The following is a 57,671-nucleotide window of genomic DNA, read 5'->3' on the forward strand; positions in this document are numbered from 1 at the left end:
TTCGTCGATGCGTCGTCGCTCGTGCGCTGGAGCCGCGTCGTGAACCTGCTGATTCCATCGTCCGCGCAAGGTGCGCTGACGGCGAAGGCCATTTCGCCGTGATATTCGCGGCGGATTTTGTGACCGCGACGGTGCGTCGCGCCATACGGGACTGAGGCTGTATGAATACTTCGACCCTGCCTGACTCGCACAGCGGGCGCATTCCGCGGCCGTCCCATTCGGTACGCCGCTACTGGGGCGTGCTGTATGGCGGCCGGCGCCTGATCCTTTGCACGGCGCTTGCGGGCGCGATTGCTGGAGGCCTGTATGCGCTGTGCGCGGCCCCCGTCTACCGCTCCGACATCCTGTTCCAGGTCGAGCAAAGCCAGACCGACTCGAAGCAGACGTCGCCGCCTGGCGATCCATCGTCGGTGTTCGATCTGAAGACGGATGCATCGACGGAGATCGAGGTGCTGAAATCCCGCGCGGTGCTCGATCGCGCGATCGACAGCACCAACCTCGCGCTCGACGCCCGACCGCATTACCTGCCGCTGATCGGCTGGCGATTCGTGAATGCCGCCGACGGGTTGTCGTCGCCGTTGCCGGGCGGATACGTGTACGGCACCGAGCGCATCGACGTGCCGACCTTCGACGTGCCGAAACGACTGCTTGGCAAGCGCTTCGCGTTGACCGTCGGCGATGACGGCGCCTATACGCTGCAGCGCACCGGCCTCTTCGGCCGGAAAGGGCCGATGTGGCAGGGCCGTATCGGCCAGCCGTTGCACGTCGAGACGCCGGAAGGCGCGATCGACGTGTTCGTGCGCGGTGTGGCCGGCAAGCCCGGCGCACGCTTCGACCTGACGCGTTACAGCGACGAGGAGGCGTCCACGTGGCTGCAGAAGAACGCGCTGATCTCGGAGCGCGGCAAGCAGTCGAACATGGTTGGCGTGACGCTCGACGGCACCGATCCCGTGCAGGACAGCCGCGTGCTGAACGCGATCGGCGACGCGTATCTGGCGCAGAACACGCAACGCAAGTCCGAGGCGGCCGACAAGCTGATCCGCTATATGGACGGCCAGTTGCCGCAGTTGAAGGCCCAGCTGGAGGCGGCGGAAAACCGCTTCAATGCATTCCGTGCATCGCACGGGACGGTCAATACGAGCGACGAAGCGCTGGCATTGCGGCAACAGGCGGTCGACATCGAGACGCGCGTGCAGACGCTGCAGCAGCGGCGCGAGGAACTGATGACGCGCTTCATGCCGAAGCATCCGGCGGTTGCGGCCGTCGATGCGCAGCTCGCCGATGCGCAGCGCTCGCTCGACACGACGCGCAAGCAGATCCAGCAGTTGCCGACCGTGGAGCAGGGCGTGCTGCAACTGCAGCGCGACGTGGCCGTGGATACCGCGCTGTACACGAACCTGCTCAATACGCGCCAGCAGATGGTCCTCGCACGTGCCAGCAAGACCGGCACCGTGCGAATCGTCGATACGGCGAAGATCGCCGAGCAGCCGATTGGTCCGCATCGCGGGGTTGCGGTGGTCGGTCTCCTGATGGTGGGCCTGCTGGCTGGCGCGGCAATCGTGATCGCCCGGCAGCGTGTCGTCGGCACGATCGGCGACGCGGAAGAAATCGAATGGGCGACGGGGCTGCCGGTGTTCGCGACCGTCCCGCACAGCGCGATCGCGGCGGCCGCGGAACTGCGGTCCAAGGCCGGCCGGCCCGGTCCGCGCACGTCGATTGCGCCGGTCGGCGCGCAGGACGCCGCGCTCGAAAGCTTGCGCGGTCTGCGCGCGTCGCTGCAATTGGCGATGCCGGCCGCGTCGAATCGGGTCGTGCTGATCTCCGGGCCGACGACGGGCGTCGGCAAGTCGTTCGTCGCTGCGAATATCGCGTCGCTCGCCGGTGCCGCGAAACGGCGGGTCCTGCTGATCGACGCCGATCTGCGCAAGGGTTCGCTGCACGACCGGTTCCGCTATAGCCGTGCGCCGGGGCTGTCGGACGTGGTGGCGGGCACCCATGCGCTCGACGAGGCAATCAAGCGCGGCGTGACTCCGGGCCTCGATTTCATCGCGATGGGCAGCGTCGTTCCCGATCCGGGCGAACTGCTGCTCCAGCCCGCGTTCGCCGAATTGATCGGGCAGCTCGCGTCGCGCTACGACATGGTGGTGCTCGACGGCCCGCCGCTGCTGCCGGTCGCCGATGCGCTGGTGCTGGGGCGTCTGGCGGGCACGGTGTTCCTCGTCGCGCGTAGCGGCGTGACGACGCTGACGGAGCTCGACGAAAGCGCGCGACGGCTCGAGCACGCGCATATCGATGTGCGCGGCGTGATCCTGAACGATTACCAGGGCGCGCCGGGTCGGTACGACTACGGCTATACGGATACGAATACGCATCAGGCCGCGGCGATCGCCAACGGAATCGCGGTATCGCGACAACAGATGGAACGTGCTTCATGAGACCGCGTGGCGTGGGCGAAGGCCGACCCCGCCTGCGACAAAGCGGGGCGACGGCACGCAAGGCGGCCCGTGTCGGTCGCGACGCAGGTGCTTACACGGGTTACTGGTGGGAAGATCCCGCCCGGCTCGTGCTGATCTTCATCCTGCCGTTGTACGGGATGTTGTCATTGAGTCTGCTGGTCAATCAGAAATCGATTGCGCGGCTCTACTTCGACGGCTATTACGCCTGGGTCGGCGCACTGTTCCTGGTGGTGGTCGTGGCGACGGCGTGGCTGGCGACGACCGAGGCGCAGTCGCGCCGGGGGCCGCCGGCCGCGCCCGCCGAGCTGCTCCCCGGCGTACTCGATTTCGTGTTCGTGCTCGCGATGTTCGGCAATCTGATGCTGCTGGGCGGGATTCTCGCGCGTCCGGCGTTGTTGCTGGCGTTCCTGCACGGCGAAGCGAATGCGTATGTCATGCTCGAGCAGAAAGGGCACTTCACGGGCCTGAGCTCGTTCACCCAGGCAGCCGCGCCGTACGTCGTGCTGTATTTCTACGTGTTCAAGACACCGGTCAAGGGCTTGAACCGCTACAAGGTTTACCTGGGCGTGCTCGCGGTGCTGACGCTGCTGCGCAGCTTCATCTTTGCCGAGCGGCTCGCGTTGATCGAGGTGGCGCTGCCATGCGTGCTCATGATCGTGCGGTTCCGGCTTCGCGGCCGGTTCTCGCGACTGCTGACGCTCGGGCCGTACGCCGCGATTCCGTTGCTGTTCGGGCTCTTCATCGCGAACGAGTACAACCGGTCGTGGGAGGCCTATTACGTCACCGTCTACGACAACATTTTCGATTTCGCGATCGAACGTCTCGGCTTGTATTACTCGACGGCGCTGAATAACGGTGCGGGGATACTGAGCGTGCTCGGGTGGGGCAGCGGCCATCCCATGTTCACCTTCGACTGGTTGCTGCATTTTCCGATCATCGGTGCGCCGTTGGAGCCGTGGCTCGATTCGACCGACAGCATCACCGTGTTCCTGAACAGCTACGCCGACCCGGAATTCAACAATCCGTCGGGGATCTTCGTTCACTTTTACGAATGGGGCTGGTTCGGGCTGCTCGATGCGGTCGTCCTCGGCTGGGTGTTCGGGCGGAGCTACGCAGGCTGGCGGAGTGGAGCGGGGTTCTGGTGTTGCGCGCATGCCGTGCTCTTCGTTTCGATCATGGAAATTCTTCGAATTCCGAATTTGTTCAGTGGACGGAATTTCGTGCCGACAGTCTTGCTGATCGTCGTGTTCCGCTATTTCGTCAAGCGACCGGCGTCGGTCGCGCCGCTCACCCGTCCTGCCGCGCCGTGAGGCGCACGCGGTCGCGCACCCGCTCGACATTCCGCCCGCGAGTCGAAACCTGCATCCGAGCCTTGCAGTCTCCCGGAAAAGTAGCTTTTCGCACGTTAATGATTCGATCGCCGGGCTAGCATTTGTACGATGGTCGAGGTTGTCGTGCTGCCACGAACCGCTGACCGACGCAATGCGATGACGTACGCGAGAACGACTTCGACCGGGTACATCGCATCGTTCATTTTTCCCTACGTCAAAGGATGCCTTCGCCGTGAGCCAATCTGCCGTCTATGCCAAGTTGACCGATGTGTTGCGGGACGTATTCGACGACGACGAGCTGGTGGCAACGCCTCAACTGACCGCCGCCGACGTCGACGGCTGGGACAGCCTGTCGCATATCCGTCTGGTTCTGAGCGTCGAGCGCGCGTTCGGAATCAAGCTTGCCGCCGCCGATATTTCCGGCCTGAAGAACGTCGGTGAATTTGCAGACCTGATCAGCAAGCGCCACGTCGCATGACGCGCGTCGGCCCGCATTTCCCGTCCAGAACCCGCTTCGCCGAGAGCGCCGCCCGATGAAAGATGATTTGTACACTGCGCTGGCCTGGTTGCCGCGCCCGCCTGACGATTTCTCCGCGCGCTGCCGCGAGCTCGGCGAATCGATCCACGATGATCCGGGTGCCGGACTGGGCAGTCGCATACGCCAACTGGCCAGCTGCGCGCTCGGCGAAAATCAGTTGATCAAGCTGGGGCGCGCGATCGTTGCCTTGCAGCGCGCGGGGCGTACGCTTGCACCGCTTACGCCGTTCCGGCTCGGGTTGGTCGGCAACGGCACGCTCGATCATCTCGTGTTGCCGCTCGTCGCCAGCGCCGCGCGTCATGGCGTTGCGCTGGAGATCGTGTCGGGACACTACGGGCAGGTCATGCAGGAAGCCCTGGCGCCCGATTCGACGATCAATCGCGCGCAAGTCGATGCCGTGCTGGTGGCCCTGGACTACCGCGGGTTGCCGCTGAACGCACAACCGGGCGACGAGGAAGCGGCGCAGCACGGCGTGGCCGCGGCGCTGGACCAGATCGATGCACTGCGCGCCGGCTTCAGGCAGCACGGCAACGCGCTGTCGATCGTCCAGACGCTCGCGCCGCCGTCCGACACGCTGTTCGGCAACCGGGATGCACTGATTGCCGGCACGCCGCTCAATCTCGTCGAACGTTTCAATCGAGCACTCGCGCAGCGGGTGGCGGAATCGAACGACATCCTGTTCGACGTTGCGCATGTCGCGGGGACGGTCGGACTCGCGAACTGGCATTCGCCCGCGCAATGGAATCTGGCCAAGTATCCGTTTGCCGGCGACTACGTGCCGCTGTATGCGGATCATGTGGGCCGGCTGCTCGGCGCGGCGCGCGGCAAGAGCCGACGCGTGCTGGTACTCGATCTCGACAATACCCTGTGGGGCGGGGTGATCGGCGACGACTTGCTCGAAGGCATCAAGGTGGCGCAGGGCGATGCGGTCGGCGAAGCCCATCTCGCGGTGCAGCAGCTCGCGCTCTCGCTGAGAGCGCGCGGCATCGTGCTCGCGGTGTCGTCGAAGAACAATGACGACACGGCGCGTCTGCCGTTTCAAAAACACCCTGAAATGCTGTTGCGCGAGCAACACTTTGCGGTGTTCCAGGCCAACTGGAACGACAAGGCGACCAATATTCGCGCGATTGCCGACGAACTGTCGCTCGGTATCGATGCGATGGTGTTCCTCGACGACAATCCGGTCGAGCGGAATCTGGTTCGTACGACGTTGCCCGAAGTCGCCGTTCCCGAGTTGCCCGATGATCCGTCGCTGTACGCGCGAACCCTGGCCGCCGCGGGCTATTTCGAGTCTCTCGCATTCTTGCCGGAAGATCGGAAGCGCGCGGACATGTACCAGGACAATGCGCGCCGCGTGGCGCTACGCAGTCAGGCCGGCGACATGGATGCGTACTTGCGTTCGCTCGACATGAAGATCGATTTCGCACCGTTCGACGATACCGGGCGGGCACGCATCGTTCAGTTGATCAACAAGTCGAACCAGTTCAATTTGACGACGCGCCGCTATACCGACGCGGAGGTCCAGGCGCTCGAAGGCGACGGGCGAGTTTTTACGCTGCAGGTTCGGCTGACGGATACGTTCGGCGACAACGGCATGATCTCGGTCGTGATTTGCCGGCCCGACGAACATGCGTCGAATACCTGGCAGATCGATTCGTGGTTGATGAGCTGCCGCGTGCTCGGGCGCCAGGTCGAGCAGATGGTGTTGCGCGAAGTGCTGCAGCATGCGCGCCAGCGCGATGTCACGCGCGTGATCGGGCGTTATGTCCCGACCGACCGCAATGCGCTGGTCAAGGATCACTATGCGAAGCTCGGTTTCGAAGCCGTGCGTGAAGAGCCGGACGGCACGACGGTCTGGGAAATGGCCAGCGACCGCGAGATCGCGCCCGGTCACTTCGCCGTGACGCGGGCGGGTTTCGATACGATGGCTGCCGCCTGAACCATGAAAAACACCGTACCACTCACGTCGTTTCGCGAGACGAATGACGTCGCGGTTTCTCGCCGGCTGCCGCGCCGGGACTATGTACTACTGCCGTTGATCGTCGTGGCGACGGTGATCTGCCTGTTCGTCGCCGCCGAATGCGTGACGAGGGCGATCTGGAGCGCGGGAACGCACGGGGGCGAATGTCGTGTAGCCGATGCGGCGGAGGGCATGCGCAACGTTCCGAATTGCACGATGACGGTCAAGACCCCGGAAACGCCGTGGATCGCTTACCACTACAACGCGTGCGGGTTCCGCTCGACCGAGGATTGCGGGCCGAAGCCGGCCGGTACGCGCCGCGTGGCGTTGCTCGGCACGTCGTTTGCCGAAGGCACGAGCCTCCCGTATGACCAGTCGTTCGCGGCGCTGGCGGAACAGGATTTGAGCAGGATGTGCGGCGCGCCGGTCGAGGTCCAGAATCTCGGTGTCTACGAACTGCCGTTCCGCAAGGTGCTGAACCGGATCGGGCCGGCGCTCGCCTTGCAGCCGGATGCAGCGGTACTCACGGTTGCTCCGTTCGATCTGGAAAAGATCAACTTGCCCGACGTCGCGGATGCGCCCGCGGCCACCGCAGCGCCGGAACCGCGCAGCGACCTGATGGCGCGTGTCAAGGGCTGGCTGAGCGGGAGCCGTGCCATTGCCGTCGCACAGCACTACATGTTCGAAAATCCGGACATTCAGGTGCCGATGTATCTGAAATACGGCGACAAGGCCGATTTCCTTCGCCCGCCATTTTCGACCGCCTGGCGCGAGCGGCTCGAGACGTTCGACAAAGTGGCCGCCACGGTCGCGGACAGGTTTCGCGCGACGGGCGTGCCGGTGGCGCTGATGCTGATTCCGCAGCGCACGCAGGCGGGGCTCCTGGCCGCGAAAGCGCTGCCGAGCGGGATCGATCCGTGGGCGCTCGATCGCGCGATGGCCGAAATCGCCGCGAAGCACGGCATGCGCTACATCGACCTGGCCTCGAGCCTGAAGCAGTCGGCGAACCCGGCCGATTACTACTATCCGGTCGACAACCATCTGAACGCCGCCGGCGCGCGCGTTGTCGCGCAAAGCATGGTGACGGCGCTTACCACCGGCGGTTCGCCCGCGTTGTCGGCATGCGGATCACATTGAATCTGGCGGCGCAGGCCGCCGCCATCGTTTCGAACGGTATCCAGGCCGCCCGATGAATATTCCATCCTTCCAGTTCTTCGCCTTCGCGGCCGTTGCCGCGCTGATCTTCAACCTGTCTCGCTCGCTGACCTGGCAAAACACGGTATTTCTCGTCGTCAACCTGCTGTTCCTGGCCACGTTTTCCCGCGATCCGGTCGCGTGGATTCCGTTCGCCGCATTCCTGCTCGTCGGCTATCTGAGCGTCCGGGGCATGCAGACGAAGCAGTGGCTGGCGGCGTTCGCCCCGATCCTCGCGATCGTGATCGCGCTGTTCTTCTGGCTCAAACGCTATACGTTCGTGCCGTCCGCGTTGCTGCTGTCGCACCCTTACGTGACGATCGGCGTGTCCTACATCTTTTTCCGGATGCTCCACCTCATCATCGACGCTCGCAGTCCGGGCCTGCCGGTTCGCGTGACACCGGTGGTGTATCTGAATTACGTGCTCAACTTCACGTCGATCGTATCGGGGCCGATTCAACGCTTTCAGGATTACAGCGTGACGCAGACGAACGAGCGGCCGGGGCCGGATGCCATCGACTACGGCGTCGCGCTCGAGCGTGTCATCGTGGGATTCTTCAAGGTGGCGATCGTGTCGGTGGCGCTGTCGCACGTCCATCATCAGGCGCTTGCGCAACTATCGCCGGCGCAACCGCTCGGCGAGCGCATTCTGACCGGGCTGACGATCGCTGCGATCTACCCGGTCTACCTGTATTTCAACTTCTCCGGCTACACGGACACGGTCGTCGGTGTCGCGCGCTTTTTCGGGATCTCGCTGCCGGAGAATTTCGACCGGCCGTTCTCGTCGACCAACTTCATCGGATTCTGGAGCCGCTGGCACATCACGCTCTCCGGCTGGCTCAAGACCTACGTCTACAACCCGCTGCTGATGGCACTCATGCGTCGCTTTCCGTCGCGTTCACTGGAGCCGTATCTGGGTGTCGTCGCGTTCTTCGTGACGTTCTTCCTGGTCGGCGCCTGGCACGGGCAGACGTCGATGTTCCTGTTCTTCGGTGTCTTGCAGGGCGGGGGCGTCAGCGTCAACAAGCTGTATCAGATCCGCATGACCCAATGGCTTGGCAAGAAACGGTACGTCGCGCTGTGCAACACGCCGCTCTACACCCATTGCGCGCGCGGGCTGACGTTCACGTTTTTCGCGTTCAGCCTGTTGTGGTTCTGGTCGACCTGGAGCGAAATCCAGGCCATCGCGACCACGCTCGGCCCGGTACTCGTCGCGCTCGTGTGGCTGGTGGTATTCGTCGGCGCGACGGTGACGCTTGCCGTGCTCAACGCGGGATACGCGCGTATGACGCAAGGCGGCATGGCCGGACTGTTCCTGTCGCGTTACGTCCGTACCTCGTGGTGCACGGTATTGGCGGTCGTGACCGTGCTGGTGCTGGTCATTTCCGATTCGCCCGCGCCGGACATCGTCTACAAGACTTTCTGATCCGCGTCGGTGGTACGGCGATCGCAGGGGGCAGGTTGCCGGACCCGTGCAAGTGCGCGCCGACGCGTGCCGAACCTGCAAGATCGATATTTCCCGGAGCCAGTCACTTTCATGGCCAGTCACAAGCAGAAGTTCGAAATCCTGGACGGCTTGCGAGGCATCGCTGCCATCAGCGTGATGTTCATGCATTTCCTGCAGGAACTATCGAGCACGATCCTGCAGGGTGCCTATCTTTCCGTCGACATGTTTTTCATGTTGAGCGGATTCATTCTTGCGTACTCTTACGGTGAACGGCTGCGCCAGGACGCATGGCGTGGCGAGTATCTGAAGCGCCGGTTGATACGCCTGTACCCGATGATTCTCATCGGGTTCGCGATCGGCTTCGCCAGCCTTATCGTCATGCAGGCCAATTCGTCCGCGCGGTTCTCGACGGGCAACCTGGTGGCCGCCACCGGCCAGAATCTTTTTCTCGTTCCGTACCTCGGTCGCTTTTCGGTGTCAGGTTTCGTCGGTGCGGCGAATCACAGCTTGCCGTCCATCAATGATCCCGGCGTATTCCCGCTGAACCCGCCTGCCTGGTCGCTGTTCTTCGAGATGTTCGCGAGCGTCGTCCTGATCGTGGCAATCAGGATGAGCGCGCGCAATCTGTCGAGATGGGCCTACGCCTGTCTCGTCGCATTCCTCGTATACGGTTTCCTCGCCAGTCTCGATAACGACAAGCTGGCGATCCTGATGAGCCAGGGCTGGGCGGCGGATAACTTCTTCGGCGGCTTCTTCAGGGTGGGCTACGGGTTCTTGTTGGGAATCGCGATCGGCAAGATGTACGACGCGAATCTTCCGGCGAAGTCGCATTGGTTCATCGGCGGGCTGGTGAAGAACGACTACATGCTGTTTGTCGTTTTCATGGCGGTCGTCGCGTTTCCGTCGTCGATCAAGGGGATCTATTCAGTGGCGATCCTGCTGTTCGTCGCGCCCGCACTGGTTTACCGGGGGGCCACGCTCGCGCCCAGCGGCAAGGCGATTGCAAGGCTCAGCGCGTTCCTCGGCTGGATCTCGTATCCGCTTTATTGCGTGCACTATCCGATCGGAAGGCTGGTGTTCGCGTATGCGCCACAGGCCGACATCCACATTGTCCGAACCGCGATGCTCGCCGCGTTTCTTTCGATCGTGTCCGCCGCCATCCTGGCGAAATTCGTTGAGGAACCGATCAGGTCGTATCTGGGCAAGCGCATGTTCGGAAATCACCGGGCCGCGACCGGCAACCCAGTCAACGCCGGGTAACCGGCGCAGCGCGCAGCGCATGCCGGCGTCCGGCGCAGCGCGCAGCGCATGCCGGCGTCGTTGCGGCGCCGACATGCGGGAATGCGGGATTTCGGGAATCGCGCTTACAGCCCGTCGAAGATCTCCGTCATCATCTCGGCGCTTCGGCGCCAGCGATATTTCTCCGCGTGCAGGCTTCCCTTGCGTTTGAGCTCGGCCCTGAGCTCGGCCGAATCGAGCAGGGTCCGCAATTGCCGTGCGATGTCGTCCTGGGAATACGGATCGCAGTACAGGGCCGCATCGGCACAGACTTCCGGCAGCGCGGCCGATTTGCCGACGACCGCCGGACAGCCGCAGCGCATCGCCTCGAGAGGCGGTATGCCGAAGCCTTCGTAGATCGACGGGTAAAGGAAGCATGCCGCGTTCTGATACAGCGCCTTCAATTGCTCGTCGCTGATGTAGCCGACGTACTTGATGTTCGGTTCGGCGGCCGACAGTGGATCCTGCTTGCCGAATACGGTGGTGTTCTGCATGCCGACGATGACGAGATCGACCGACGGATCGTCGATCTGCCGGAAAGCCGCGATCAGCCGCCCGAAGTTCTTGGTCGGATTCATGCTGCTGACCGCTAGCACGAAGCGGCCGGGCGTCAGCGCATGCTTGTCGAGCACGCTCGTGTCCGCTTCCAGCGCATCGAGATGATCCGCACCGAGCGGCACGACGCTGATCTTCTCCGCGGGCACGCCGCAGTGATGCGCGAGGCGATCCCGTGAGAAATAGGAGTTGGTCAGCACGCAGACGGAAGTGCGCGCGAGGATCCAGAACATGATCCGGTACCACACGCGAAACGGGCGTGAGAAATGTGCGGGCGTGTCGAACACCGCCGCATCGTGCATGTAGATGATCTGGTTGCCGATGAAAACGGATGCCGAATTGCTGAGATTGACGATGCGGCCCCGGCGAGCGAACAACGGGAGCACCAACTGCTCCCAGACCACGCCCTTGTAAAAGCCGACCTTGACCGTCCTGGCGCCGCTGACTTCGACGCCGGGCTGCGGAGGCACCAGCACGGTCACCGGATCCTGCGGCTGAAACTTGATCAATGCGGCGATCAGCTCGCGCGCGACACGCTGCACGCCGGTCGTCTTCTGCGTGGTGAAGCGGCCGTTATAGACGAGTTGCTTCGGTTTATTGAAAGTGATCATGTCAACAAGAAGATATCGAATTCGGAATCAGGCTTTGACGTGATCCGGTGCGACCGGCTTGAAGTCGCGCGTGTCGACACGCGGCTCCTCGGTATCGAGTCCGTAGAGCGCATTCCACTGCCGGAAAATCGCGTTCATCGAAAACCGCTGAATCGCCCGTTTTCGCGCTGCGGCGCCCATTTGCTCGCGAAGCTGCCGGTCGTCGCGCAGCGTCGTCAGATACGTGGCCATCTCGGCGGCGTTCGACGCGACGTAGCCGGTCACGCCGTGAATCACCACGTCGCGATTGCCCACGACGTCCGTCACCACGGCCGGTATGCCGGCGACCTGCGCTTCGATCAGCGCGACCGGCATGCCTTCCCAGCGGGAAGTCTGGACGTAGATGTCCAGCTCCGAGGTCAGCGCGAGCGCACGTGCGCGGGGTATCCAGCCGCTGCAGACGACGGCTCCGCGTTGGCCGGGATCCGGAATCTCGGCCGCGTTGCCGCCGATCCAGAGAAACTCGACGTCCGTGTCGTGCAGCATGTCGGCGAGTCGCACGAATGCGTGATGATTCTTCTGGTACGACGCCCGACCGCTCATCCCGATGACGACTTTGCGATCGTCGCGCATTCGACGCGGCGGGATCTCCGCCACATCGACACCGTTTTCCACCAGGACCGTCGATTTTGCCCGGACCTTTCCCCTGATCTCGGCGAGCTCGCTGCCCGAGCACGCGACGATGGTGCCGCCGATGTGCGCCGCGATGCGTTCGAAGCTCAGATAGGCGTACTGCTTCATGCGCGACACGTCGCGACGCAGGAACGAGAGTCCGTGCGGCGAGTAGAGCACCTTCGCGTTCGGAGTGGCGATCCGGGCGGCGATTCGCCCCAGCACGCCGGCCTTCGACGAGTGCAGGTGAATCGCGGTCGGCTTGCAGTCGCGCAGGTTCCGGACCAGCGCACGCACGCTGCGTAGATCCTGTTTGACGCTCACCTCGCGCGCCATGTCGACGTACACGAGCTTCACGCCGGGCAGGAACAGCGTCGAAAAATCGGTCGGGGTTTCCGATCGGATCGAGTGCAGAACCGTCACGTCGACGCCGGTCGCTGCGGCATGGTTGGCGAGATGGGTCAGCATCGAAAGCACGCCGCCACCGAATGCTTCGGCGATATGAACGATCTTTTGTTGGGTCATCTGTGGGTCCAGCGATTCGCTCGCAAATTCATCGCACGTCGTGACGATGAGTCGCCTGCGAATCTTGCGGTCTCGATATCCGGTTCGTGAAACTATGCATTCCTGATTGATAAATGCATCGCAGTCGCGGCCATTGGATCCTGCTGTCACAGTCGCGGGTTGGCGCCGACGAGGCAGCGTGATGGTTTCCGCCGCTGGAAGGTCGAGTCGACGTTGCCGCAGGAGCGCCGGACACGATGAAGCGCGAGGAATCCATGCCGCGTCATACGTGCGGGCGCGACGCCTCCGAACATCGAAACCGGCGTTCGACTACGACGGCTGGAGCCGGGACAACGACGAAGTCCGGTCAGTGCGCGTGAATCCACTGGTCCGGATCATTGTGCAGCGCATGCGCGACCCACTGGGTGCGATGGCTTACCGAATGCGCGATTCGGCGACGCTATCGCGCGTCGGCGTGACGGCCGGATGACTTGCGCACGCGTGCGAGCGGATTGGAGATATAGCGAATCGCGCGGTTGCTGAGCGTTGCCGACGGCAGCAAGCACGCGAGCGACAGCCCGGCTACGGCCGCTTTCTTGGTAACGCCCCAGAACGGGTTGCGCAGCACGGTTTGCCAGTAGCGTCCGGATTCGCACAGGAACCAGCGCCAGCGCCGCACGAGCGGGGCGTGATAGAGCGTGCTGGCGAAGCGGGCCTTCTCGATCGCGAAGTCGAGCGGCGCGATCGGCAATGCTTCGTGCAGCCGCGTGGCGGCGAGCATGCGCAGCGTCGCCCACCGGCGTTCGGCTTTCAGCGCGCCCGTCGCGGCGTCTTCGGAATTGGTGAGCGCAAGCGCCAGCGTGTCGGCGGACGGACGCGTCCCCGGCTGCTGGTGGACGCGATAGCCGCCGAGCGTCGCATCGATCATGTGCACGGCGCCGAGCAACGCGATACCGTAGATCGCGTAGAAATCCGCACCATGAAGATTGTCCGGGGTGACCGGCACCGGAAAGATGCGCTTGAGCGCGTCGACCCGATACGCGTTGCCCGATGCGGGCGGCGACGGGTACAGCCAGCCCGCGCGCAACATGCGGCCGCAATCGGTGTCGACGGCCGACTGCGGTACGCTGGCCCCGGTCATCGCACCGTCCCGCGCGATCACGTCGAGCCGGAAATGCACCTTCACGAAGTCGCCGGATGCGAACGCGGCCAGCACGCGGGCCGCCGCGTCGGCATAGAGCAGGTCGTCGGCGTCGAGCAGGATCACGTAGCGCGTCGTGAGATGCTCGATCGCGCGGTTGTACGCGGCGACCTGACCGCGATTCTCCTGGAACACCGCCGTCACGCGCTCGCCGTACGAGCGAATGATGTCGCGCGAATCGTCGGTGGAACCGTCGTCGACGACCAGCACGCGGATGCTGGGCGCGCTCTGTGCGAGCGCCGAATCGATCGCTTCGCGCAGGTACGCGCCGTGGTTGTAGTTGCAGATTGCGATGGTCAGGGTGGTCATGAACGGATTCTGGACGAGCGACGTGCGGACGATCCGGGTGCCCGGCGCGCAGGGTGCGGTGCCCCGGAGCACGGTTGCGTCGCATGGCGGCCATGATACGCATCGTCGATCGGCATTCGGTTCGCGAGCCTACCGTTCCGCGATCCGCTTCAGCGAAAGCGCGATGAAGCGTCAACGGCAAGCCGGATACCCGATACGCCGCGCAGGCGGGATGTATTGGTCTGTTGACGCACTGAAGCGCGGCGGGTTCGAATGGTCCAATCGACGGTATCGTCGGAGGACAACTCGGTCGGCATGCAGCGATTCAGATGCGCGGGCCGGCACGTTCGAAGTCATTCCAGGGAGTCGACTCGATATGCGTAGATCACGTGGCACGTTTCTCGCGCGCGCAGCGCTCGCCGCCATGTGCGCGGCAGGCGGGCTGGCGTGGCCGGGCGGTGCCGCGGCGGCATCCGGCACGTCCGCGCCTGGTGCGCCTCATGCGACTGTACCGGATGCGGTCGTTCGTCCCGCTGCGGACGCGGCCGATCAGGCCGACATGCTGCAACGTGCGCTGGACGCGTTGCAGCCGGGCCAGCGACTGGTGTTCGCGCCGGGCCGGTATGTGGTCGGCCGGTCGCTGGTCGTGCGGCAGCGGCATGTGGTGTTGTCGGGCTACGGCGCGACGCTGATCGCGACCACCCCCGGCGACCAGACGATCGAGATGAGCGGGGACGGTACGACGCTCGTCGGCTTCAGGCTCACCGGAACCGGCACGACACGCCTCACGACGCCGGAGTCGTCGAAGGTCGAGGTGACGGGGCGCGGTGTGCAGGTGCTCGACAACGTCATCGACGGCGGCGCGGGAGGCGGGATCTTCGTGTTCGGCGGCGCGGACGTCGCGATCGTCGGCAACGAGGTGCTGTCGACGCTGGCGGACGGTATTCACATGACGCACGGCTCGCGCAACGTGCTGGTGCAGGGCAACGTCGTGCGCGGCACCGGCGACGACATGATCGCCGTGGTGAGTTACCAGGCGGAAGGCGTGCTGACGCGCAACGTGCTGATTACCGGCAACTCGCTGGAGGGCAATCCGTGGGGGCGGGGCATCACGGTGGTCGGCGGTGCGGAGGTCACGATCTCGAACAACGTCGTGCGCAACGTACAGGTGAGCTCCGGGATTCTGGTCGCCCAGGAAGACAGCAATCGCACCGCCGGCTCGTCCGACATCCGCATCGAGGGTAATTCGATCGCGGATATCCAGACGGCGACGGATCGGGCCGATGCTCGCCCGGTCACGCAGCAGGCGGCGATCGAGGTCAGCACGTGGTCGGGTTCGGTGTCGCGCGTGACCGTGATCGGCAATCGCGTGTCGCATGCGCGATTCGACGGCATTCGCCTGTGGGGAAACGTGTCGGGCGTGCGGCTCGCGGACAATCAACTGTCGGGGATCGGCGGAATGCCGGTCCGGATCGACCCTGCGCACGATTGCGCGGCCGGCCGGCAGGTGGGGGCATCGGGACAGCAGGCGAAGGGCACGCCATGTGCGGGCGCCGCGCTTCAGCCGCTGTCGGCGGCAGGCGACGCGATCGGCGCGGATACGTCGGTGTTGCCGCGCGTGCGCGAGTCCCTCAGGCGGCCGCGCTGGCCGCAAGCCGGCCTCCACTGATCATGTGTTGCGTGGGCCGGCGGCCGGCGGCGCCAGGCGACGAACAGGCGGCCGCCCGTTGTTCGCGCGGCGGCGGGTGTTGGCTTCACACATGCCGTCGCGAACCGCACGCACTTACCGGATGACGTCGCGTTCCGCGGCTTCCTCGTCCGGCTCGCGCGAGGCGAGCGACGGGGGCGGCGGCGCGGTCCCGACGACTGCCCGCCCGTACTGATCCTCGAACCGCACGATGTCGTCCTCGCCGAGATAGTTGCCCGATTGAACCTCGATGATTTCGAGCGGAATCCGGCCGGGATTCTCGAGCCGATGCACTTCGCCGACGGCGATGTAGGTCGATTCGTTCTCGCACAGCAGGAACGTCTCGGTGCCGCGCGTCACCTTCGCGGTGCCGCGCACGACGATCCAGTGCTCGGCGCGGTGATAGTGCATCTGCAGCGACAGCTGCTTGCCGGGTTCGACCACAATCCGCTTCACCTGGAAGCGCTCGCCGAGATCGATCGAATCGTAATGGCCCCACGGCCGCTGCACCTTGCGGTGCTCGCTCGCCTGCGGGCGCCGGTCGCTCTTCAGGCGCGCGACGATGTTCTTCACGCGCTGCACGTCGTGCTTGTTCGCGACCAGCACCGCATCGGCCGTCTCGATCACGACGACGTCCTTCATCCCGACGCACGCGACGAGGCGGCCTTCCGAACGCACGAGGCTGTCCTGCGTATCCTCGAAGACGATCGTGCCGCGCGCGACGTTGCCGTGATCGTCCTTCGGCATGATTTCCCAGATCGCGTCCCACGTGCCGACGTCCGACCATCCGGCCGCGAGCGGCACCACAATGCCTTCGATGCCGAGTTCGGTGTGTTCCGCGAGGCGCTCCATCACCGCATAGTCGATCGAATCCGATGGGCACGCATCGAAGGCGGCCGCATCGACCCGGAAGAACGGATCGTCGGCGACGCCCGCGCGCCACGCGTTGTCGCAGGCGGAATGGATGTCCGGCGCGAGTGCACCGATCGCTTTCAGCCAGACCGATGCGCGCGTGACGAAGATTCCGCTGTTCCACCAGTAGTCGCCCGATTGCAGGTAGCGCTCGGCGAGTGTCGCATCGGGTTTTTCGACGAAGCGTCCGATCGCGTAGCCGCCGTGGCTGCCGTGGCGGCCCGAGCGCGGCTCGCCGACCTGGATGTAGCCGTAGCCCGTCTCCGCGCGGCGCGGCAGCACGCCAAGCGTGACGATCGCGCCTTCCTGCGCATAACGCGCCGCGCGTGCGACCGCGTCCTGGAACGCGGCGACATCCGCGATCACGTGATCGGCCGGCATCACGGCGAGGACAGGATCGTTCGCGAGCGCGTTCGCATCGAGCGCGGCCAGCGTCAGCGCGGGCGCCGTGTTGCGGGCCGTGGGCTCCAGCAGGATGCGGGCGGGCGCCGAGCGGCCGTGTACCTGCTCGGCGCTCATGAAGCGATGTTGTTCGCCGCATACGAGTAGCAGCGTGTCGCCGAGCGACGCGTTCGCGATGCCGTTCAGGCGGCGCGCCGTCGCCGACAGCGGCGACTCGTTCGAGACCAGCTCGATCAGCTGCTTCGGATACTGCTCGCGCGACAGCGGCCACAGCCGCGTGCCGGAACCGCCGGCGAGAATCACCGGCAGGATATTCGGCAGATCGGGTTCGGGAACCGGGTGAAGGGCGCGGGTCATCGGTTCGCTCCGGTATCGGCGGGCAGCCGGGTGTGAGGGCGGCCGTCGGCGCGCGTATCGTCGTCGCGCGAGAACGAAACCGCGCGCGACAGCAGGTGACGCAGCGCACCGGCCGTACGGTCGGCCGGCCGGATCAGGCCGACGAACGGCGCCCCTTGTTCGAGATACGGACCGTAGGCCTTGCGGAATCCGAACCGTTTGTAGAACGCCTGACGCGGCGCGGGGACGTGCATGCGCACCGCGGTGTCCGGCCATGCGGCCTGCGCGGCGGTGAGTGCGCGCCCGATCAAACGCTCGAGCGTCTCGTCATCGCGGCAGCTTTCGCTCGTCAGCACCTTGTCGATCATGACGTCCGGATCGATGTCGTCGCCGGGCAGGATGCGCGCATAGGCCGCGACTTCCGTCGTGTCGCCGTCGCTCGCGCTCGCATAGACGTGCAGCGCGCCCGCGTCCTTGCCGTCGATGTCGAGATGCGTGTGGGCGTCTTCGACCACCAGCACGGCGTTGCGCGCGCGCAGGATTGCATAGAGATCGACGGCGCTCAGATGTTCGAATTCACAACAATGCCATTCCATGATGCTGTCCTCGCGTGATGCCTTCGGCATGCCGCGCTGCACGGACGCGATCGTTCCGTACGGCGTGGCGATCTTCATCATCCGGATGCGCGCTCCGGCGGTCTGTTCGAAAGCGTACTCACGCTCCGGATTCGCAAGTCCGGCGCGTGCGATGGAGCGGTGTGCGCGACAGGCGAGCGTTGCTATGTGCGACAGCACACATCGTCGGGGCCGCTGCCTTTTCATAATTGATTCATCGTGGCGGGCTGCAATGAAGCGCGACTGGCCAGCATCGCCCGCGAACGAGCCGGCGGGGCGCGGGACCGACGATTGCGCTTGCCGACGACGGGCCGCTCGCGTACCGCATCGTCGGCACGCGGCCGACCGCATTCACGGCCGACGCGACCTGCCGTTGGGCCTGCATCCGGTCGAACCGCGGGGGTGTCCGGTCGCGTGGGAATGGCCATCATGCTGCGCCGCGAGACGCGCGTGCCGGCCCCGCGAATTTCAAACTCGTCGGCGGCGATTCGCGAAAAGCGCCGGCGTGGCGCGATGCCGTTGATTACGGCGTGATTACGACGTGTAACGGCGGGACGGCCCTCGCGCCGGCGCAATGGGATGGGGTTATCCGGGGGCGCGCGCGATTATGTGGTGCGAGGGAAACGGTGCCGCCACTTTGACGAGATTTCGACGGTAATTGCGGGTAATCGACGGTATCAATCTTGCGGAAAAGTAGTATTTGCCACTGATTGACGGGAAAGGTCATAGATAATCAAATCTCAGTGTTCAAAAAGGGGGCGGTGCGGAACGGCCTGCGCCGTAACGGCTTGATTCAGGTTTATCTTTTGCTAACAAAACCGGCCCGAAACGGGGTGTAAATTCAGGTGCGAATGAAATGGGGTAGTCAATCCGGGCGCGGTTTGGCGGCCCTCCGGTTCGGCATCGGCGCGATTGTCGTGTACGACGCGATGCCCATGCGGACGGTTTTTTGTTTGCCGACGTGCCCCGCCTGGCGGCGGGTTGCTTCAAAGCCGGAATGTCGTGGCTCCCGTAGCCGCGTGTTCCGTTCGAGTTCGATGACAACGAGACGGGATGATATCCGGCTCGATCTCCGGGGGTTCTCGCCGTGTGCAGTTTCGATCTTCGCCAAGGCTGCGGAAACGCAGCGCGGAAAGGCGGCCATGCGCCGCCTGCCGCCGCGCACGCGAACGGTTCGCGGAGTGCAGAAAATGATGGTTTGTTATGAATATGCCAATAACGCGCGATAAGAGCGCCGGCGTGGGGAGCAGTAACGGGCAGCGTCCGCTGATTTACTGGACGCAATCGCCGTCCGTGATGCTGCGAAAGGAATTGTCGCGCCGCGACTGGAAGGTGTCGGTCGTCGCGCATGCGAGCGAGCTGCGCGACACGTCCGGCGAAATTACCTGCGGCATTCTCGACCTGAGCGGCGGCCATGCCGATGCGATCGGCAGCATCGCGTCGACCTGCGCGTCGATGCGCGATGTCGTCTGGGTGGCGCTCGTGGATGTCGGTCAGACCACCTCGCCGAACGTGCGCGCGCTGTTGCGCGACTACTGCTTCGACTACGTGACGTTGCCGGCGTCGCATCAGCGGATCGCCGATACGGTCGGCCATGCCTACGGCATGGAATGCCTGTTCGCGCGCGATCGCGAACAGCTCGAATCGGAGGAAAAGGGCATCGTCGGCACCTGCAGCGCGATGCTGCGGCTGTTCGATACGGTGCGTCGTTTCGCCCGCACCGACGCGCCGGTGTTCGTGTTCGGCGAAACGGGAACCGGCAAGGAACTCACGGCCGTCGCGATCCATCGTCATTCGGCGCGGCGCAACGGCCCGTTCGTCGCGGTCAACTGCGGCGCGATTCCGCCGCATCTGCTGCAATCGGAACTGTTCGGCTATGAGCGCGGCGCGTTTACCGGCGCGAACGCGCGCAAGATCGGCTACGTCGAAGCCGCGAACGGCGGCACACTGCTGCTCGACGAGATCGGCGACCTGCCGCACGAGAGCCAGGCGAGCCTGCTGCGGTTTCTGCAGGAACGCTCGATCCACCGTCTTGGCGGCAGCGAACCGGTGCCGGTCGATGTCCGGATCGTATCGGCGACGCACGTCGACCTGCGCGATGCGATGGAAGAAGGACGCTTTCGTGCCGACCTGTTCCACCGTCTGTGCGTGATGCGCATCGACCAGCCGCCGCTGCGCGCGCGCGGCAAGGACATCGAACTGCTCGCGCATCACATGCTCGAACGCTTCCGCGGCGATGCGCGCCATCGCGTGCGCGGGTTCTCGACGGATGCGATTACCGCGCTCTACAAGCACGACTGGCCGGGCAATGTCCGCGAACTGATCAACCGCGTGCGCCGTGCGGTCGTGATGACGGAGGGGCGCCTGATCACAGCGCGCGACCTCGAGCTCGAATACTGTCTCGATGCGGCGTCGCCGTCGGTGGCCGACATCCGCAAGTCGATCGAGCGCGAGGCGATCGAAACCGCGTTGCTGCGAACGCGCGGGCGCGTTGCCGCTTCGGCGCGCGAACTCGGCGTGTCGCGCGCGACGCTGTATCGCTGGATGGAAGCGTACGGTATCGAGCGGCCGCGCGGGACGGGCTCGTCCGATTGATCCGGGGCGGCACGACGCTCGCGGCGGCCGCGAGCGCGTCGTGTCAGCCGGCCTGCGTGGCTCGCACCGCGCGCGCGGCGTTCACGGCGCGGATTTCCACCGCGGGCGCGGCGCTGTCGTGGGCCGCCACAGGCTTCCCGTCGATGCGCAATGGAACGAGCGCGATGCGCGCCGGCGTGCCGGGCGCGAGATGGAACCAGTCGTCGCCTGGCATGAAACCCGGCGCGTCGATCTGTACATGGCGCGCGACGTGTCGCGTGTCGACGTCGACGTGCCAGGTCTCGCCGGTGCGCGACACGCATGCCTCGATCCCGAGTTCGCGACGCGCCAGCACGGCCGGATGCGTGCGCGACACAAAATGGAACGCCTGCGACAGCAGCGCGCCGTCGTCGGCACGCAGGGTCGCGACGACCGTATCGTGTTCGCACGGGCCAAAACGGTATGCATAGGTCCAGTCGAAGAAGCGGCCGAGCAACTCGGCCGAGCCGAGCCGCACCGTGTCGTGCGCGGCGATCCGCACCGGACAGCCGGCCCGCGCGACCGGCGTACGGCCGTCGCGCAGCGCGACCAGCTCGATTGACGCCGACAGCGGCGCCGGGCGCTCGTTGACGACGTGCACGTCGAGCCCGTTCAGCCCTTCGTCGACGAGGAGTACCTGGATCGGCTGCAGCACCTGGCGCAGCGCATACCATGCCGATTTCGGCCGGTGGGCGGCGTCGATCACGCCCCATCCGGCGCCCGGCATCACGTCCTGGAACTGCCACACGAGTGCGCCGGCGCAACGCGAGCCGGTGCGGCGCCATTCGGAAAACGTCTCGCGCATCACGTCCGCGACCACCGCACGCGACAGCTCGACATAGCGCGACGGATCCTCGCGTCGCAGCCGGTCCGGCACAACGTCGTACAGCGTCTGCAAATAGTGGTCGCGGATATCGTCGAAATCCCACGACGTGCCGGGGTCGCGCGGCACGGCCGCTTTCCAGCGCGGCTCGTGCATGCCGGGCCAGCCGAGTCCGGCGAGTGTCGCATCGCACGGCACGTTCGCGAACGCGAGGCATTCGCTCGCAAAGCGCACGTCCGCGCGGCGCGCGTCGTCGAGCGGACGCAGGTACGCACCGACGCCGTAGTAGTGCGACACGCGCTCGCGCGGCGTGAACGGCAGTACGCCGCCGTCGGGCGAATCGGGCACGTACGGGACATCGGGACGAAGCGCGGCCGCGTGGCCGGCCAGCCGGTCGGCCGTCAGTTCGAGGAAGCGCTGCTTCGGCCCGAGCCCCGACATCGCGGCCTGTTGCGCGATCTCGCTGCCGCCGCACAGCACCGCCAGCGACGGCGAAGCGCCGTGACGCGACAGGAACTGGGTCGCTTCGCGATCGACGTTGGCCGCGAACGCGGGATCGTCGAGCGCGTAATCGAAGTTCGCGAAACCGAAGTCCTGCCAGACCAGCAGCCCGAGCCGGTCGCACCCCGCGTGGAACGCGTCGGCCTCGTAGGTCATCGTGCCGCCGACGCGGATCATGTTGAAGCCGGCGTCGCGTGCGAGCCCGAGCAGGCGGCCGTAGGTCGCGTCGTCCGCGTGTAGCGCGAGCGGCGCGGCGCTGCTCCAGCATGCGCCGCGCGCGAACACGGGCACGCCGTTGATGCGCAGTCCGAAACCCTTGCCGTCGGCGCCGGAATCGATCTCGATCGTGCGGAAACCGGTCGAGCCGAGCGGCCGGCGCGCATCGCCGATATGCAGCACAACGTCGTAGAGCGCCGGTTCGCCGTGCGTATGCGGCCACCAGCGACGCACGTTCGGTATCGCGACGTGCGTACGCAGCCGGTCGGCGCCGTCACGTTCGAGCGTCGCATGATGTTCGCCGCACGACAGCCGCGCTGCGAACGTATCGGGCAGCGGCGCGGCGAACGTCAGTTCCGCATCGAGCCAGCCCGTGTCGCCTTCGACGCGCGCCTGCAGTTTGCCGTCGGCCAGAACCGGTCCGTCGGCCGGATCGAGCACGTCGACGGGCCGCCACGGGCCGGTGGGCACATACGGCGGAAACCAGCCTGGCATGTGCCCGAACAGCGACGTGCGGATCGTGCGCAGCCCGGCCGGCTCGGCGAGCCGCGTGCGCCAGCGCGCGCGGCGCGGTGCGCGCGCGTCGCGCAGGTGCGGCGCGAGCGCGCGGAAACAGAGGGTCAGCCGGTGGGTGCCGTCGAGCGATACCGGCACGTCGTGCGCGACGAACATGCTGTCGGATTGGAGGATCGGCGTGTCGTCGAGCCACGCTTGCGCGAGCGTCGCGAGGCCGTGAAAGCGCAGGATGCGCGGCCCGCGCCCGCGCAGTTCGATCCGGTACCAGTGGTCGCGCTCGTCGAGGGTTGCAGCTTCGTCGAGCCGTCCGGCCACCGCGAGCGCCTGCGCGACCGTGCCGGGCACCGGCGCTGTGATCCAGTCGCCGCCGTCGACCGGGAGGTCGCGCGGTTCCCGAACGGCGCCTGCGGCCGTTGCCAGCATCGACCACGCGGGCAGGGCGCGCGCGCGCGTCACCGCATGGCCGGCACGGGTGCCGCGATGTCGCTGGACTCGCTGCGCACGGGCTTCACGTGCCGCAACGGCGCGCAGATCTGCCGCGCGCACGCGACGACGTCCGCATAGGCGGCCTCGATCGCCTCGAGCGTGGAGTCGCCGCGCTCCTCCTTGCCGCGCGCACACGCGCGTGCGAGCCGGAATTCGAGCACCATCGCTTCGGACGCGATGCGCTCGCACGCGGCGCGGATTTCGGCGAACGGCCCGACGCAACCGCTGGCCTGCAGCCAGCGAGCGTAATGGCCGAACAGCTCGAAATTCGCGCCGAGCTGCCGCACCGAGTTGAACGAGTACGCGTGAAAATGCTCGAGCGGCGCATCGGCGAGCGTTCGCGCATCGGTCTGCAACTGCCGCCGGAACGCGGCGATCGGGTTGACGACCGGCAGGCGCCGCAGGTGGCGCTGCAGCGCGGCGAGCGACGTATCGCACAGCTCGCGTTCGTCGAGCGGCGCAAACCGCCGCTTCGCGCATTCCACGTAAGGCGGCAGCGTCATCGGCGAGTTGCCGCCGACGAGCCCGTTGTAGTCGAAATCCTCGGCCACGTAATAGCCGCTGTTGTGGAAGTAGCCGATCTGGCGCTTCGCGCGGTCGATCGCATCGATGCCGATCGTCGTCTTCGTATGCTGCGTGCGGTAGCTGCTGCCGCGCGTATCGGGCAGGAACCATGCATCGACCTCGACGATCATCAGGTGGCCGCGCGCAACCTGCGTCTCGATGTGCTGGTCGAGCGGTTCGTAGATCGAGTGCTCCTGCACGACGATACCGTACAGCCGCTCCAGTTCGTCGTGCGGAAACTTGAAGAACGTGAACTGGTCGCCCTCGAAATCGAGCGCGATCGTAAACGGCAGCGCCGCGTATGGATTGAAGCCCCACCACCGGAGCACCTCGAGCCACATGTCGACGTAGCAGTTGGTCTGCTTCCAGACCATCTCCTGGCTATGCAGCGGATGCGGCCGGTAGTGGCGCGCGCGGTGGCGCACATCCTCGAACGACGCGTGTTCGCCGTCGCGGGACACGAATCTCATGGCGTGCCCCACAGCACGTCGCGGACTTCGCGCGGCCAGCCCTCGATGTCGAAGCCGTGATGGCGGAACAGCGCGAGCGTGAGCCGTTCGAGGCCGAAGCCGACGCAGCCCGTATGCGCGACGTCGCCCGTCGCGGTGCGGATATCCCACAGCAGCCCGAAATGGTCCATGTGGTAGTTGAAGCTCAGGCACGCGGTCTGGCGATCGTCGTGCTCGATCGGGATCAGCAGCTCGAACTTCAGGTTCTGCTCGCGCTGGCTGTTGGCGACGATCTTGCCGCCGCGCCCGAAGAACGGATCGTTCGCGAGGTCGATCGCGTTGGGCAGGCGCAGCGCGTCGATCATCCGCGTGCCGCGTTCGATCCAGGTCTCGCGGAACGACACGATCTGCTCGGGCGTGCCGATCCGCACGTACTCGCGCATCCTGAACAACTGCATGCGGGTCGGGTCGAGCGACGGCTCGTGACGGAAGCAGTACGAGAAGACGTCGACGATCCGGCCGTCCGCCGGCAGCGCACCCGCGCGGGCGACGACGGGGTAGACCGGGTAGCACGCGGCGGGCGTCATCACGACGTAGGTCGGCTTCTGGCTTTCCGTCCAGTCGTCGCCGCGATCGAGGCACTGCAGTACGCGCTGGTGCTGGTGTTCGTCGCCGCAGAACGCATGCACGCTGCCCGCGAGTTGCGGAAAGCTCTTCATGTATTCGCTGCGCTCGAACTCGGTGCGGCTCATCGCCGGCGGGAAGCGCAGCACTTCGGCGTGCTGGTCGGCGCCGAGGCGCGTGACGAACGCGTCGAGCGCTTCGACGACGCGCTCGAACCGTTCGCTGCGGCCGAACAGGCCCTGGATGCCGGTCGAGACCAGCAGGCCCGCGTCGATCAGTGCGTCGCGCAGCGGGTTGACGCCCGCGCGGTCGATCGGTGCATCGGCGGGAGCGGAGGCGGCGGAGGGCACGGCAAGGCGATCGTTCACGTATGTTTCTCCAGCGTCGCAGGACGCAGCGCGAGCAGCAGGTTCGAGGTGTTGACGGCAATGCGGTCGTTGCTGATCATCAGCGGCGCCGCATGCAGGTCGCGAATGTGGCGGCCGATGCTGAACGGCGTGCCCTGCTTGTAGCCGGCCATCCCGCAGATCATCATGGCCTGGTGCGCGACTTCCAGCGCGGTCGTCGACACGTAGGTCTTCAGCGTGTTGATCTCGGCGGCCCGGGCCATGCCGGCTGACCACGAGCGCGACGCCGGGTTCGCATGAAGGCGCAGTACGTTGTCGACGCGGGCCTGCATCGCCTGCATCAGCGCGAGCGATTCGGCGATGCGTCGCGACGCGGGCGATGGCGCGCCGTCGGTCTGGCGTGCCTGCGCGCGGAAGAACTGGTGCGCGCGATGGAATGCATCGCCGGCCACGCCGATCCATACCGCGGCCCACAGGATGTGGGACACCGGCACCATCGTCTCCTCGGCGATCGTTGCGAACGGCACCGGCAGGCACTGGACGGCGGCGCCTTGCGCATCGAGCTCGAAGCCGTTGCTGCAGGTGCCGCGCATCCCGAGCGTGTCCCATTCGCCGCGGCGCGTGAGCGTGTAGCCGTCGCGCAGCAGCGTGACGAGCACCTGCTCGGAAGCCGGCGCGTCCGCATCGCGTCGTGCGGTCGCGAGGATGCCGTCCGCGTAGTCGCCATACGAGATCGTCGGCGCCGATTTGCGCAGCCGGAACTCGCCGCCGCTGGCTTCGAGCGCGCATTGGCTCGCGCGCAGGTTGCCGCCGACGCCGTCTTCCGACGTGGCCGATGCGAGCAGCCACTGGTGGCGCACGAGCTGCTGCAGGAACAGCTTGTGCCAGCCTTGGTCGGCGGCATGATTGACGATGCAGGCGACCTGGATCTGGTGCATCGCGAATACCATCGCCGACGAGGCGCAGGCCTGGCCGAGAATCGAGCAGGCCGACGCGATGTCTTCCAGCGACGCGCCCGCGCCGCCGAGATGCGTCGGCACCATCGCGCCGAGCAGGCGGCGCGCGCGCATCGCCTCGATCGCCTCGACGGGGCAGCGCGCGTCGCGGTCGACCGCATCCGCGTGCTGCGCGGCGATCTGCGCGACGGCATGCGCGGCCTCGTCGAGCCGACGCGTATCGCTGTCGCTCGCGAGTTCGGGAAGCAGCGCGCTCATGCCGAATGCTCGGTGCGTTGCAGCGTGGCGATCGTGTCCGCGAGCGCGTCGATGCTGCGGAACAGGTTGCGGTTCAGCATCTCGTCGGGAATCTCGATGTTGAATTGCTTCTCGATCGCGAGCATCAGCTGGATCGTGTCGAGTGACGAAAGGCCCGCTTCGTAGAGGTCGTCCCCGTCGCCGATCGAATCGATCGCGGCTTCGAGATGGGCGACGTGTTTCAGGATGGTTCTGATTTCTTTTTTCACGTGCTGCTCCGGCGTGCGTGGTGTCGTCCGCTCGGGCAGACGCGCGACACGCGCTGACGTCCCCCCGGCAGTCCGGCATCAGTAGACCATTGGCAGACACGGCGTTCTGTTCGCCACCCTACAAACGGCTGACCCGGCAGGCAGGCGGCGCAACAGCGACGCCCGATGCGGCATGCCGATCAGGCGCGCGACGCGGCCGGCACGCCCGAATCGGCCGACAGGATGCGCTTCATCTCGTCGCGCACGATCGCGCGGCAGCCGCACGACATTTTTTCGAGGCCGGCGAGGTCGGCGAGCTCGATCGAGCTCCGGTACTGCCGGATCAGGCCCAGCTTCTGGATTTCGCCCGCGGCATCGGTGACCGTTTCGCGCCGCACGCCGAGCATCTGCGCGAGCATGCTGTGCGTCACCTGGATCTCGATGCTGCGGGTCCGGTCGTACGCGAGCAGGAACCATCTGCATAACTGATGTTTCAGCACGTGATGACGGCTGCAGAACGTGATCTGCGAGACCTGCGCCATCAGCAGCCGCACGCAGATGAACACGAGATGACGGATCACCGGCGAGGCGTCGAACGCCGCGGCGAACATGCGCCGGTCGAGCCGGTAGACGAAACCGTCGCGGCAGGCCACGGCGCGACAGGGCATCCGGCCGCTGCCGCCGATCACGTCGTCGCACACCACGCTCTCGCTGCCGATCTCCGCGACTTCCAGCGTCATGCCGCCGGACGACACGTACTGCAGCGAAATCGCGGTCGTGACGGGCAGGTAGACCGCGGTGAGCATTTCGCCGGGCTCGCAGAGCACTTGCCCCGATTTCAGGTGGACGAGTTGAAGGTGGGGGGCCAGCGTCGCGAGTTCGTCGCGGTCGATGGCTGCGAGAAACCGGTTCGCGTCGAAGCTGTGGGAAAGCTCGATCATGCCGTTCGCGTGTGCGACGGCGTCAGGGGCCTGGTGAGTCACGGCGCATCCTCGTAGGGTGGCGGTCACGCGTCGTCGCGGCGATATCCCGGGAATGGGGAATTCGCACGATCGTGCGGACTTGTGTTCGTCAAAAATGGAGTGACGATACTGGCGAAAAGGCTAGCACGCCATTGAAATCGATCAATTGCATATTACGTCATTTCACAAAGTTTGACGATTTAGACCGGCTGCAGACGTTATCCGGATTTAGTGATTCATTGCGGTGAAATTAATCATCCGGAAATGGAATGGGGTGCCTGTCATTCATTCGATGTCAACCGGGAATCAATTCTTCGGCGATGTGCGTCGTGTAACGAAACTGGTTGCCGGGCATTGAACACTCTTTGACAAATTAATGGTTCCAGCAATATTACTCATGAAAATCAATGGGTTGATGACGGAGTGTGCGGTGGCGTACAAAGCGGAAAATTAGTGTGTCGATTCAGATTTGAGACAGTTTCAAACGATCGTGTGACGCGTGGTGCCGGAGCGGAACGGTGTCCGGTACATCACGGAAACAATTGAAAAATCGACTGTAAGTATATGAGCGACAAGCCACGTAGCCCGGTCGCACCGGCCTCGGGTCGATGCGGGGGAATTGATCAGTCAAATGGCGCGCAGTGTCCGCCACCGGGAAGAGTGTCCGGAAATGAGACGCTTTTTATGTCTTCTTTCCGCTAATTCGGTCGATCTAAATCCGGCGTGATTCATATATTAAGGACGGGCATGGTTTGGCACGTAAATCGCTTATTCGGGCTGGCGCGTTGAAACGGGACGGTCGACTCGATCCGGCGGCGAGAAGCCGATGGTCGGTTGGAATCAGGGTTGTGGCCGCAACTCCAGTCAACGTCCGGGCGCGCATCGCGATAACGAATTCCGTGCACGCGGCTGCAGGCGGTGCGGACGATAAAAGGGATACAGACATGCTTCATCTTCACTCGAGCTACTCGGCGAATGCCATCCTCGATGCCCTCCCCGAGGACAGCATCCGCACCATCGCACCGCATCTCGAACTGGTCAGGATCAAGGCCGGGATGCTCGACCGGGTCGGCGAGCCGATGCGCCACGTGCATTTCCCGACGACGTCGATGATGTCGGTGCAGCATTTGATGGAGGACGGTGCGATGGTCGAGGTCGCGCAGGTCGGCCGCGAAGGCGTGGTCGGGCTGGCGACGATGGTCGGTGGCGCCGCGGCGTCGCACCGGGTCGAGGTCCGCATCGGCGGGATGGCCTATCGCGTGCCGAGCTGCGTGGTGCGTGCCGAATTCGAGCGCTCGCCGGAAACCTACCGGCTGCTGCTCAACTACTGCCAGGCAGCGATGGCGCAGATCTCGCGCAGCGCGCTGTGCAACCGGCATCATTCGGTCAGCGAGCAACTCAGCCGCTGGCTGCTGCTTGCGCATGACCGCATCGACGGCGACGAACTGGCCGTCACGCAGCAGACGATCGCGAACATGCTCGGCGTGCGGCGCGAAGGCGTGACGGAAGCGGCGGGCAACCTGCAGGAAGCCGGGTTGATCCGGCAGCGCCGCGGCCGCATCACGGTGCTCGACCGCGACGGCCTCGAACATCACGCGTGCGAATGCTACAACCTGATTCGCGCGGACTATCGCAGGCTGCTCGGCACGCGCGGGACGGCGAGGCCGACTCCGACACCGGTTCGGCCCCGCATGCCGGACGCGCTTCGCGGGTTCCCGGCACATGGTGCGTGACGATGCTATCGAAGTCCGGTGGGACGAATTCGATGCGGCGTTCTGTGATCGCAGTTACCGACGCCGTGCTCGTGCTGACAGGCGCGCTTGCCGCGCAGGCGGCATCGGGCCTTGCGTGGCGCGAGCTGTCCGACGCGCAGCGCGGCGCGATCGCGCTGCTGTGCGTGCTGACCGTGGCCTTGCTGCCGCGCTATCTGCGCACCGTGCGTGGCGGCATGGCGCCGCAAGGCGGCACGCATGCACTGACGCAGACGATGGTGGCGCTCGTCTGCGCGAGCGTGCTGACGGTGACCGCCGCGATGTGGATCATGAATCGCGGCGGCACGATCACGACACACTGGATCGTGCGCACGGTGCTGGCCGGCGACGCTGCGTTGCTGCTCGGCCGCGCCGCGCTGCTGGCGCTTGCGCTGACGCGTGACGACCCGCGCACGCGGCAGCGCCGCGTCGCGGTGGTCGGGGCGACGGCGTACGGGCGTGTCGCGGTCGAGCGGATGCAGCTGGCGCCGCAGGGGCCTTTCGTGGCGGCGTGCGTATTCGATGACGACGCCCAGGCTGCCTCCGGCGGCATCGGCGGCGTGCCGGTGATCGACGACTGGAACGCGTTGCGCGACCTCATTCGCGGCGGCGACATCGACGAGGTCTGGCTCACGCTGCCGATGTCGCACGAGTGGCGGATCCAGCGCATCGTCCGCGAGTTGCGCGACGAGTTCGTGGAATTGCGGCTGTTGCCCGACGTGCGGCAGATGGCGGTGGTCGATCGCTCGGCGACCGACGTGCTCGGCATGCCGGCCATCAACCTTGCGACCACGCCGCGTTCGGCGCCGGAGCTGTGGGCGAAATTCGCGTTCGACCGGCTGTTCGCATTCGGTGTGCTGATTCCATTGCTGCCGCTGCTGTCGATGCTGGCGATCGCGGTCAAGCTGTCGTCCCCAGGGCCCGTGTTGTTCAGGCAGCGCCGCAAGGGCGTCGACGGCCGGGAGTTCGACATTCTCAAGTTCCGGACGATGCGCGTGCATCGCGCCCAGCCGGGCGTGCTGAAGCAGGCGTCGCGCAACGATTCGCGCATCACGCGCGTCGGCGCGTTCCTGCGGCGTACGTCGCTCGATGAACTGCCGCAGTTTTTCAACGTGCTGTTCGGGCAGATGTCGGTGGTCGGCCCGCGCCCGCACGCGATCGAACACGACGATTTATACCGGCAATTGATCGACTGCTACATGTACCGCTACCGCGTGCGGCCCGGCATCACCGGATGGGCCCAGGTGAACGGCTATCGCGGTGAAACGCGCAAGGTCGAGGCGATGGAGGCACGTGTGAAGTTCGATCTGTTCTACATGCAGAACTGGAGCTTCTGGTTCGACATGAAGATCATCCTGTTGACGGTCGTGCGCGGCTTCATCGGACGCAATGCATTCTGAGGATCACGAATGATCGAGGAGCCGCAGCGCGAGCGATCGTCCCGACAGAGTCATGCTGGTTCGTGCGCGCGGACGAAGTGTGGTGGTCGTGCCGGAAATTGCTGCGCTGCGGTCGTGCCGGCGAGCGTCCGAGCGCGCACCGCAGGCCCGGATTATGCGTCCGGCCCCAGTTTCCGCACAGCTGCCGCTACTTCACGGGCACGCTGATTCCGGTCAACACACGCGTGTTCAATGGGTTTATCCTGCGTCGAATGCGTCCGGCGCTTCGTGTCGCCGGGCGCACATCCGGGCACGGTGGCCGGCGGTGACGCCGGCCCGCCGCGCACCGGTGCGACACCGCGCGCCGCAATGCGCCGCGCGGAACCCGGAACAGGAGAGACGGCCATGGCGCTCGACCCACAACAACGGCAGACGCTGAAACAGCGGCTGAACGAGAGCGAGCAGACGTTGCGTGCGGAGATCCGCGCGAGCGAAGACCAGCGTGCGTCGGAATCCTACGCAGATCTCGCCGGCGCGGCGCCGGACGAGGGTGACGAGGCCAATGCGGACCTGTTCGTCGACGTCGACCATGCGTTGATCGGCATGAAACTGACCGAGCTGCGTGCGATCGGCCGCGCCCAGCAGCGGATGCGCGACGGCAGCTACGGCGAGTGCATCGACTGCGACGGCTCGGTCGGCTACGAGCGCCTGCTGGCGCGCCCGGCCGCCGAACGCTGCACGCATTGCCAGTCGATCTACGAGCGGCACTACGCCACGACGCCGCGCGCCTCCCTCTGACGTCGCCATCGTCGCCACCACGGCGCTGCACGCGCGGCGTGGCCGGCGTACGATGATGAACGGGCGCCCGGCGGCGTCAGCATGCGGCGCCGGGCGGGCAGACGCCGTCGCGCACGCGTGCGGCGCCATCCACGTGGAAGGGAGCCACGCCGATCATGCCGATCCACAATGCCGGGTGTGCGGCCGTGTTCGCCGAGATCGCCGACATGCTCGAGATCCAGGGCGCCAATCCGTTCCGGGTGCGTGCCTATCGCAACGCAGCACGGACGATTGCCGACTACGGGCGCGATATCCCGACGATGATCGCGAACGGCGACGATCTCGGGAAGATTCCGTCGATCGGGCCCGATCTCGCGTCGAAGCTGCGCGAGATCGCCGCGACCGGCACCTGCGAACTGCAGCAAACGCTGCGCCACGCGCTGCCGGGCGCGATCGTCGAACTGCTCGACGTGCCGGGGCTCGGCGCGAAGCGTGTGAAGGCGCTCCATGACGCACTGCATGTCGATTCGCTCGAGCAGCTTCGCGCGGAAGCGAAGAGCGGGCACGTGCGCGCGTTGCCGGGCTTCGGCGCGAAAACCGAAGCGCATCTGCTCGAAGCGATCGACGACCGGCTGAAGCGCGAACCCCAACGTTTCCTGCTGCCGGATGCGGCGCACTCGCTGCAGCCGCTGCTCGAACGCCTGCGTGCGATCGCGGGCGTCGGCAAGGCCGTGCCGGCCGGCAGTTTCCGCCGCCGCCGCGAGACGGTCGGCGATCTCGACATCCTCGTTACCGCACGTGATCCGGTGGCCGTCGCCGACGCGTTCGTCGGCTATGGCGAGGTCGCGCGCGTGCTCGCGCACGGCAAGACGAAGTCGAGTGTCGTGCTCGCCAGCGGATTGCAGGTCGACCTGCGCGTCGTCGATGCCGATGCGTTCGGCGCGGCGCTCGTCTATTTCACCGGATCGAAGGCGCACAACATCGCGTTGCGCAGGATCGCGCAGGCCGGCGGGCTGAAGATCAACGAATACGGCGTGTTTCGCGGCGACGAACGGATTGCCGGCGCGACCGAGGCGTCGGTCTACGCGGCGATCGGGTTGCACGACGTGCCGCCCGAGTTGCGCGAGGATCGCGGCGAGATCGACGCCGCGCGCGCGGGCACGTTGCCCGCACTGGTCGAGCGCAAGCACGTGCGCGGCGACCTGCATGCGCATACCGATGCGTCAGCCGGCCGCGACAGCCTGCGTGCGATGGCCGATGCGGCACGCGCACGCGGGTTCGCGTACCTGGCCATCACCGACCGGGCGCCGCATGCCGGCGGCAGCCGCAACGACTTCGACTGGCTTGCCCGGCAGATCGACGAGATCGATCGCCTCAACGCGTCGTTCGACGATTTGGTGCTGCTCAAGGGCGTGGAGGCCGGCATTCGGGAGGACGGCAGCCTCGACGTGCCCGACGCGATGCTCGGCCGGCTCGATCTCGTGGTCGGCGCGGTACGCGACGGCTTCGAACAGTCGCGCGATGCACAGACCGCGCGCATGCTGCGTGCGATGGACCATCCGCATTTCACGATTCTCGCGCACCCGACGGGCCGCGTGCTCGGCGAGCGCGATGCTTGCGAACTCGACGTGCCGCGCGTGATCGCGCACGCCGCGGCGCGCGGTTGCTTCGTCGAACTCGATGCGCAGCCGCGGCGGCTCGACCTGCCGGACGTCTGGTGCCGCGAAGCCGCGAAGGCCGGCGTGCTGGTGGCAATCGGCTCGGATGCGTGCAGTGCGGACGAACTCGACAATCTGGCGTACGGCGTCGATCAGGCGCGACGCGGCTGGCTTACGCGGCCCGACGTGCTGAACACGCGCACGCTCGCGCAATTGAGGCCGCTGCTGGCACGCACGATGGGAGCGGGCAGCGCGTCGAATCGCAGCGGCGGCGCGAAGGGCGCGTGAACGCAGCCGCCGGCGCGTGCCGTCAGCGGCCGGCCGGTCATGAATGCGGTCACGTCATGCCAGTACGCCCGCCGCCGGCACATAGGGCAGGCCGAGCGCCAGCGCGACGGCTTCGTACGTGATGTGTCCGTCGCATACGTTCAGGCCCGCGCGCAGATGCGGATCGTCGATCATCGCCTGCTTCCAGCCCTTGTCGGCGAGCGCGAGCGCATGGGTGAGCGTCGCGTTGTTCAGCGCGAAGGTCGACGTGCGCGCGACTGCGCCGGGCATGTTCGCGACGCAGTAGTGCACGACGCCGTCGACGACGAAGGTCGGGTCCGCGTGCGTCGTCGCATGCGAGGTCTCGAAGCATCCGCCCTGGTCGATCGCGACGTCGACGACGACCGCTCCCGTGCGCATCGTCGCGATCATGTCGCGCGTGACGAGCCGCGGCGCCGATGCGCCCGGCACGAGCACGGCGCCGATCACGACGTCGGCATCGCGCACGGCTTCGTCGATCGTGTGTGCATTCGAGCAGACGGTCGCGATCCGGTTGGCGAAGACGAGGTCGAGCTGGCGCAGCCGGTTCACGTTGGTATCGAGCACGGTGACCCGTGCGCCGAGGCCGACCGCCATCTGCAGGGCGCCGGTGCCCACCACGCCCGCGCCGAGCACGACGACATGCGCGGCCGGCACGCCGGGCACCCCGGCCATCAGCAGGCCACGCCCGCCGCGCGGGCTTTCGAGATGGGTCGCCGCGACCTGGATCGACATGCGCCCGGCCACCTCGCTCATCGGCGCGAGCAGCGGCAGGCCACCACCGGGGCCCGTCACGGTTTCGTACGCGATGCAGACGGCGCCGGACTTCACGAGCGCGGCCGCCTGGTCGGGATCGGGCGCGAGATGCAGGTACGTGTAGAGGATCTGGCCGCGTCGCAGCATCGCGCATTCCGCCGGCTGCGGCTCCTTGACCTTGATGATCATGTCGGCGCGCGCGAAGACTTCGTCGGCGCCGTCGCAGAGCGATGCGCCCGCGGCCGTGTAGTCGTTGTCGAGCAGGCCGATCGCCGTGCCCGCGCCGCGCTGCACCAACACGCGATGGCCGTGCCGCGTCAGTTCGCGCGCGCCGGCCGGCGTGAGGCCCACGCGATATTCGTGGTTCTTGATCTCTTTCGGCACACCGATCAGCATGAGTCGCCTCCATGGCCTTCGTTATCGTTGTCGTGCAGGTGCGCATGCGGCGAACGGTGCACGTGCGGCCGATCGCGCAGGGGCGTATCGGCGCAGGACTGGAATATCAGGGTAGTAGTGCGCGGAGGGAAGTCAAGCGGCCGGACCGCGTGCACAGGCGCGCGCACTGCATCGCAACATGCGCGGTTCCGGGTGGCGGGTTGCGACCGGAGGTCGCAATGCACGTGTTGCGGGGTTTCGGTATCGTCACACGTGTCGCGGACCGGGGCCGCGCGCCGGAACCTTGCCGGCGACACATCGAGATAACGAGACAACGACACGAGGACATCGACTGACATGACCGGAGCGTATTTCAGCGTGCCGACGCTTTGCGCAATCGCGCTCGTTCACGTCTACTGGGCGTTGGGCGGGCGGCGCGGCAAGGGGGCGGCCATTCCGGAGCAGGACGGCGAGCCGCTATTGCGGCCGACCGCCATCGGCACGCTCGCGGTCGCGGTGGCGTTACTGGGCGGCGCGTGCGTGGTTGCCGCGCGTGCCGGCTGGCTGGGGCCGAACACGTATCCCGGCACGATCTCGTTCGCGGTCGTTGCGTTCGCACTGATCTTCGCGGTGCGGGCCGTCGGCGATTTCCGTTACGTCGGCTTCTTCAAGCGGATTCGCGGGTCGCGTTTCGCACGCATGGACACGCTGTATTACTCGCCGCTTTGCGCGGCGCTGGCGCTGTCCATCGCGTCGATGTTCTGGCCGTGGTGAGCGCGCGTCTCAGCGCGCGGGCCCGTCGATCTCTTTAAGAAATTCCGCCGGCACGGTGTCGGTCAGCCATACGCCGTTTTCCGCGACGAAGAACGTGTGGCCTTGCCGATGCATGCGTTGCGCATCGACTTCGAGTATCGCGGGCACGCCGTAGCGTGTGCCGACGGCCAGCGCCGTCCGGATGTCCGGCGACAGATGCACGTGATGACGGGCGCCGGGTTTCAGCCCTTGCACCCGAATCGAATCCAGGAAGCGCGTCGCCGTGCCGTGATACAGGCGCTCGGGCGGCGGCGCGGTGGGATAGCGGCGCTGCACGACGGGCGTCGAATGGCCTTGGACCGCACGGATGCGATGGCCGTCGTCGGAAAGGGCGAAGCGCTGCTTGTCGTTGGTCGCGCAGACGGTTTCGAGCGTCGCACGATCGAGGTGGAGCCCGCGGCGGGCAACGCCGGTAAGCAGTGCGTCGATATCGGCCCAGCCTTCCGGGTCGAGTTGCAGCCCGATCGACTGCGGTGCGTGGCGCAGCAGGTAGCTGAGATATCGGCTGATGCCGGTCGCGTCGGTCGCCGGCAGTTCATTCTTCTGGTGTGGTTTCATCAGACGCGGAGGCTACCAGAGCACCCCGCAAAAGGGCACGCCCCGGTACCCCGCGTGGCTGGAAAGAGACAACCTTTGGCGCCGCTCGCCACACGACAATCGTCGACCTGACGCCCCTCATCAGTCGGCGTTCACGCGATCCTTGCCGATTCCGACTCCCCGATTTTTCAATTGTTGCGATTTTCGATGCATTGAATTGCACTGATACGACACTCATTGGAACCGGTTCCATCTATAATTCGCGGCACTTGTCGCCGGACCCGCAAGAGGGTCGTGCACGTCGCGCTTGCTGTCGGCAAATGCGGCGTCTAAGTTGAATGAGGGTCGTGAGCGATGAGGGGCAGATGCGGGTAGATGCCTGCATTTGTCAGACGATAAGGCTCGCGAAGAAGCCGATCCGTGCAGCGCAACCTGAATTGGCGCGATGCGCGGCTGCATGAAGGCACTGCCGTGCATGGCACGGGCGGCGCCTGCAGCGAGGTTGTTCGCAACAGATGAAAGAACAGGACGGCCAGCCGCATGCGGCATGGCTGCCATGCCGGGCATGTCGCATGCGGAGTGCGCGCGTCCGGGCCCCGATCCCCAACGATCAACATCCGACCATGTCCACGCCACCTGACAAACCCAACTCGCGCCGCCGTTTCCTGCGCACGTCGGTCGCGCTCGTGCCGATCGCGTCGGTCGCCGGCTGCGACCTGCGTTCGTCGTCGCCTTCCGCGACGACCGGCAACGCGCCCGGTGCATCGGCCAACGCCGAACGCGCGCCGTACAAGCCGACCTTCTTCGATGCGAAGGAATGGGCGTTCGTCCAGGCCGCGGTCGACCGGCTGATTCCGGCCGACGCCGAAGGCCCCGGCGCGCTCGAATCGGGCGTGCCCGAATTCATCGACCGCCAGATGGAGACGCCGTATGCGCACGGCGCGACCTGGTACATGCAGGGGCCGTTCCAGCAAGGCGTGCCCGAGCTCGGCTACCAGCTGAAGCTGGTGCCGCGCGACATTTACCGGCTCGGTATCGCGGCGGTCAACCGTTATTGCGAGAAGACCCACGGCAAGGCGTTCGCGGATCTCGACGCGCCGACGCGCGACACCGTGCTCGGCGCGCTGGAGAAGGGCGGCGCGCAGATCGACGACGTGCCGCCCGGCGTGTTCTTCGGTCAGTTGCTGCAGAACACGCGCGAAGGTTACTTCTGCGATCCGGTGCATGGCGGCAATCACGACATGGCCGCGTGGAAGATGATCGGCTTTCCGGGCGCGCGCGCGGACTTCATGGATTTCGTCAACCAGAACGGCAAGTCGTATCCGTACGGCCCCGTCTCGATCAACGGGGAGCGCAGCTGATGGCCGCAGAGAAAAAGCCGCATGTCGATGCGGTGATCGTCGGCTTCGGCTGGACCGGCGCGATTCTCGCGAAGGAACTGACCGAAGCGGGCCTGAACGTGGTCGCGCTCGAGCGCGGCGAGTATCGCGACACCTATCCGGACGGCGCGTATCCGAACACGATCGACGAGCTGACCTACAACATCCGCAAGAAGCTGTTCCTCGACCTGTCGAAGACGACCGTGTCGATCCGCCACGGCCTGCAGGACACCGCGCTGCCGTACCGGCAGCTCGCCGCGTTCCTGCCGGGCGAAGGCGTGGGCGGCGCGGGGCTGCACTGGTCGGGCGTGCATTTCCGGATCACGCCGGAAGAGCTGCGCCTGCGCAGCCACTATGAAGAGCGCTACGGCAAGAAGTTCATCCCCGAAGGGATGACGATCCAGGACACGGGCGTGACCTACGAGGAGCTCGAGCCGCATTTCGACTTCGCCGAGAAGGTGTTCGGCACGTCGGGGCAGGCGTACAAGGTCGGCGGCAAGGTGGTCGGCGACGGCAACGTGTTCGAGGCGAACCGCAGCGACAACTTCCCGCTGCCCGCGCAGCTCAATACCTATTCGGCGCAGCGCTTCTCCGATGCCGCCAAGTCGCTCGGCCTGCATCCGTACCGGCTGCCGTCGGCGAACACGTCCGGGCCGTACACGAACCCGTACGGCGTGCAGATGGGCCCGTGCAACTTCTGCGGCTACTGCAGCGGCTACGCGTGCTACATGTACTCGAAGGCGTCGCCGAACCTGAACATCCTGCCCGCGCTGAAGCAGGCGCCGAACTTCGAGTTGCGCTCGAAGTGCCACGTGCTGCGCGTCGACCTCGACGATACGAAGAAGCGCGCGACGGGCGTGACCTACGTCGACCCGGCCGGGCGTGAAGTGCACCAGCCGGCCGATCTCGTGATCGTGGCCGCGTTCCAGTATCACAACGTGCACCTGCTGCTGCTCTCGGGCATCGGCAAGCCGTACGACCCGATCTCGGGCGAAGGTGTCGTGGGCCGCAATTTCGCGTACCAGAACCTGTCGACGATCAAGGCGTTCTTCGACAAGGACACCTACACGAATCCGTTCATCGGCGCGGGCGGCAACGGCGTCGCGGTGGACGATTTCAACGCGGACAACTTCGACCACGGCCCGCTCGGCTTCGTCGGCGGCTCGCCGCTGTGGGTGAACCAGGCCGGCGTGAAGCCGATCAGCGGCATCGCGACGCCGCCCGGTACGCCGCAGTGGGGCTCGGCGTGGAAGAAGGCGGTCAAGGACAACTACGCGCATACGATCTCGATGGACGCGCACGGCACCAACATGTCGTACCGCGACGTCTACCTCGACCTCGATCCGACCTATCGCGATTCGTACGGCCAGCCGCTGTTGCGGATGACCTTCGACTGGAAGGACAACGACATCAAGATGGCGCAGTACGTGACCGGGCAGATGAAGAAGATCGCGGAGGCGATGGGGCCGAAGGCGATCAGCGTATCGACGCGCGAGTTCGGCAAGCACTTCGATTCGCGCGCGTACCAGACGACTCACCTCGTCGGCGGCGCGATCATGGGCACCGACCCGAAGACGAGCGTGCTGAACCGTTACCTGCAGTGCTGGGACGTGCACAACGTGTTCGTGATGGGCGCATCGGCGCTGCCGCAGGGCATCGGCTACAACCCGACCGGGATCATCGCGGCGCTGGCCTACTGGTCGGCACGTGCGATCCGCGAGCAATACCTGAAAAATCCCGCCCCGCTGGTGACCGCATGAAGAGGACGATGAACCACAACGTCGCGCGCCGGATGTCGCGCGCGCTGGCGGCCGGTGCGGCCTGGGCCGCGTTCGGCTTTGCGGGCACGGCGGCGTTCGCGCAGCCCGCCACTCCCGCGGCGGCTTCCGGCCCTGCGGCCGCACCTGCGGCCCAATCCGCCGACGCGGCCCTGATCAAGCGCGGCGAATATCTCGCGCGGGCAGGCGACTGCATCGCGTGCCACACCGCGAGCGGCGGCAAGCCGTTCGCGGGCGGGCTGAAATTCGACACGCCGATCGGCGGGATCTACTCGACGAACATCACGCCGGACCCGAAAACGGGCCTGGGCGGCTGGAGCGTCGAGGACTTCACGCGTGCGGTGCGCGAAGGCGTGCGCAAGAACGGCGACACGATGTATCCGGCCATGCCGTTCCCGTCCTACGCGCGCCTGACCGACGACGACATGAAGGCGCTGTACGCGTACTTCATGCATGGCGTCGCGCCCGTCGAGCACGAGAACCGCGCGGTCGACATCGTGTGGCCGCTGTCGATGCGCTGGCCGCTCGGGATCTGGCGCAAGATGTTCGCGCCGACGCCGAAGCCGTTCGACGCGGCGCCGTACACCGATCCGGTGGTCGCGCGCGGGGCGTATCTCGTGCAGGGTCTCGGCCACTGCGGCGCGTGCCATACGCCGCGCGCGCCGACCATGCAGGAGCGCGGGCTGACCGACGCGGATGGCCCGGACTTCCTGGCCGGCGGCGCGGCGATCGACGGCTGGGTGCCGACGAGCCTGCGCGGCGAGCCGCGCACGGGCCTCGGCACGTGGACGGAAACCGAGATCGTGCAGTTCCTGAAGACGGGCCGCACGCTGCGCACGGCCGCGTTCGGCGGGATGACGGACGTGGTCGGCCACAGCATGCAGCACATGACCGACGACGACCTGAACGCGATCGCGCGCTACCTGAAGACGCTGCCGCCGCGCGTGCAGGGCGAGCAGCCGCACGTGTACGACGCGGCGGCCGCGAAGGCGCTGCAGACCGGTGACGCGAGCAAGCCGGGCGCGGCCGTCTATCGCGACAACTGCATGGCCTGCCACCGCAGCGACGGCCACGGCTACACGCGCGTGTTCCCGGCGCTGGCAGGCAACCCGGTCGTGCAGGGCGACGATCCGACCTCGCTGATCCACGTCGTGCTGGAGGGCAGCGCGCTGCAGGGTACGCGCACCGCGCCGTCGACGTTCACGATGCCGCCGTTCGGCTGGCGCCTGTCGGACCAGGAAGTCGCGGACGTGTCCAACTTCGTGCGCACGAGCTGGGGCAACACGGGGGCTGCCGTGACGGCCGCGCAGGTTGCGAAGGTGCGCAAGAGCGTGCCGTCGACCCGGCCCGAACCGCCGCCCGGCGCGCGGTTCCCGCAAGCGTCGCGCTGACGGGGCGGCGGGGCGCCGGCCCCGCCTGTCCGATGTGCATCAAGGCGCCGCCGGTTCCGCGCGGCGCCTTTTGTTTCGCCGGGGGTTGCACCCCGCAAAGGCGCGCCAATACGTGAAATTTTCGCGGCGGCGCGCCATTTTTCCGCCTCATCCCTTATCCTTTCGTTCTTGAACCTTACTAAATAGTTACAAGAACTTCGGGAGGGGGGATGCCTCATGACGTCAGCCTGATTGCGTTGCTCGCGGCCGGTTTCGGTCTCGCGATGGTCTTCGGTTATTTCGCGTCGCTGTTGAAAATGCCGCCGCTCGTCGGCTATCTGCTTGCCGGGATCGTGATCGGCCCCGGCACGCCCGGCTTCGTCGGCGACCTGTCGCTCGCGCAGCAGCTCGCCGAAGTCGGCGTGATGCTGCTGATGTTCGGCGTCGGCCTGCATTTCTCGCTCGGCGATCTGCTCGCGGTGCGCAAGATCGCGCTGCCGGGCGCGATCGTCCAGATTACGGTGGCCACGCTGCTCGGCGGCGGGCTCGCGCTCACGTGGGGCTGGAGCGTCGGCGCGGCGCTCGTGTTCGGGCTCGCGCTGTCGGTCGCGAGCACGGTGGTGCTGCTGCGTGCGCTCGAAGGGCGCGGGCTGGTCGAGACGGTCAACGGGCGCATCGCGGTCGGCTGGCTCGTCGTCGAGGATCTCGTGATGGTGCTCGTGCTGGTGCTGCTGCCGCCCGTCGCGGGGCTGCTCGGCGGCACGCCGCCCGGCGACGCGCAGGCGGCCGGCGGCAGCGTGTGGGGCACGCTCGGCGTCACGATGCTGAAGGTCGCGGCGTTCATCGCATTGATGCTGGTGGTCGGCAAGCGCGTGTTTCCGCGCATTCTGTGGCTCGTCGCGCGCACCGGCTCGCGCGAGCTGTTCACGCTGTGCATGATCGCGGCCGCGGTCGGCATCGCGTTCGGCGCGGCGAAGCTGTTCGACGTGTCGTTCGCGCTCGGCGCGTTCTTCGCCGGGATGATGATGCGCGAGTCGGAATTCAGCCGGCGCGCGGCCGACGAGACGCTGCCGCTGCGCGATGCGTTCTCGGTGCTGTTCTTCATCTCGGTCGGGATGCTGTTCGACCCGAAGATCCTGCTCGCGGAGCCGCTGCACGTGATCGAGGTCGCGGGGATCGTGGTGATCGGCAAGACGCTCGCGGCGGTCGCGCTCGTGATCGCGTTCCGCTATCCGCTGAATACCGCGCTGACGGTTGGCGCGGGGCTCGCGCAGATCGGCGAGTTCTCGTTCATCCTCGCCGGGCTCGGCCGTGCGCTGGGGCTGTTGTCGGCCGAGGGGCAGAGTCTGATTCTGGCCGTCGCGCTGATCTCGATCGCGATGAACACGCTGCTGTTCGCGATGATCGATCCGGCGCTCGCATGGATCCGCAAGCATTCGGCGTTCGCGCGCAAGCTCGAGGCCCGCGACGATCCGCTCGCCGCGCTGCCGATGTCGACGCCGCAGACGCACCTGACCGGGCAGGTCGTGATCGTCGGCTACGGCAAGGTCGGTACTCGAATCGCGCACGCGCTGGACGAGCGCGGCATCGCGTATGTCGTCGTCGAGCAGAATCGCGAGCTCGTCGAGAAACTGCGTGCGGAAGGTGTCGCGGCCGTGTCGGGCGACGCGATCGAGCCGATCGTGCTCGTGCAGGCGCATATTGCGCGCGCCGGGATGCTGGTCGTCACGCTGCCCGACGTGTTCGACGTGCGGCAGATCGTCGAGATCTCGCGCACCTTGAATCCGGCGCTCGAGGTCGTGCTGTGCACGAACAGCGGTGACGAGGCCGCACTGTTGTCGAGCGAGGGGATCGGCATCGTGTTCATGGGGGAGTCCGAACTGGCGCGCGGGATGACCGAGCACGTGCTCGGCAGGATGACGAAGCCGGCGGTCGCAGCGTCGCATTGACGGCGCGCGGCATCGCGCCGCGTACCGGGCAGGGCGCGGCGGCCCGGGCGGGCCGAGGCGCGTAAAAATGGCTGGAGGCGACGGCGGGAACGCTCAAATGATGCGCTGCGTTCCTGGATCGAATGACGGTGCCCGATGACCGGGAAGTCCGAGGCCGTGACGAGGCCGTCGGAGCGTGACGCGCGCGCCGGGACGGCGGCGCGTCGCGCGGGCTGCGCCGATCAACCCGCCGCCGTATTTGCCTGCGCCGGCGCTTTCGATGGCGAGGCAGTCTTCAGGGATGCGGCGGCTTTCGGCGCAGCGGCTGTTTTGGCCTGCGTCGCCGACGCTTTCGGTGCAGCCACCGTCTTTTGCGGCGCAACGGCCTTCGCCGGCGGCGTCTTCTCGGGCTCGACCGGCGCGTCGGGCGGCACGCCGAGCAACTGCAGCGAGCCGCTCGTGACCGACGCGAACACCGGGCCGGCCACCGTGCCGCCGTAGTAGCCCTTGCCGCGCGGCTCGTCGATCATCACCGCGACGATCAGGCGCGGGTTGCTCATCGGCGCCATCCCGGCGAACAGCGCGCGGTACTTGCCCTTCGCATAGGTCGCGCCAACCTGCTTGCGCGCGGTACCCGTCTTGCCGCCGATCCGGTAGCCGTCGACGCGCGCGCGGCGCCCCGTGCCGCCTTCGCCGACCGCCATCTCGAGCATCGAACGGATCGCCGCGGCCGTTTGCGACGACGTCACGCGGTGGCCGCGATGCGCGTCGATCGTCTGCTGGTCGGTGCCGTTCTTCAGCAGCGACACCGGGTGCAGCGTGCCGTCGCCGGCATAGGCCGTGTAGGTTTGCGCGATCTGCAGCAGCGACATCGACAGGCCGTAGCCGTACGCCATCGTCGCCTGCTCGATCGGCCGCCAGCGCTTGTAGCCGCGCAGCCGGCCCGACGCGACGCCCGGGAACGTGAGTTCCGGTGCGCGGCCGATGCCGTATTCCTGGTATTTGTTCCAGATCGTTTCGGCAGGCAGGTTCAGCGCGAGCTTCGCGAGCGCGACGTTGCTCGACTTCTGCAGCGCCTGCGACACCGTCAGCGACCCGTGATTCGACGTGTCGTGGATCACGGCCGGGCCGATCTTGTAGGTGCCCGGCGACGTGTTGATGATCGTGTTCGGCGTGACCTTGCGCTCGTCGATCGACAGCGCGACGACGAGCGGCTTGATCGTCGAGCCCGGCTCGAACGTGTCGATCACCGCGCGGTTGCGCAACTGCTGGCCGGTGAGGCGCGCGCGGTCGTTCGGGTCGAAGGTCGGGTAGTTCGCAAGCGCGAGGATCTCGCCGTTCTGCGCGTCGAGCACCACGACGCTGCCGGCCACCGCGTTGTTCTCGACCACGGCGGCCTTGAGCTGGCTGAACGCGAGCTGCTGGATGCGGCGGTCGATCGTCAGTTCGATCGTCGCGCCGTGCTGCGCCGGGACGAGCGGGCGCGTGTCCGACACGATGCGGCCGAGCCGGTCGCGGATCACCTCGCGCTGCCCGGACGTGCCCACCAGGCGCGCATTCGCGGCAAGCTCGACGCCTTCCTGCCCCTTGTCCTCGACGTTCGTGAAGCCGACCACGTGCGCGGCCGATTCGCCTTCCGGGTAGAAACGCTTCGAATCGGCGATCTGCGTGATGCCGTCGATCGCGAGTTTGTCGAGCTTGCCCGCGGTGTCCGCGTCGACCTGCCGCTTGAGCAGCACGAACGTCTTGTCGTTGCCGAGGCGCCGCTTGACCTCGGCGAGCGGCATGTCGAGCAGCTTCGAGATCTGCGGGTAGTCGGTGTCGGCGACCTGTTTCGGGTTCGCCCAGATTTCATAGGTCGACAGGCTGACGGCAAGCATCGCGCCGTTGCGGTCGACGATGCGCCCGCGCGTCGCGTCGAGCTCGATCGTGCGCTGGTAGCGTTTCTGACCCTGGCCGACGTAGAACTCCTTGTTCGCGACCTGCACCCAGAAGGCGCGGCCGATCAGCGCGGCGAACGCGAGGAACACGATGATCACGATCAGCTTCGAGCGCCACATCGGCAGGCGCGACGCGAGCATCGGATTTTTGGTCGCGGCCGCGTACGGATCGGCGGGGTGGGTCTTCTTTTTCACGCTCATGCAATGGCCGGGTCGGGCCGCCCGGAGGCGGCGAGTGAGTCTGAATAATGCGATTGTAATAAAGGAGTAAACGCCGTGTGGGGAAAGTATGTTCCGGCCCCGAGAAAATACCGGTATCGGCGCGCTCGCACAGCGGGTGAAAAAGGGGGAACGGCGCGGCGGGAGCGGCATTTTCCCGGAGCCGCTGACGATGAAACTCCGGGTGACTCGCGACGTGCAGAACGGGAGCAGGGATTTCAGGTATGGATCGACGCCGATCCTCCGGTGTGCGATCAATTGATCGGCGCGCGGTTATTTCTTTAAACCGTGAAATGAAAAACGCCCCGGAATGGGGCGCCGTTAATGCTGAATATCGAAATGAATATCGCTGAAACCGGAATAAACCCGAAAACCGCAGACGAATTACATCGATAGTTTCTATCGGGCGACGGAAATGAATTCCCGGTATTCCGGTTCGCTCGTGCAACGATCGACAGCCTGCAGTCGCCACGCGCCGGGGTGATTGCCGGCGAGCACCGCGGGGCCCTGTTCGCGCTGCATCGCATCGAACGACAGTCCCTTCAACTGGCACACGGCATTCCCGCCGTCGGCCGCGCAGAGCGCCATGGCGCCCTCGACGTCGCGGACCTTGCCCCAGGTCGGAAGATCCATGCCTTGATGTGCCTCGCGCGACCACAGGCCCTCGTCGGTATCGACCCACAGTACCGCGAACGCGTGCCGGGTTGCCGATTCGCTGCCATTAATCCGAATGGTGAGGCGCATTGTGATCGTCTCCTAAAAAAATGACACATTCGACCGTTTTGACTTGATCAGTCTAGATAGACTGGTGTGAAACGCAAGTGATAATCCGCAATAAATTCATATTGAGTCCATTGCGATTTCAGATGGAACGACGTCTGACGATTCATGGTTATTCCGACCGGGCACCCGCCAACACGCGCGTACCGGCGATCGCGGTGCCGATGGGGGAGGGTCGATCATCGAGACATGGGATGACATGCCCGCGAGGCGCGTCGATCTGTCGCGCATGACCGGGTCGACCCGGGCGGCACCGCACCGTCGGAGCGCGGGCCGAGCGGATGTTGCGGGATGTTGACGGCGCGCCCGGTACGACACACTCCGACAATCCCATACAAATCGGCACACTTTCACGAAACTTTCGGGACAGACTTGCCTGCGGTCGGGCCCCACACTGGAATCTTCCCGATCTAGCGCCGCGGACGCCCGTCCTCGGCGGCTGCCGCCGCCTCGTGCCAGAGACGCGATCGACGCGATCGCGGGCCGCACGCCCGATCGGGACTGCCGGGGGCGCGTCAGGCCCCGGCCCGGCCGGTGAGCCGTGCGCAGCCCGCAACCGCGGGCGTCGCGCCGCCCGGCCGACTCTTCGAAGGAGACTATCGTGCTGATCTGGAAAACCGCGTTGTCGCTCAACTGGCGGACGAGCCTCGTGTCGCCGGCCAGCGCACCGGTCGCGGCGGCGAACGTCGGGCGGCTGGTGCTGACCGGCGCAACCGGCTTCATCGGCAGTACCGTGCTGACGGCGCTCGTCAATGCGGGGCTGCTCGAGCGCATCGTCTGCGTCGTGCGGGCGCAAGATCGCGGCCACGCCGTCGCGCGGCTGCGCGAAGCGGCGCTGCGCGCGGGGCTGGCGCCGTACTGGGCGTCGCGCCTGACCGATGCGAACGTGGTCGTCGGTGCGCTCGGCGACGTGTGGCAGGGCGCCGACGCGCCGCGCCTCGCCGCCGCGACGCACGTGATTCATTGCGCGGGCCATGCGTCGCCGGCCGACGGCGTGCACCTGCGGGCCGACATCGCCGATGCGGTGCGCTTCGCCGAACGCTTCGCCCGGGCGCCGCGCCTGCAGCGCTTCGTGTACGTCGGCACGGCCTATGCGCATGCGGGCCGCGGCGGGATCGTGCAGGAAGAAGCAGCGGCCGCTGCGGCGAACGACGGCGCGCGCGACGCAGAAGGCCTGCCGGGTGCGGTGCTCGCGGCGGACTACCTGCATGCGAAGGCCGAGACCGAGCAGCGGCTGCGGGCGCTCGGGCTGCCGCTCGTCGTGGTGCGGCCGTCGCATGTGGTCGGCCACACGGTGCTCGGTACGCGGCCCGCGCCGAATTCGTTCTGGATGTTCCGGCTCGCGCATGCCGCGCGCCGCTTCACCGCGCGGCCGATGACGCGCATCGACATCGTGTCGGTGGACGACGTGGCGCGTGCAACGATGCTGCTGGCCGTCAAGCCGACGCTCGCGCACGACCTGTATCACGTGTCGGCCGGCGACGAGGCACCGCAGGTCGCGCAGATCGTGCGTGCGATGGACGAGGCGGCGGGGATGACGGGCGCGCCGCGCTACGCGGCATGTGCGCCGGCCGAGTTGCCGCTCGTGGTGCGCGATGTGCTGGGGCGGACCGATCCGGCACTCGAACGCGTGATCGGCCGGGCACTGCAGCGCTGCGGGGAATTCGCGACGGTCGATCGCGTGTTCGACAACCGCCGCGTGCGCGACGAAATCGATTTCGAGCCGTTGCCGTTCCTCGATTACGTCGAGGAATGCATGCGCACGTCGCGCGGCGTGGCCGTGACCGAACTGATGCGCGGCACGGTGCACTGATCGCCCGTGCCGCACCGGCGCCCGTTCCCGCGGCTGGCGGGAACGGGCGCCGTTTTCACGTGTTACCGCCGAGCTCGATGAGCCGGTCGAGCGCGCGATAGATGTCTTCGAGGCCGTCCTGGCCGAACCGCGATTCGAGCTGCCGGTACTGCTCGTCGATCCGCGGACCGATTTCCGTGACCAGTTTCCTGCTTTGCGGTGTCAGGCTGACCAGCAGCCGGCGCTGATCTTCCTGCGCGCGCGTGCGCGTGATCAGGCCGTCGCGCTCCATCCGTTCCAGCACGCCCGTCAGGCTCGGGCTCAGGATGCAGCAGCGTCGTGCGATCTGTCCCGCTTCGAGCGACTGAGCCGGTTCGCCGTCGAGCACGCGGATGATGCGCCATTGCTGTTCGGTCAGCGCGAATTCCTTGAGAATGGGCCGAAACAGACCCATCAGCGTTTCGCGGGCCTCGAGCAGCAGCATGGCCAGGTTGCGGTGGTCGAGCGTACGGTTCATCGGGGAGAGCAGAGGACGGGGACGCATCAATCTTAACAGCCGCGGGTAGTGAATTTCGCCTATCAGGGTAATCGAGGTTGCCAGCGTTCGATTGTTTACTTAAGATATTAACTATTGACGATGCGCCGCGACGCGCGGCAGGGGAATGACGCATGGAGCTGTCTTGCACGACCGCCGCGGCGCCGCCGTTGCCGGTCGCCATCGGTACCGTCTACGGTGCGCTGCTCAACGAGCGCGCGGCGCTCGACGCGCTCGGCGATGCCGTGAACGCACCGCCTTACGGCCGCCCGCCACAGGCGCCGATCCTGTACATCAAGCCCGCCAACACGCATGCGAGCGACGGCGCGGCCGTCGTCGTGCCCGCCGGTGTCGACGCGCTGGAGATCGGCGCGTCGGTGGCCGTCGTGTTCTCCCGGCGCGCGACGCGCGTGCCGGCCGTACAGGCACTCGACTACCTTCACGGTTTCACGCTCGCGAGCGACGTGTCGGTGCCGCATCCCGATTACTACCGTCCGGCCGTGCGCTTCAAGTGCCGCGACGGCTTCTGCCCGCTGGGCCCGGCCATCGTGCCGGCCTCTGCGCTGGGCGATGTCGACGCGATCGGCCTGAGCGTGCGGATCGACGGCGAGGTGGCCGTATCTGCCTCGACGGCCACGCTGATTCGCCCCGTGCGCGAATTGATCGCCGACGTGACGGCCTTCATGTCGTTCGACGCGGGCGACGTGCTGTTGCTCGGTGTCGCCGGCGGCGCACCGCGCGCCCGCGCGGGCAGCACGATCGAGATTGCCGCCGCCGGCCTCGGCACGTTGCGGCACACGCTGATCGCGGAGGAAGCACGATGAGGACGGCGCGCGTGATCTACAACGGCGCACTGCATGCGGCCGAACCGGCCGGCGACGGTGCGATCCGCCTCGATACGGGGTGCGTCGTCGCGGAAGAGCGGGTCGAATGGCTGCCGCCCGTCACGCCGCGCACGACGTTCGCGCTCGGTCTCAACTACGCCGACCACGCGAAGGAGCTCGCGTTCAAGGCGCCGAGCGAGCCGCTGATCTTCCTGAAGGGGCCGAACACGTTCATCGGCCACCGGTCGCGCACCGTGCGCCCGGTGGATGCCACTCACATGCATTACGAATGCGAGCTCGCCGTCGTGATCGGCCGGCCCGCGCGCAACGTGAGCCGCGCGCAGGCGCTCGACTACGTGGCCGGCTATACGGTCGCGAACGACTACGCGATCCGCGACTATCTCGAGAACTACTACCGTCCGAACCTGCGCGTGAAGAACCGCGACACCTGCACGCCGCTCGGGCCGTGGTTCGTCAGCCGCGACGAGATCGGCGATGCGGGCGACCTGACGCTGCGCACGACGGTGAACGGCCAGGAGACGCAGCGCGGCAGCACGCGCGACATGATCTTCGACGTGCCTGCGCTGATCGAGCACATCAGCGGCTTCATGACGCTCTCGCCGGGCGACCTGATCCTGACCGGCACGCCCGAGGGGCTGGCGGACACGAAGCCGGGCGACGAGGTCGTGACCGAGATCGAGGGGATTGGCCGGCTCGTGAACACGATCGTCGGCGAAGCAGACTACTATCGCGCCGGCTGAGCCGGTCGCCCAAGGAGAGAGCATGAGCATCAAGCACTGGATCGACGGCCGCGAAGTCGAGAGCCGCGAGACGTTCACGACGCTGAATCCCGCGACGGGCGAGGTCATCACCGACGTCGCATCGGGTGGCGAGGCCGAAGTCGACGCGGCCGTGCGCGCCGCGAAGGCAGCGTTCCCGAAATGGGCGAACACGCCCGCCAAGGAGCGCGCGAAGCTGATGCGCAAGCTCGGCGAGCTGATCGAGAAGAACGTGCCGATGCTCGCGGCGCTGGAGACGCAGGACACCGGGCTGCCGATCGCTCAGACGAGCAAGCAGCTGATTCCGCGCGCGTCCGAGAACTTCAACTTCTTCGCGGAAGTGTGCGTGCAGATGAACGGCCGCACCTATCCGGTCGACGACCAGATGCTGAACTACACGCTGTACCAGCCGGTCGGCGTGTGTGCGCTGGTGTCGCCGTGGAACGTGCCGTTCATGACCGCGACGTGGAAGACGGCGCCGTGTCTCGCGCTCGGCAACACGGCCGTGCTGAAGATGTCGGAACTGTCGCCGCTGACGGCCGACCAGCTCGGCCGCCTCGCGCTCGAAGCCGGCATTCCGCCCGGCGTGCTCAACGTCGTGCAGGGCTATGGCGCGACGGCCGGCGATGCACTCGTGCGCCATCCCGACGTGCGTGCGGTGTCGTTCACCGGCGGCACGGTGACCGGCAAGCGGATCATGGAGCGTGCCGGTCTCAAGAAGTATTCGATGGAGCTCGGCGGCAAGTCGCCGGTGCTGATCTTCGACGATGCCGATTTCGACCGCGCGCTCGATGCATCGCTGTTCACGATCTTCTCGATCAATGGCGAACGCTGCACGGCCGGCTCGCGGATCTTCGTGCAGCGCACGATCTACGACCGCTTCGTGCAGGAATTCGCGCGCCGCGCGAACAACCTGGTGGTCGGCGATCCGTCCGATCCGGCCACGAACCTCGGTGCGATGATTACGCGCCAGCACTGGGAGAAGGTGACGGGCTATATCCGCATCGGCGAGCAGGAAGGCGCACGCGTGGTCGCGGGCGGCGCGGACAAGCCGGCGGGCCTGCCCGACCATCTGCGCAACGGCAACTTCGTGCGGCCGACCGTGCTGGCCGACGTCGACAACCGGATGCGCGTCGCGCAGGAAGAGATCTTCGGGCCGGTCGCGTGCCTGATCCCGTTCGAGGACGAGGAAGAAGGGCTGCGGCTCGCGAACGACACGTCGTACGGGCTGGCCTCGTACATCTGGACGCAGGATGTCGGCAAGGTGCATCGCCTCGCACGCGGCATCGAGGCCGGGATGGTGTTCGTGAACAGCCAGAACGTGCGGGACCTGCGTCAGCCGTTCGGTGGCGTGAAGGAATCGGGCACCGGGCGCGAGGGCGGCGAATACAGTTTCGAGGTGTTCGCGGAGATCAAGAACGTGTGCATTTCGATGGGTTCGCATCATATTCCGCGCTGGGGCGTGTGACGGGCGCGGGTGGTCTGGCAGCACAAATGATTCCTTGGCCGGCACGCTGGCCGAGCATGGGGTTGGAGTAAGCGCTAAAGCGCTAACTCCGGCCGACAGGAGACTTGAACGATGGGCAAACTGTCCCTCGCCGCGAAAATCACGCACGTGCCGTCGATGTACCTGTCGGAAATGCCCGGCAGGCATCACGGCTGCCGCGAAGCGGCGATCCGCGGCCATCAACTGATCGGCGCGCGCTGCCGTGCGCTCGGCGTCGACACGATCGTCGTGTCGGACGTGCACTGGCTCGTCAACGCCGGCTATCACGTGAACTGCAATGCGCAGTTCTCGGGCACGTACACGAGCAACGAGCTACCGCATTTCATCCGCGACATGCAGTACGCGTATCCGGGCAACCCGGCGCTCGGCCGGCTGATCGCCGAGACGGCCAGCGAGCGCGGGATCGCGACCCGCGCGCACGAGATCGACAGCCTCGAACTCGAATACGGCACGCTGGTGCCGATGCGCTACATGAACGCCGACCAGCACTTCAAGGTCGTGTCGATCGCCGGCTGGTGCATGTGGCATCAGCTCGACGAAAGCCGCCGCTTCGGCGCGGCGCTGCTCGAAGCGATCGAGAAGAGCGATTCGAACGTCGCATTTCTCGCGAGTGGTTCGTTGTCACATCGTTTCAACGACAACGGCAGCCCCGAGGAATCGATTCACGAGATCAGCCGCGAATTCTTCCGGCAGGTCGACCTGCGCGTGGTCGAGCTGTGGAAGCAGGGGGATTTCAAGACCTTCTGCGCGATGCTGCCCGAGTACAACACGCATTGCCACGGCGAAGGCGGGATGCACGACACCGCGATGCTGCTCGGCTTGCTCGGCTGGGATCGCTACGACAAGCCTGTCGAGATCGTCACCGACTACTTTGCAAGTTCGGGCACCGGACAGATCAACGCGATCTTTCCGTTGTCCTGAACGCTTCGCCACGCATTCGACAGGAGACCAGCCATGCCCCATATCGTCGTCGAATACACCGCGAACATCCGCGACGACGCACGTCTTCCCGTGCTGCTGCGCACGATCAACGCTACGTTGATCGCGCAGGGCGGCGTGTTCCCGACGGGCGGCATCCGCTCGCGCGCGATCGAGCTGCAGGACTATTGCGTGGCCGACGGCACGGGGGACGACGCATTCGTCCACGTGACGCTCAAGATCGGCTCGGGCCGTACCGACGAGCAGAAAAAGGCCGCGTGCGACGCCCTGTTCGACGCGATCAAGGCGCATTTCGCGGAGTTGTACGCGAAACGCTACCTGGCGCTGTCGATGGAACTGACCGAGTTCAGCGAAAGCGGCTCGTACAAGCACAACAACATCCACGCCCGCTACAAGCGGGCCGGCTGAACCCCATTCCCGATCCGACCATGCTCGAACCCGCCATCATCGACCAGCTCGCGCAGCGTCTGCACGACGCCGAGCGCGAGCGCAAGCAGATCCGCCAGATCTCGCTCGACCATCCCGACATCACGATCGACGACGCGTACGCGATCCAGCGCACGTGGGTCGCCCTCAAGCTCGCGGAAGGCCGCACGCTGAAGGGCCACAAGATTGGCCTGACGTCGAAGGCGATGCAGAACACGTCACAGATCGACGAGCCCGACTACGGCGCGTTGCTCGACGACATGTTCTTCGCCGACGGCGGCACGATTCCCACCGGCCGCTTCATCGTGCCGCGCGTCGAGGTCGAGCTCGCGTTCGTGCTCGGCAAACGGCTCACCGGCCCGGACTGCACGATCTTCGACGTGTACGACGCGGTCGACTACGTGGTGCCGGCGCTCGAGATCATCGACGCCCGCAGCCAGTCGATCGACCCCGATACGAAGCGGCCACGCAAGGTGTTCGACACGATCGCCGACAACGCGGCGAACGCGGGCGTCGTGATCGGCGGGCGGCCGGTGAAACCGCAGGACGTCGACCTGCGCTGGGTCGCGGCGATCATGTCGCGCAACGGCGTGGTCGAGGAAACGGGCGTCGCGGCCGGCGTGCTGAACCATCCGGCGAATGGGGTTGCGTGGCTCGCGAACCGGCTGGCTCGCTTCGACGTCGCGCTGGAGCCGGGGCAGATCGTGCTCGGCGGCTCGTTCACGCGGCCGTGCGCGGCACGGCCGGGCGACACGTTCAGCGTCGACTACGGCTCGCTCGGGACGATCCAGTGCTACTTCGAGTGAGGTGAACGAGCGATGCAGATTCCTTCGAATGTCTTCAAGGCGGCGCTCGCGCGTGGCGACGCGCAGATCGGGCTGTGGCTCGGACTCGCGAATCCGTACAGCGCCGAAGTGGTTGCGGGCGCCGGTTTCGACTGGCTGCTGATCGACGGCGAGCATGCGCCGAACACGGTGCCGACGATCCTCGCGCAACTGCAGGCGATCGCGCCGTATCCGTCGCATCCGGTCGTGCGCGTGCCGTGGAACGATCCGGTGATCGTCAAGCAGGTGCTCGACCTCGGGGCGCAGACGTTGCTCGTGCCGATGGTGCAGAGTGCCGACGAGGCGCGCGCGGCGGTGGCGGCGACGCGTTATCCGCCGCACGGGATTCGTGGCGTGGGCAGTGCGCTGGCGCGTGCGTCGCGGTGGAATCGCGTCGGTGACTACCTGCATCGCGCGAACGACGAGATGGCCGTGCTCGTACAGGTCGAGACGCGGGCGGGGCTCGACGCGATCGATGCGATTGCGCGGGTCGAAGGTGTGGACGGCGTGTTCATCGGACCGGCGGATCTCGCGGCCGATCTCGGGCATCTCGGCAATCCGGGGCATCCGGACGTGCAGGCGGCGATCGATGGCGCGATCCGGACGATCAAGGCGGCCGGCAAGGCGCCGGGGATTTTGAGCGCCGATGAGGCGGCCGCGCGGCGCTATCTGGAGGCGGGGACGTTGTTTGTTGCGGTCGGGGTGGATACGACGCTGCTGGCGAGGGGCGCGGAGCGGTTGGCTGCGCTGTTCAAGGGGAAGGGGGAGCAGGCCGAGACGACGGGGGACGGTACGTATTGACCCGATGGCAGAAGCTGGCGTTTTCCGTCTACTGGGCGCCAACCTTCCGCACGCGGATTCGTATCTCCGGATCGCCACGCTCATTCCTCTCCACGGCGCCCTGTTTCCATATACCTCCCCGGCGTCGTCCCCAACGCGCGCCGGAACATGTCGATGAACGCGCTGACGTTGTCGTACCCGAGATCGAGCGCGATCGTCGTCACCGGCACGCCGTCGGCAATGCGCTCAAGCGCCCTCAGCAGCCTGGCCTGCTGACGCCACTGCGCGAACGTCAGCCCCGTTTCCGCGACGAAGCGGCGGCTCATTGTCCGCGCGCTGATGCCGGCCCATTCGGCCCATTCCTCCAACCGCCGGTTGTCCGCTAGATCGGCGGCAAGCGCATCGGTGATCTTCATCAGCCGCGGATCTTGCGGCCGCACCAGCCCCAGTGCCTCGACTTCCGACGACGCGATTTCATCAAGGATCACGTCGGCGATCCGCGTCCGAGCGGCATCCAGCGCCGAACCCTCCCAACTCGCCGCGCGCTGCACGGCTTCGCGCAGCAGCGGCGTCGTGCGGATCGCGCGTGGCGTATCCGGCAGCGCCGCGCATCGTGCTTCGGCAACGAACGCCGACCAGCCGGAAATCGGTCCGAACGAGCGCAGCGAATGCCGGCAATGCGGCGGAATCCAGATTGCATGGATCGCCGGCACGACCCAGTCCTGATCGTCGAGACCGATCGTCAGCAGCCCGCTCAGCGCGCCGACGAGCTGGCCGCGCGCGTGCGAGTGGGATGGCGTCACGCGCGGGTCGCGTTGCGACAGGACGGCCGCGACGACGAACGGGCCGTCGTCGGACGTGACGAATCGGGCGGGCAGGAGTGGATCGGACATGGCCGGATATCGGGATCGAATGGCCGTTATACCGGAGATCGGCCGGATTCGCACGCCTACACTGGGTCCATCGATGACAACCGGAGTACGACACGATGCGAGCCGAACAGATGCTTCCCGACCATGCCGACCGGATCGAGGCCGACGGAACGACGATCCGCAAGGGCACCGTCGGCGCGTTCCTGGTCAACGCGCGGGTGCTGACCGACCCGAACGCCGCGCCGGCCGACCGGGCGCGCGCGGAAGCCGACACGATCGATGCATTACCCGCGTTGCGCGCGCTTGGCCTGTTCGACGTGCTGGACGTACGCGATCCCGCGCTGCGGGCGTGGCTCGATGCGCAATGACGGGTGCAGCAATCGTTGATCGAAATCCCCGATTCGAGGAGCAATCATGAAAGCAGCAGTCGTGACGGGCGCCGGCGAGCGTCCCGTCCATATGGAATTCGACGCGCCGCGCGCGATGCCGGGCCATCGCCTGATCGACGTGACGGCGTCCGCGCTGAGCCGGATCGCGCAGGGGCGTGCGTCAGGTACGCACTACTCGTCGGACGGGCGTTATCCGTTCGTCGTCGGCGTCGACGGCGTGGGTTGTCTCGACGACGGGCAACGCGTCTATTTCTTCGGTGCGCCCGCACCGTTCGGCGCGATGGCCGAGCGGACGATCGTGCCCGATACGCGGTGCGTGCCGCTGCCCGATGCGCTCGACGACGTCACGGCCGCGGCGATCGCGATTCCCGGGATGTCGTCGTGGGCCGCGCTGTCCGAGCGTGCGCGGCTCGTCGCGGGCGAGACGGTGCTCGTCAACGGCGCGACGGGTACGTCGGGGCGGCTGGCGGTGCGGATCGCGAAGCATCTCGGCGCTGCGAAGGTGATCGCGACGGGCCGCAACGCGGCGGCGCTGCAGGCATTGCTGCACGCGGGTGCGGATGCCGTCGTATCGCTGCAGCAGGACGACGCGCATCTGGCGCGTGCGCTCGAGCCGCATTTCCGTGCCGGCGTGGACGTCGTGCTCGACTATTTGTGGGGGAGCAGCGCGCAGACGCTGCTGGTTGCCGCGGCGAAGGCGACCCCCGATGGCCGCCGGCTGCGCTTCGTGCAGATCGGCTCGATCGGCGGCGCGGATGTGCTGTTGCCGGGCGCGGTGCTGCGGGCGACGGCCATCGAGCTGATGGGCAGCGGCCTCGGCAGTGTGCCGCTGCCGCGCCTGCTGGCCTCGGTGCGCGGCGTATTCGACGCGGCCAGGCCGGCGGGGCTGGCAATCGACACGCGCACGGTGCCGCTGTCGGCTGTCGGCGAACACTGGGGCGATGTGAACAGTCTCGTGCGCCCGGTGTTCACGATGCGCGAAGGCGGATGACGAACAGGCGGCGCACCGCCTGTCCGCACGCACGGCTGGGGCCGTTTCGCACGCGATCTCGTCAGGATACCGACGGGTCCTGCGAATCGGTTCGTGCAACGACCAACGGTAGGGTGGCCCGTCGCGAACGGGCGAACGGGCGGGTGGCGGCGCGCAACACACGCGCCGCCACCCGCCGTCAACCTCAGAACCGCTGCTGAATCCCCGCCGTCACCCCGACCTGCGTGGTGCCGTACCCGTTGACATCGCGCGATACACCGACCTTCTGCCCATGCTTCCCGATCGCGAACGCACCGGCCGCGTACAGCACCGTGCGCTTCGACAGCGCGTAATTCGCACGCATCGACACGAGCGTCGGATCGGCATCCGTGCCGCCCTTGATGTTCTGGTGATACACGGCGCCGATCAACGAGAACGTCGGCGTGAACTGGTACGACCCGCCGACCCAGTACATGTCGCTCAACTGGTTCGCGGCGCTCGTGCGATACGTGCGCTTGTAGTTGCGGTAGCCGGCCATCGTCTTCAGGTTGCCGAAGTCGTAGCTCAGGCCCGCATGAATCCCCTGGACGTAGTTGACCGTATCGGCCGGCGTGACGCTATCGGCCGCGCCGTTCTGCCGGTCGAACGCGACCACCGCGCCGAACGGGCCTTGTTCGTAGCCGACCGCGAAGTCGTATTTCGAGCTGGTCTTCATGCTGCCCGGCACGTTGCCGAAGCCGTACAACGCGCCGAACTTGAAGCCGCTGAATTCACCGTCGTAGCGCACCGCATTCGACGAGCGCGTGAACATGCCGTCCTTGCGGCCGCCGGTCGCCATCGACGACGAGGCCCACGAGTAGTTCTGCGCGTAACCCATCGGGTCGAACGGCAGCATGTAGTCGTAGGTGACGGTGTAGTTGCGGCCGAGCGTCAGTTCGCCCCATTTGCCCTTCAGGCCGACCGTCGCGCGGCGCGCGAAGATCGAGTCGGGGCCGTCGTCGAGCGCGCCGTTCGCGAGGTCGATCCCGCTTTCCAGCCGGAACACGGCCTTCAGCCCGCCGCCGAGATCCTCGACGCCGCGCAGGCCCCAGCGCGACGTGTTCTTGTTGCCTGACTTGAGCTTGACGGAATTGCCGCCTTCCGGCGCTGCGTGGTTGGCGAATTCGATGCCGGCGTCCATGATCCCGTAGATCGTGACCGACGACTGCGCGTGCGCGGCCGGCACGGCGAGACAGGCTGCCGCTGCCGAACCGGTGAGGACTACTGTTCGAATGGAACGTTCTGCGCGTGACTTCATTTTGACGGTGTCTCCTTGATTTTTTGTGGGTGGTTGAAACAGAAAACGGGTACTCGTCGCGCCGATGCGCGTCTCGAAGGGAGGTGCGCGCGACTGCATGCGCGGCTGCGCGCGGGCCGCCGCGACGGGGTCAGCCCGCCTTCGCGAACGCCCAGCAGTCGTTGGCCGGGAATTCGATCCAGTGCTTGCCCGCTGCACGCGGCACGTGACCGAATGCGCGCAGGCGCATCTCGCCGCAATGGAACAGGTATTCCCAGCGGTCGCCGAGATACATCGACGTGACGAGGTCGGCCTGCAGCCGGTTCGCGCCCGGGCCGTCGGCGACCTGCACGCGTTCGAGGCGGATCACGGCCTGCGCGTCCTGGCCCGGCGCGAACGTGTCGCGGGCGAGCGCCTGCAGTTCCCAGCCGTCGCCGGCGAGCGTCACGCGTTCGCCGTCAATGGCCGCGACGCGCGCATCGATCCGGTTGTTGCTGCCCATGAA

The 57,671-nt window shown here is 66.5% G+C and carries 48 protein-coding genes (2 of these 48 running past the window's edge); 29 read left to right on the top strand and 19 right to left on the bottom strand.

Translation table 11 applies throughout. From position 1 onward, the window contains the following. The 8 genes from CFB41_RS23410 to CFB41_RS23445 all read left to right on the top strand — a co-directional run. A protein-coding gene (locus CFB41_RS23410; protein WP_089458049.1) for a polysaccharide biosynthesis/export family protein crosses the window boundary here: on the top strand, positions 1-102 show its end. Its footprint begins 1,125 nt before the window's first position; only the last 102 of its 1,227 coding nucleotides appear in the window; its start codon lies beyond the left edge, outside the window; its stop codon occupies positions 100-102. Between the two features lie 59 nt (positions 103-161). After that, on the top strand, positions 162-2,435 hold the full coding sequence (locus CFB41_RS23415; RefSeq protein WP_089458050.1) for a polysaccharide biosynthesis tyrosine autokinase: 2,274 nt from the start codon (positions 162-164) through the stop codon (positions 2,433-2,435). Beyond that, a complete protein-coding gene (locus CFB41_RS23420) occupies positions 2,432-3,766 on the top strand; it encodes an oligosaccharide repeat unit polymerase (RefSeq protein ID WP_256941146.1) in 1,335 nt (444 codons plus the stop codon). Before CFB41_RS23415 ends, CFB41_RS23420 begins: the two co-directional genes overlap by 4 nt. A 253-nt stretch (positions 3,767-4,019) precedes the next feature. Further along, a complete protein-coding gene (locus CFB41_RS23425) occupies positions 4,020-4,265 on the top strand; it encodes an acyl carrier protein (protein ID WP_089458051.1) in 246 nt (81 codons plus the stop codon). 55 nt (positions 4,266-4,320) lie between these two features. Then, positions 4,321-6,264 (top strand): HAD family hydrolase, encoded by a 1,944-nt coding sequence (locus tag CFB41_RS23430; protein WP_089458052.1) that lies wholly within the window; start codon positions 4,321-4,323, stop codon positions 6,262-6,264. Positions 6,265-6,501: 237 nt separating this feature from the next. Then, complete coding sequence (locus CFB41_RS23435) at positions 6,502-7,422, top strand: SGNH/GDSL hydrolase family protein (protein WP_179250141.1); 921 nt, start codon at positions 6,502-6,504, stop codon at positions 7,420-7,422. Positions 7,423-7,474: 52 nt separating this feature from the next. Continuing rightward, positions 7,475-8,905, top strand: coding sequence for an MBOAT family O-acyltransferase (locus CFB41_RS23440; RefSeq protein WP_089458054.1), 1,431 nt, complete (start codon positions 7,475-7,477; stop codon positions 8,903-8,905). Between the two features lie 111 nt (positions 8,906-9,016). Next, entirely contained in the window at positions 9,017-10,186 is a 1,170-nt protein-coding gene (locus tag CFB41_RS23445; protein ID WP_089458055.1) for an acyltransferase, read from the top strand. Positions 10,187-10,290: 104 nt separating this feature from the next. Here CFB41_RS23445 and CFB41_RS23450 read toward each other — a convergent pair whose 3' ends face one another. From CFB41_RS23450 to CFB41_RS23460, 3 genes are all read right to left on the bottom strand, one after another. Then, entirely contained in the window at positions 10,291-11,370 is a 1,080-nt protein-coding gene (locus CFB41_RS23450; protein ID WP_089458056.1) for a glycosyltransferase family 1 protein, read from the bottom strand. A 27-nt stretch (positions 11,371-11,397) separates the two neighbouring features. After that, positions 11,398-12,546 carry a glycosyltransferase gene (locus CFB41_RS23455; protein WP_089458057.1) on the bottom strand — a complete coding sequence of 383 codons (1,149 nt, stop codon included), beginning with the start codon at positions 12,544-12,546 and terminating at the stop codon, positions 11,398-11,400. 439 nt (positions 12,547-12,985) lie between these two features. After that, positions 12,986-14,035, bottom strand: coding sequence for a glycosyltransferase family 2 protein (locus tag CFB41_RS23460; RefSeq protein ID WP_089458969.1), 1,050 nt, complete (start codon positions 14,033-14,035; stop codon positions 12,986-12,988). 355 nt (positions 14,036-14,390) lie between these two features. Between CFB41_RS23460 and CFB41_RS23465 the strand changes: the two genes are divergently transcribed. Beyond that, a complete protein-coding gene (locus tag CFB41_RS23465) occupies positions 14,391-15,683 on the top strand; it encodes a right-handed parallel beta-helix repeat-containing protein (RefSeq protein ID WP_089458058.1) in 1,293 nt (430 codons plus the stop codon). Positions 15,684-15,797: 114 nt separating this feature from the next. On the opposite strand, the gene CFB41_RS23470 is transcribed toward CFB41_RS23465, so the two are convergent. Both CFB41_RS23470 and CFB41_RS23475 read right to left on the bottom strand, forming a co-directional pair. Further along, the gene (locus CFB41_RS23470) at positions 15,798-17,372 is read right to left on the bottom strand and encodes a mannose-1-phosphate guanylyltransferase/mannose-6-phosphate isomerase (RefSeq protein WP_089458059.1); all 1,575 of its coding nucleotides are present in this window, start codon (positions 17,370-17,372) and stop codon (positions 15,798-15,800) included. Beyond that, the gene (locus CFB41_RS23475; RefSeq protein WP_089458970.1) at positions 17,369-17,947 is read right to left on the bottom strand and encodes a drug:proton antiporter; all 579 of its coding nucleotides are present in this window, start codon (positions 17,945-17,947) and stop codon (positions 17,369-17,371) included. Before CFB41_RS23475 ends, CFB41_RS23470 begins: the two co-directional genes overlap by 4 nt. 1,221 nt (positions 17,948-19,168) lie before the next feature. Between CFB41_RS23475 and CFB41_RS23480 the strand changes: the two genes are divergently transcribed. After that, positions 19,169-20,560, top strand: coding sequence for a sigma-54 dependent transcriptional regulator (locus CFB41_RS23480; RefSeq protein WP_179243726.1), 1,392 nt, complete (start codon positions 19,169-19,171; stop codon positions 20,558-20,560). 43 nt (positions 20,561-20,603) lie between these two features. Here CFB41_RS23480 and CFB41_RS23485 read toward each other — a convergent pair whose 3' ends face one another. From CFB41_RS23485 to CFB41_RS23510, 6 genes are all read right to left on the bottom strand, one after another. Further along, complete coding sequence (locus CFB41_RS23485) at positions 20,604-23,057, bottom strand: glycoside hydrolase family 2 protein (protein ID WP_256941147.1); 2,454 nt, start codon at positions 23,055-23,057, stop codon at positions 20,604-20,606. A gap of 29 nt (positions 23,058-23,086) precedes the next feature. Continuing rightward, the gene (locus CFB41_RS23490; RefSeq protein ID WP_089458971.1) at positions 23,087-24,154 is read right to left on the bottom strand and encodes a DUF1839 family protein; all 1,068 of its coding nucleotides are present in this window, start codon (positions 24,152-24,154) and stop codon (positions 23,087-23,089) included. Next, complete coding sequence (locus tag CFB41_RS23495; RefSeq protein WP_089458061.1) at positions 24,151-25,125, bottom strand: amino acid--[acyl-carrier-protein] ligase; 975 nt, start codon at positions 25,123-25,125, stop codon at positions 24,151-24,153. The genes CFB41_RS23490 and CFB41_RS23495 overlap by 4 nt, the downstream gene beginning before the upstream one ends. Next, positions 25,122-26,318, bottom strand: coding sequence for an acyl-CoA dehydrogenase family protein (locus CFB41_RS23500; protein ID WP_089442641.1), 1,197 nt, complete (start codon positions 26,316-26,318; stop codon positions 25,122-25,124). The genes CFB41_RS23495 and CFB41_RS23500 overlap by 4 nt, the downstream gene beginning before the upstream one ends. After that, the gene (locus CFB41_RS23505; RefSeq protein WP_089442640.1) at positions 26,315-26,566 is read right to left on the bottom strand and encodes an acyl carrier protein; all 252 of its coding nucleotides are present in this window, start codon (positions 26,564-26,566) and stop codon (positions 26,315-26,317) included. The genes CFB41_RS23500 and CFB41_RS23505 overlap by 4 nt, the downstream gene beginning before the upstream one ends. 179 nt (positions 26,567-26,745) lie before the next feature. After that, complete coding sequence (locus CFB41_RS23510) at positions 26,746-27,528, bottom strand: Crp/Fnr family transcriptional regulator (RefSeq protein WP_179243727.1); 783 nt, start codon at positions 27,526-27,528, stop codon at positions 26,746-26,748. Positions 27,529-28,451: 923 nt separating this feature from the next. Between CFB41_RS23510 and CFB41_RS23515 the strand changes: the two genes are divergently transcribed. The 4 genes from CFB41_RS23515 (at position 28,452) to polX (ending at position 33,360) form a co-directional block, all read left to right on the top strand. After that, a complete protein-coding gene (locus CFB41_RS23515) occupies positions 28,452-29,240 on the top strand; it encodes a Crp/Fnr family transcriptional regulator (RefSeq protein ID WP_089442638.1) in 789 nt (262 codons plus the stop codon). A 32-nt stretch (positions 29,241-29,272) separates the two neighbouring features. Then, positions 29,273-30,658: an undecaprenyl-phosphate glucose phosphotransferase gene (locus tag CFB41_RS23520; RefSeq protein WP_089442637.1), complete on the top strand. Its 1,386-nt coding sequence runs from the start codon at positions 29,273-29,275 to the stop codon at positions 30,656-30,658. A gap of 384 nt (positions 30,659-31,042) precedes the next feature. Then, on the top strand, positions 31,043-31,435 hold the full coding sequence (locus CFB41_RS23525; RefSeq protein ID WP_089458062.1) for a TraR/DksA family transcriptional regulator: 393 nt from the start codon (positions 31,043-31,045) through the stop codon (positions 31,433-31,435). A 155-nt stretch (positions 31,436-31,590) separates the two neighbouring features. Further along, positions 31,591-33,360 (top strand): DNA polymerase/3'-5' exonuclease PolX, encoded by a 1,770-nt coding sequence (gene polX, locus CFB41_RS23530; RefSeq protein WP_089458063.1) that lies wholly within the window; start codon positions 31,591-31,593, stop codon positions 33,358-33,360. Positions 33,361-33,414: 54 nt separating this feature from the next. Here the strand turns inward: polX and ald are convergent, their stop codons facing one another. Further along, entirely contained in the window at positions 33,415-34,530 is a 1,116-nt protein-coding gene (gene ald, locus CFB41_RS23535; protein WP_089458064.1) for an alanine dehydrogenase, read from the bottom strand. A 336-nt stretch (positions 34,531-34,866) separates the two neighbouring features. On the opposite strand from ald, the gene CFB41_RS23545 reads away from it, so the two are divergent. Then, a complete protein-coding gene (locus CFB41_RS23545; RefSeq protein ID WP_089458066.1) occupies positions 34,867-35,283 on the top strand; it encodes a DUF3995 domain-containing protein in 417 nt (138 codons plus the stop codon). A gap of 9 nt (positions 35,284-35,292) precedes the next feature. Here CFB41_RS23545 and CFB41_RS23550 read toward each other — a convergent pair whose 3' ends face one another. Next, on the bottom strand, positions 35,293-35,880 hold the full coding sequence (locus tag CFB41_RS23550; RefSeq protein WP_089458067.1) for an RNA 2'-phosphotransferase: 588 nt from the start codon (positions 35,878-35,880) through the stop codon (positions 35,293-35,295). A gap of 602 nt (positions 35,881-36,482) precedes the next feature. Here CFB41_RS23550 and CFB41_RS23560 point away from each other — a divergent pair. The 4 genes from CFB41_RS23560 (at position 36,483) to CFB41_RS23575 (ending at position 42,335) form a co-directional block, all read left to right on the top strand. Further along, positions 36,483-37,220: a gluconate 2-dehydrogenase subunit 3 family protein gene (locus CFB41_RS23560; protein ID WP_039356908.1), complete on the top strand. Its 738-nt coding sequence runs from the start codon at positions 36,483-36,485 to the stop codon at positions 37,218-37,220. After that, the gene (locus tag CFB41_RS23565) at positions 37,220-38,998 is read left to right on the top strand and encodes a GMC family oxidoreductase (RefSeq protein WP_089427650.1); all 1,779 of its coding nucleotides are present in this window, start codon (positions 37,220-37,222) and stop codon (positions 38,996-38,998) included. The genes CFB41_RS23560 and CFB41_RS23565 overlap by 1 nt, the downstream gene beginning before the upstream one ends. Next, entirely contained in the window at positions 38,995-40,407 is a 1,413-nt protein-coding gene (locus tag CFB41_RS23570; protein WP_089458068.1) for a cytochrome c, read from the top strand. The genes CFB41_RS23565 and CFB41_RS23570 overlap by 4 nt, the downstream gene beginning before the upstream one ends. Positions 40,408-40,616: 209 nt before the next feature. Beyond that, positions 40,617-42,335 (top strand): cation:proton antiporter, encoded by a 1,719-nt coding sequence (locus tag CFB41_RS23575; protein WP_089458069.1) that lies wholly within the window; start codon positions 40,617-40,619, stop codon positions 42,333-42,335. A 221-nt stretch (positions 42,336-42,556) separates the two neighbouring features. On the opposite strand, the gene CFB41_RS23580 is transcribed toward CFB41_RS23575, so the two are convergent. After that, a complete protein-coding gene (locus CFB41_RS23580; RefSeq protein WP_089458070.1) occupies positions 42,557-44,455 on the bottom strand; it encodes a penicillin-binding protein 2 in 1,899 nt (632 codons plus the stop codon). A 417-nt stretch (positions 44,456-44,872) separates the two neighbouring features. Beyond that, the gene (locus CFB41_RS23585) at positions 44,873-45,217 is read right to left on the bottom strand and encodes a DUF3564 family protein (RefSeq protein ID WP_089458071.1); all 345 of its coding nucleotides are present in this window, start codon (positions 45,215-45,217) and stop codon (positions 44,873-44,875) included. A 637-nt stretch (positions 45,218-45,854) separates the two neighbouring features. Between CFB41_RS23585 and CFB41_RS23590 the strand changes: the two genes are divergently transcribed. Then, positions 45,855-47,066, top strand: a complete 1,212-nt coding sequence (locus CFB41_RS23590) for an SDR family oxidoreductase (protein WP_089458072.1) — start codon at positions 45,855-45,857, stop codon at positions 47,064-47,066. A gap of 55 nt (positions 47,067-47,121) precedes the next feature. On the opposite strand, the gene hpaR is transcribed toward CFB41_RS23590, so the two are convergent. After that, the gene (hpaR, locus tag CFB41_RS23595; RefSeq protein ID WP_089458073.1) at positions 47,122-47,562 is read right to left on the bottom strand and encodes a homoprotocatechuate degradation operon regulator HpaR; all 441 of its coding nucleotides are present in this window, start codon (positions 47,560-47,562) and stop codon (positions 47,122-47,124) included. A gap of 152 nt (positions 47,563-47,714) precedes the next feature. Between hpaR and CFB41_RS23600 the strand changes: the two genes are divergently transcribed. The 7 genes from CFB41_RS23600 (at position 47,715) to hpaI (ending at position 53,680) form a co-directional block, all read left to right on the top strand. Further along, entirely contained in the window at positions 47,715-48,404 is a 690-nt protein-coding gene (locus tag CFB41_RS23600) for a fumarylacetoacetate hydrolase family protein (protein ID WP_089458074.1), read from the top strand. Continuing rightward, positions 48,401-49,165: a fumarylacetoacetate hydrolase family protein gene (locus CFB41_RS23605; protein WP_089458075.1), complete on the top strand. Its 765-nt coding sequence runs from the start codon at positions 48,401-48,403 to the stop codon at positions 49,163-49,165. The genes CFB41_RS23600 and CFB41_RS23605 overlap by 4 nt, the downstream gene beginning before the upstream one ends. 22 nt (positions 49,166-49,187) lie before the next feature. Further along, positions 49,188-50,651, top strand: a complete 1,464-nt coding sequence (gene hpaE / locus CFB41_RS23610) for a 5-carboxymethyl-2-hydroxymuconate semialdehyde dehydrogenase (protein ID WP_089458076.1) — start codon at positions 49,188-49,190, stop codon at positions 50,649-50,651. Between the two features lie 111 nt (positions 50,652-50,762). Next, a complete protein-coding gene (gene hpaD / locus CFB41_RS23615; RefSeq protein WP_089458077.1) occupies positions 50,763-51,611 on the top strand; it encodes a 3,4-dihydroxyphenylacetate 2,3-dioxygenase in 849 nt (282 codons plus the stop codon). A 33-nt stretch (positions 51,612-51,644) separates the two neighbouring features. Further along, on the top strand, positions 51,645-52,037 hold the full coding sequence (locus CFB41_RS23620; RefSeq protein ID WP_089458078.1) for a 5-carboxymethyl-2-hydroxymuconate Delta-isomerase: 393 nt from the start codon (positions 51,645-51,647) through the stop codon (positions 52,035-52,037). A 20-nt stretch (positions 52,038-52,057) separates the two neighbouring features. After that, complete coding sequence (gene hpaH, locus CFB41_RS23625; RefSeq protein WP_089458079.1) at positions 52,058-52,861, top strand: 2-oxo-hept-4-ene-1,7-dioate hydratase; 804 nt, start codon at positions 52,058-52,060, stop codon at positions 52,859-52,861. Between the two features lie 12 nt (positions 52,862-52,873). Then, complete coding sequence (gene hpaI / locus CFB41_RS23630) at positions 52,874-53,680, top strand: 4-hydroxy-2-oxoheptanedioate aldolase (protein WP_089458080.1); 807 nt, start codon at positions 52,874-52,876, stop codon at positions 53,678-53,680. Positions 53,681-53,760: 80 nt separating this feature from the next. Here hpaI and CFB41_RS23635 read toward each other — a convergent pair whose 3' ends face one another. Beyond that, the gene (locus tag CFB41_RS23635) at positions 53,761-54,552 is read right to left on the bottom strand and encodes a helix-turn-helix domain-containing protein (RefSeq protein ID WP_089458081.1); all 792 of its coding nucleotides are present in this window, start codon (positions 54,550-54,552) and stop codon (positions 53,761-53,763) included. 95 nt (positions 54,553-54,647) lie between these two features. Here CFB41_RS23635 and CFB41_RS23640 point away from each other — a divergent pair, with 95 nt between their 5' ends. Both CFB41_RS23640 and CFB41_RS23645 read left to right on the top strand, forming a co-directional pair. Beyond that, complete coding sequence (locus tag CFB41_RS23640; RefSeq protein ID WP_089458082.1) at positions 54,648-54,899, top strand: hypothetical protein; 252 nt, start codon at positions 54,648-54,650, stop codon at positions 54,897-54,899. A gap of 46 nt (positions 54,900-54,945) precedes the next feature. Then, positions 54,946-55,911 (top strand): zinc-binding alcohol dehydrogenase family protein, encoded by a 966-nt coding sequence (locus tag CFB41_RS23645; RefSeq protein WP_089458083.1) that lies wholly within the window; start codon positions 54,946-54,948, stop codon positions 55,909-55,911. 184 nt (positions 55,912-56,095) lie between these two features. On the opposite strand, the gene CFB41_RS23650 is transcribed toward CFB41_RS23645, so the two are convergent. After that, the gene (locus tag CFB41_RS23650; RefSeq protein ID WP_089458084.1) at positions 56,096-57,187 is read right to left on the bottom strand and encodes a porin; all 1,092 of its coding nucleotides are present in this window, start codon (positions 57,185-57,187) and stop codon (positions 56,096-56,098) included. 130 nt (positions 57,188-57,317) lie between these two features. Then, on the bottom strand, positions 57,318-57,671 hold the 3' end of the coding sequence (locus tag CFB41_RS23655) for an ABC transporter ATP-binding protein (protein ID WP_089458085.1). 714 nt of this gene lie beyond the right edge of the window; only the last 354 of its 1,068 coding nucleotides appear in the window; its start codon lies off the right edge, out of view; its stop codon occupies positions 57,318-57,320.

Source organism: Burkholderia sp. AU33803 (genome assembly GCF_002223095.1).
Classification (GTDB): Bacteria; Pseudomonadota; Gammaproteobacteria; order Burkholderiales; family Burkholderiaceae; genus Burkholderia.

Coding starts and splice junctions, on each gene's coding strand:
- CFB41_RS23600 (WP_089458074.1), top strand. CDS start 47,715: ATGGAGCTGTCTTGCACGACCGCCGCGGCGCCGCCGTTGCCGGTCGCC.
- CFB41_RS23550 (WP_089458067.1), bottom strand. CDS start 35,880: ATGAAACCACACCAGAAGAATGAACTGCCGGCGACCGACGCGACCGGC.
- CFB41_RS23485 (WP_256941147.1), bottom strand. CDS start 23,057: ATGCTGGCAACGGCCGCAGGCGCCGTTCGGGAACCGCGCGACCTCCCG.
- CFB41_RS23440 (WP_089458054.1), top strand. CDS start 7,475: ATGAATATTCCATCCTTCCAGTTCTTCGCCTTCGCGGCCGTTGCCGCG.
- CFB41_RS23430 (WP_089458052.1), top strand. CDS start 4,321: ATGAAAGATGATTTGTACACTGCGCTGGCCTGGTTGCCGCGCCCGCCT.
- hpaH (WP_089458079.1), top strand. CDS start 52,058: ATGCTCGAACCCGCCATCATCGACCAGCTCGCGCAGCGTCTGCACGAC.
- CFB41_RS23570 (WP_089458068.1), top strand. CDS start 38,995: ATGAAGAGGACGATGAACCACAACGTCGCGCGCCGGATGTCGCGCGCG.
- CFB41_RS23585 (WP_089458071.1), bottom strand. CDS start 45,217: ATGCGCCTCACCATTCGGATTAATGGCAGCGAATCGGCAACCCGGCAC.
- CFB41_RS23455 (WP_089458057.1), bottom strand. CDS start 12,546: ATGACCCAACAAAAGATCGTTCATATCGCCGAAGCATTCGGTGGCGGC.
- CFB41_RS23490 (WP_089458971.1), bottom strand. CDS start 24,154: ATGAGATTCGTGTCCCGCGACGGCGAACACGCGTCGTTCGAGGATGTG.
- hpaR (WP_089458073.1), bottom strand. CDS start 47,562: ATGAACCGTACGCTCGACCACCGCAACCTGGCCATGCTGCTGCTCGAG.
- polX (WP_089458063.1), top strand. CDS start 31,591: ATGCCGATCCACAATGCCGGGTGTGCGGCCGTGTTCGCCGAGATCGCC.
- CFB41_RS23445 (WP_089458055.1), top strand. CDS start 9,017: ATGGCCAGTCACAAGCAGAAGTTCGAAATCCTGGACGGCTTGCGAGGC.
- CFB41_RS23450 (WP_089458056.1), bottom strand. CDS start 11,370: ATGATCACTTTCAATAAACCGAAGCAACTCGTCTATAACGGCCGCTTC.
- CFB41_RS23520 (WP_089442637.1), top strand. CDS start 29,273: ATGCGGCGTTCTGTGATCGCAGTTACCGACGCCGTGCTCGTGCTGACA.
- CFB41_RS23420 (WP_256941146.1), top strand. CDS start 2,432: ATGAGACCGCGTGGCGTGGGCGAAGGCCGACCCCGCCTGCGACAAAGC.
- CFB41_RS23435 (WP_179250141.1), top strand. CDS start 6,502: ATGACGGTCAAGACCCCGGAAACGCCGTGGATCGCTTACCACTACAAC.
- CFB41_RS23620 (WP_089458078.1), top strand. CDS start 51,645: ATGCCCCATATCGTCGTCGAATACACCGCGAACATCCGCGACGACGCA.
- CFB41_RS23480 (WP_179243726.1), top strand. CDS start 19,169: ATGAATATGCCAATAACGCGCGATAAGAGCGCCGGCGTGGGGAGCAGT.
- hpaI (WP_089458080.1), top strand. CDS start 52,874: ATGCAGATTCCTTCGAATGTCTTCAAGGCGGCGCTCGCGCGTGGCGAC.
- CFB41_RS23580 (WP_089458070.1), bottom strand. CDS start 44,455: ATGAGCGTGAAAAAGAAGACCCACCCCGCCGATCCGTACGCGGCCGCG.
- CFB41_RS23560 (WP_039356908.1), top strand. CDS start 36,483: ATGTCCACGCCACCTGACAAACCCAACTCGCGCCGCCGTTTCCTGCGC.
- CFB41_RS23500 (WP_089442641.1), bottom strand. CDS start 26,318: ATGAGCGCGCTGCTTCCCGAACTCGCGAGCGACAGCGATACGCGTCGG.
- CFB41_RS23415 (WP_089458050.1), top strand. CDS start 162: ATGAATACTTCGACCCTGCCTGACTCGCACAGCGGGCGCATTCCGCGG.
- CFB41_RS23475 (WP_089458970.1), bottom strand. CDS start 17,947: ATGGAATGGCATTGTTGTGAATTCGAACATCTGAGCGCCGTCGATCTC.
- CFB41_RS23575 (WP_089458069.1), top strand. CDS start 40,617: ATGCCTCATGACGTCAGCCTGATTGCGTTGCTCGCGGCCGGTTTCGGT.
- CFB41_RS23465 (WP_089458058.1), top strand. CDS start 14,391: ATGCGTAGATCACGTGGCACGTTTCTCGCGCGCGCAGCGCTCGCCGCC.
- CFB41_RS23545 (WP_089458066.1), top strand. CDS start 34,867: ATGACCGGAGCGTATTTCAGCGTGCCGACGCTTTGCGCAATCGCGCTC.
- CFB41_RS23460 (WP_089458969.1), bottom strand. CDS start 14,035: ATGACCACCCTGACCATCGCAATCTGCAACTACAACCACGGCGCGTAC.
- CFB41_RS23640 (WP_089458082.1), top strand. CDS start 54,648: ATGCGAGCCGAACAGATGCTTCCCGACCATGCCGACCGGATCGAGGCC.
- CFB41_RS23635 (WP_089458081.1), bottom strand. CDS start 54,552: ATGTCCGATCCACTCCTGCCCGCCCGATTCGTCACGTCCGACGACGGC.
- CFB41_RS23525 (WP_089458062.1), top strand. CDS start 31,043: ATGGCGCTCGACCCACAACAACGGCAGACGCTGAAACAGCGGCTGAAC.
- CFB41_RS23470 (WP_089458059.1), bottom strand. CDS start 17,372: ATGACCCGCGCCCTTCACCCGGTTCCCGAACCCGATCTGCCGAATATC.
- ald (WP_089458064.1), bottom strand. CDS start 34,530: ATGCTGATCGGTGTGCCGAAAGAGATCAAGAACCACGAATATCGCGTG.
- CFB41_RS23650 (WP_089458084.1), bottom strand. CDS start 57,187: ATGAAGTCACGCGCAGAACGTTCCATTCGAACAGTAGTCCTCACCGGT.
- CFB41_RS23645 (WP_089458083.1), top strand. CDS start 54,946: ATGAAAGCAGCAGTCGTGACGGGCGCCGGCGAGCGTCCCGTCCATATG.
- CFB41_RS23515 (WP_089442638.1), top strand. CDS start 28,452: ATGCTTCATCTTCACTCGAGCTACTCGGCGAATGCCATCCTCGATGCC.
- hpaD (WP_089458077.1), top strand. CDS start 50,763: ATGGGCAAACTGTCCCTCGCCGCGAAAATCACGCACGTGCCGTCGATG.
- hpaE (WP_089458076.1), top strand. CDS start 49,188: ATGAGCATCAAGCACTGGATCGACGGCCGCGAAGTCGAGAGCCGCGAG.
- CFB41_RS23605 (WP_089458075.1), top strand. CDS start 48,401: ATGAGGACGGCGCGCGTGATCTACAACGGCGCACTGCATGCGGCCGAA.
- CFB41_RS23565 (WP_089427650.1), top strand. CDS start 37,220: ATGGCCGCAGAGAAAAAGCCGCATGTCGATGCGGTGATCGTCGGCTTC.